The following is a 56,541-nucleotide window of genomic DNA, read 5'->3' as shown; positions in this document are numbered from 1 at the left end:
TACCGCGTCTTTTCGCGGTTAGCGGAGTGTGGCTCGACGACTGGCCAGCTTTGCTGGTCAGGAGCCGAAGGGGTCCAGTGGTGTTATGCCTTTCTTATCGTTCCAGGCGTTCGACGGTGGCCAGCAATTGCGGATAGGTCGCTGACTGACACTTTTCGTACAGTGATTTAGCTGCGGGTATCCCTTCCAGATAATCATCCGAGTCCCGAATTTCCTGAGCCAGATATTCAATAAAGGCGGGTTCGACAACGGAGCCATTCAGCACATTAAGCAGAACCTGTGTTTCGTCTTTATCGAGAGGAAGGGCACAGGCACGAACCAGATGCGCATAACGATCAAAGATATTATTCAGCCGTTCAGTCACCCCTTCCCTGTGGGAGTTCAGATGTGCTCGCAGATTAGGCGAAGGTGTGAAAGAGGGGTTGCGGGAGATCTCTTTTTTCACTGGTTATCCTCAGAATACTGGCCCGACATAATTAAGAATTTGCGCCGCTCCCTCACGAACTGTCGGTACCATTTACGGGCAACACTGGCAAGATCGTCCTCAGAAGCGTCACAGTACAGCGTACTGCCCATAAACCCTCCCCCACGGCAAATCTGAGCACCTGAGTTACCAGAGTGTCCCTGAGACTCCAGGTGAACATAGCCACCACTGTCGGGTGCGTAAAAACTGAAAATTTCGCCGGTTTTACGGGATTTTATCGTGAAGTTCATGCTGGCTCTCCTTTGGCTCACCCGCGACTGCGCTTCGCCTCACTGAGTTAAGTGGAACAATTTCTGTTCATTACGCAATCAACTGTATGACAGATGTCATACATAATCAACAAAAAAAGCCTGCTTAAAAAGCAGGCGAACATCACTGGATCATATAAGGCATGAACTGCAGTATCACCTGGCAGACCGGGCGACTGATTTACCAGGAAAGCGGATACCGCGCATTGCACGAATAAGTTATAGCAGCACTTTTCCGGAAGGAAAACCCGCCCGGCAGGCGGGCGGGTTAAGTGCTATGCAACCTGATGTAGCGCCGGGTTTCCCCGGGGAGCCTTTGGACAGCCTCACTGACTCGTGGACTTTTAACTCTGCCGTTGCTGTTTCCACCCCTCCGTAAAGAGGGCTACGCTACAGAACGAACGTAAGCGTGCAGCGAGAACCGTATTGACGGGGATGTGTTATTCATTTGGCAATGCTACGCGCCAGGGGAGCAGTTCGCTGACCCGGTTTATCGGCCAGTCAGCTATAACATCAAGCACATGGCGAAGGTAGCTTTCTGGCTCCACTCCGTTCAGTTTGCATGTCCCGATCAGGCTGTACAGCAGCGCTCCCCGCTCTCCTCCATGATCCGAACCGAAGAACAGGTAGTTTTTGCGGCCCAGGCTGACCATCCGTAGCGCATTCTCAGCTATGTTGTTATCTGCCTCGGCCCAGCCGTCGTCAGTATAGTAAGCCAGCGCCGGCCACTGGTTCAGTACGTACGTGAACGCTTTCGCCAGTTCTGAGTGTCGCGACAGCGTTTTCACCTTTTCACGCAGCCAGCTTTCCAGGGATTTCAGCCGCGGTTTAGCTTTTTGCTGACGTTCTGCAAGGCGTCGCTTCGCCGGCATCCCCCTTATTTCCGCCTCGATGGCATATAACTCACCGATCCGTTTCAGGGCTTCCTCCGTCAGCGCTGACGGGGTGCGAACGTGCACATCGTGGATCTTGCGGCGGGCATGAGCCCAGCAGGCAGCTTCCGTTATCTGTCCATTGCGGTACAGTTCGTTGAACCCGGCGTACGCATCCGCCTGCAGAACACCGCTGAAGCCAGCGAGATGGCTCTGCGGGTGGATACCTTTTCTGTCCGGGCTGTAAGCGAACCACACTGCCGGCGCCAGCTCTGACCCGGCGTTACGGTCGTCACGAACGTACGTCCACAACCGCCCGGTCTTCGTTTTCTTATTACCTGGCAACAGCACCGGGACAGGCGTGTCATCAGCATGGAGCTTACCGTCAGTCAGCACATAGTCCTGAAGCGCCCCTTCCAGCGGTGACAGTAGCCGGCAACACGCATCCACCCAGCCCGACAGCAGTGAGCGGCTCAGCTCCACACCCTGGCGGCCGTATATTTCAGACTGGCGGTACAGCGGGGTGTGCTCTGCATACTTTGAACTCAGCACGCGGGCCAGCAGCCCCGGTCCTGCGATACCCCGCTCGATGGGCCGTGAAGGCGCGGGGGCCTGCACGATGGCATCGCACTGAGTACAGGCATGCTTTTCACGTACTGTCCGGATAACCCGGAAGGCGCTGCGCATCAGCTCCAGCTGTTCGGCGGCATCTTCACCCAGGTAACTCAGCGCACCACCACATTCCGGGCAGCATGACGCTGCCGGCAGCAGCCGTTTTTCGTCACGGGGAAGTGATTCAGGGAACGGTTTGCGGGTACGGGTCTGCCGCAGCGGGCGCTGCACGGCCGGGTCATCCACCCGGCCGGTAAGGGTATCGCTTTCTTTCTGCAACTGCTTAAGGTCGGCTTCCATCTTCGCGATACGGCGGGAGACTTTTTCGGAGCGGCTGCCGAAGTTCATCCGGCGCAGCTTATCCAGTTGCGCCTGCAGGTGATCTATTTCGCGTTCACGCTCGTTCAGCTTTTCCAGAAGGGCACGGTTCAGCGCCTCCTGTTCGGCAAGGAGACGTTTCAGTTCATCGATATCGTCAGGAAGTAAGCTGTTCATACCGGGTATATTACCAGGCTCATTCAGCGTCGACCAGGATAAAGAGGCCTACAACATAGTCAGTGACGTAAGCAGTCTTTTAGGCTGCCGCCAGTCGATACCTTCAAGGAGCATCGCCAGCTGTGCCGGTGTGAGGAACACTTTGCCATCCCGGGCTGACGGCCAGGCGAAGCGGCCGCGCTCCAGCCGTTTGGTCAGCAGACACAGTCCATCGCCGGTAGACCAGAGGAGCTTTACCTGACTGCCATTACGCCCACGGAAGATAAAAACGTGACCTGACATCGGATCGTCTTTCAGCGTCGTCTGCACCTTTGCCGCCAGGCCGTTGAAGCCGTTTCTCATATCGGTGATGCCAGCGACCAGCCAGATCTTTGTCCCTGATGGTAATGGGATCAACGTTTGAGCTCCCGTATCAGCAGGTTCAGGATATTTTCGCTGATGGCGCCATTCAGACGGAGTGATCCGTGCCGGAACGTCACTTCACAGCTGATATTGAGTGATTCAGGTGCCGCAGCAGCTACAGGTTCTGACCGGGGGGAGGTTGCAGGGACAACATCTTCGGCATCAAGTGTTATCGGGAGCAGCTCAGGCACGTTGTTTTCTGTTGTTGAAGGAGGACGTAGTTTTCCTTCGCGCCAGTACTGGCGCCACTTAAACAGCAAATTATCGTTGATCCCATGCTCACGAGCGAGTTGCGCTACGGAGATCTCTGGTCGATGCGAGAGTTCAACCATTTTGATTTTGAACTCAACGGGATAATTAGGGCTTTTTTTACGCACTGCGGTTAATGATTTCATGGATAGCGTCCACCATATTTGGTGTCCATTATCCTCTCAGGAATTTCAGGATCTGCCAGACGGTGCTGAGACGACGCTTACGAACGAACTTATCACCAGAACCCAAAAGTTCACAATCAATCGCTCTTTTTTTCAGACTGATGACAGGGTGTTACGAAGAATGAAGGATGTTAATGTGACTTGCGATTCATTGAATCCGTGTTGTAGGTAGATGAAAGCTTTTTGCCCGCCTGTCGCGCGGGCTTTTTTTCCTGCTTACAGGAAAAAGGGGCTACCGGTGAACGGTAACCCCTTCATAAAGGCGCTTCAGGCTTGTCAGACATCATCTCCCCTGAATGGCGGGGGCTTCCCCCCGCCGGGGTTAGCTACTTAGCGGATTCGTAAGCCAGAAAAGCCGCCACCTCCCTGTTCGTGTCCCTGTACCGGATTTCACAAAGTGATTTCCGGGTGAGGTAAGTGAATATCAGCAGTGTGAGGCACACTATTAATACGCACCCGAGCAGAGTGTTTCGCGGCAGTTTCATGGCCTTCTTCTCCTTGCCTTGCGGCATCTAAGAGGCTATCCTGATGTTGTCTAGGCATACAGGTGGCCTCGTGGTGTACTGACCCCAAAAAGTTGGACAGAATAAACGAGGCTTGACGATAAGAGTTCGCAGAAATGCGAGCTCTTTTTTGTTTTTAGGTGTGGATGAATTAACGTTTAAGTAGTCGAATTATCCATATTATTCACTACCTACACTACTGTTCACTCATTTTCAATGCTGTTGTAGGGCTTGCTCGCAAAACCTTTGGGAATCACTGAAAAGGCTAGAAATATGATCTATGCCTATCATTGTAGCCAAGGACATATCGATTTGCTCGTTATGTCCTCTGTCGGATCGCATTACTTTTATAGTCATCTAACCCATTATTTCAACAGGATTTTCAACCATATTTTCGACCAAGGTTTCCACTGCGGCATAAAGGTCTACGTCTGCTTCGGGTGCATGAATCGATACAACCAGACTGTATTTAGCTTCAGAATCAAATCGTTGCAAAGCGCCTCTGGTTCTCCACCAACCTTGTGCAGGATAAACAGCCAAATAACCACAACTAGCAAGCTCTGCTGCTGCCCCCCGCCATATATCCTGATGCAACGACCCTTTATGTCGTTGAGTAGCACCTAATGACCAGTTATCATCGTTACCGGTAGTCCCATGCTCACTCTCTTCAGACTCAGCTGCTGCATTGATGCGAGTTTTAAATTCGTCTAAAGATTCTGTTTGTCTTTTCATCGCAAAGCGTAGACGGTGGGATGGGTAATGATATCTTGATGAACTCCCCCGTGCTGAAGGGTTAGGTTCGATGAAATAAGACAATGTAACCCTGAGCTCTACCTGCGTATCCTGTAACTCCTGGAGCTGTTCCAGTGGCCAAGGTAGCGCATGTAAATTCAAGTCACGAGTTTTAATACCGTCGCGAGTCTTACGATAGGGGTACAAGCTGTCTTCAGCTACCAGTGTCAGACTATTTTTCACACTCCAGAGCGCACGTTCAACATCTGGTGAGCCCCAGCCGCAATGGCGTATAAGCTGTGCGAAGCCACTTTTATTGCGAGCAGGATACATACGCAACATAGCAGGTGTCCATTGCGCAGAGTGTGTGATCAGAGCACGGATCGTTTCTGGGCGATACTCAGGATATTGTGCCATTAACCTTGCAGCCATTCTGGCACACAGCGCAGAAGCTGCACTAGTTGCATTAGTTGTCCAAAATTGGCGGTGGGATGAAGCACTTGTTGTTAGTAATTCTAAACTCGCAAAGTTATCGACAAATTCTGTGTTAGCAGCTGCATTCCCCCCCTCAAAAACTACATCTGGCTTAAACGGCCAGACAGGTTCCCATCCCATTGAGGTAGTGGTGAAAGGACTTAATGCTCCTTGATCAGCAACCGGAATAAATTCAGGCTCATTTAACTCAACCTTGTCAGTAAATGCACCTACAGTTAATGCGTTCCATGACTGGCCCGGATCATGGATTTGATTAACTGAAAGACTGGCGGGATAGTTTCCCCAATGGTCGCGATCAACTATGTTCCCAGCGGAAAGAACAAACAACCGGGGAAAAGGGGTTTCTGCTAGCGCATCTACTGCCAGTGAATCGACCATTGATGACCAAGCTGAAGGGCGACCAAAGTCACGATAAGCAGTTGCTGTTACTGCTGAACTAAAAATACGTTTGCGCTGACCATTGAGAATTTCAGGACGTGTAACGGCTGAGCTGAACAGATATGCATGCTGTTTTGCGTCACCAACGTTGGCCCCATAATTTGGAGTAAGCTTAACTGACTCGAGTCGGTGTCCTACTTCTATTGCATCAGTAGAAGACAAAGCGTCAATCATATCGCCATAGATTGCAACTCCAGCCAACCCCGTACCATGGTTTGCGGTGTCATTGACTCCCCACGCGTCATTGACTGTATGCATGTCCTGCTGGTGCAAAACAGGTGCAAGCATAGCGTGCCCGCGATTAATGCCTGAATCCAACAAACAGATATAAGGTACATTGTCTTCGGGTGAAGGAACCTGGAGACGTCGCAGTGCATCATCCACCCAAAGCTGTTGTTCCAATGCTGGTAGTCCTTCGAAAAACTCAGCTGTATCTTTTGCACGCCGCAATTCTGCTACACAGTTTAAAACCAACCTAGCTTGAGAAAATTGGCTCTGAGAACCATACATCCAGGTTATGGTTCGCTCAGGAAAATCGACTTTGTGTTCGCTGACCTGGCATCCAGTCGCATGGCTTATTCGATGAAAATCAGTAACAACGGCATTTCTATTACCCCTCACTGGTAGCCATACTTCCCACCAAAATGCCTCATCCGGGTCAGATGGCAATAAACTCAAATCGTCTGTCCAAAGAGATTTAATTTCTGCAAGACGTATTGCTGATAATGTATTTATTAACGATTTATGGTCAGCGGAAACCCCGTCTGCGCGGCGTTTCTCAGTCAAATAATCCTGAATGTAATTTTCGAAATGCACTAGCTTTCCATCAGGCACAAATACATTTGCAGAGGTTATATCGCCCTCCTTATGTATACTTAAAACTTCTATGTGCTGAGCTTTGTTCCGCCCCCTCTCATTACCCAAGCTTTCAAATGCTAATTCAACATCAGGTTGCCCAATAAACTCAATTTGCATTCCGAGACCGCTAATTAGCTCAAGGTTTTCTTGCCCTTCACGAATTTGGGCCGACATTTCCTTAACCTGCTGCAGTTGAGTTCTTAGGGCTACTCCATGTGCTTGTCGATCCCGCTCAGGTAGTAAGGTAGAGCCACCCCCACCAAGAGAATGTGCTGTATAGGGCTGTGCTGTAGAATTTTTTGGTAAAGAGAGATGAAGCCTTTTATCGTTGGTTTGTTCCGTCATGTTTTAACTTGTTTTTTTCGTTAAGTGATAACTTACTACTGATCAAACGACGCTCTTCTAAAGCCTGCTTTAATATGACAAGATCGACCTGCATGCGATCGCTCATGAGGGCATCTTTAATTGATTCATCGACAGCTCGACAAATTTCAGCATAGCTTAAACCAGCAACCTGTTTTTCTAATCCATTTTTACGGAAAGGCTTGGGCGCAAATGCTCCTAGTCGAGATTTTATTAAGTCGAGTGCCTGTTCTAACGTTGGCAAATGGTACTCAATAACATCATCAAAACGTCTGAACAACGCATAATCTAAAATTTCCGGATGATTAGTAGCAGCAATAATTATACTACTTGAGTTGTCTTGCTCGATCATCTGCAAAAAGCTATTGAGTACGCGGCGAATCTCACCTACATCATTTGTGAGGCTGCGTTGGGAGCCGATAGCATCAAACTCATCGAAAAAATAAACACCACGAATATCAGCAATAGCATCAAACACCTGCCGTAGCTTGGAAGCTGTCTCCCCCATAAACTTTGTAATCAGAGCATCAAAACGAACCTGAAACAAAGGAATACCAAGTTCACCAGCTAATGCTGATGCTGTTAAAGTTTTTCCCGTTCCAGGAGGACCGACTAACAAAACTTTTCGTCTTGGGGAAAGGCCATGCTCTTTGATTCGAGACATCATACGCTGTTCACGTATGAGCCGCTGCAGCTGAGAATGGGCAGAATGATCCAGAACAACATCGGCCAATCGGTATTCTGGCTGGCTAACAATCAATAAATTACCAAGATCTGTACGGTTTTTGGCCGCATTGGACAGGGGTACCAGCTTCCCACTTTTATCATTAGCCAGTTTTGCTTTTGCCTTGTCGAGAAGAGTTAAAAGCTCCTCAGCTAATCGTCCATGGCCCTGTTTCGCCTCATGCGCAGCAACCTGCATAGCCACTGAATAAAAGTGACCATCATCGCGACTAATGTGCGATTTGATAAGTGCCTTAAGTTGCTCTGCGCTAGCCACGTAAGTGATCCTGTTTTATGTGCCTGAAATTGACCTGCATATACATGAGAGTGTAGCAATTATGCATGGGCAGAGTAAACGAGTTCTATGTTTAACAGGTAGCTTAAGGTCGATTGGCATGAGTGAAAGCATGCAACAGCTTAAGGATCCCCCTACCAAGGTAGGTTCGTTAAGTCCTGACAGGGTGGGAACAGACCTTCAGGCGGTATTCAACCGGGCTCAGACCTTTTAATTTTATGCTAATTCGTTGATTATTATAATAGTGAATATAATCCGAAAGAGCTGTCTTTAGTTCCTCAATATTGTTGAATTTATTGAGATAAAAGCATTCAGACTTCAGTGTGCCAAAAAAGCATTCTGCACAGGCGTTGTCGAGGTAATTTCCCCTTCGTGACATACTTTGAACTACACCACTCGCTTTAAGCTGATACTGATACCAGCGGTGCCGGTACTGCCAGCCTTGGTCAGAATGGAGAATAGGCGTGCTCTTCTTGTCCAGTTTTGCAAACGCCTTGTCCAGCATCTCATCAATCATAGCCATTGCTGGACGCTCTGAGATACTGTAGGAAATCACTTCGTTATTAAAGAGATCGATAATCGGGGAGAGGTAGAGCTTTCGCCCATTGACGGCAAATTCGGTGACGTCAGTGACCCATTTTTCATTGGGTCGGGTTGCCTTGAAATTCCGCTTTAGAACATTATCAGCAGTTTCCCCCAGCGCACCTCGCCACGAGCTGTATCGCTTGACTTTAATAGCCGCTTTCAGGGAAAGCAGGTTCATCAGCCGCTGAACAACTTTATGGTTAATGCGGCCTGCCTCCTGCCGGAGTGCCAGCGTGACTCTGCGATAGCCATAACGACCACAGTTCTCGTTATATATCTCTATGATTCTGCTTTTAATCTCTTCATATTTATCCGAAGATTTAAGCGCTTTCAGGTGATAGTAAAAGGTGCTTCTTGGTATCTGAGCAATCTGCAAAAGCTGGTCGAACGGGTAGTGTTGCCTCAGTTCGTCGATAATCCTGACTCTGTCTCTTACCGAACTAAGGCTTTCAGCTTTTTTAGATAAAGTACCCGTAATTCAAGGGACCGAACTTTTCTTTCCAGCTCCTGAATATGTTTATCTTTCGAACGTTCCAATGCCACTTCAAGCGCAACAGGATCATCAATCATATGAAGTGCCCTTTTTTTGCCCACACGAAGAGAACGAAGCCCTTGCTCTCCATGTTCGCTGAACACCTTCATCCACTTCCCAACAGATGCCGCACCAGCAACGTTAAATTTCGCAGCTGCCTGCGTCTGGGAAATCTGCCCCGTCAGCACAGCCTTCACGGCTTCTACTCTGATTTCGGGATCGATTGAAACGCCCTTATCTCTGGGCTTCAGACCTTCTTCTCCATAAACATCATAGGCTGCAACCCATAATCTTACCTGGGTTCTGGGAACGTTAAAGCGAGCTGATGTTAAGCGATAGCCTTCATCAGTAGCTAAATAGTGCATAACCACTTCGAGGCGCTGTTCAAAGGTGTACTTACGTCTTGACATGGGACTCTCCAATTTGAGAGTCCAACTAAATGGGCGCAGTGCATGGGGTTAATGAAAATTAACTACGGGGCTTTCTGCTTTTTGCCACACAACACGGTAACAAACCACCTTCACGTCATGAGGCAAAAAGCCTCAAGCGCCACGTCGATTATACCGGGACGGTGCTATTTCTTACCAGGTATATCCACGCTTTATGCTGCTTAGCGCTTTAAATATCTAATGTATACCCATGCCGCAATCAAGACGCCCGTGCCCAGCGCAAGATTAGGTAAAATCACATCGTTTGCACTTGCATATATGGTATTAGGATCATGTTGCCCCCAGAATGCCAGCTTGTACCCGATGCCCCAGACAAAGAATATAATCCCGGCAATCAGAACGCCGAATTCTATAACGCCGAGCAGGATTCCATCTAACCAGTCAGGCGGATCACGCCATGTGATGACCGCAGCTATTAGTGTGCAGATGATTTGGCCTGCATAATAACCAGGGGAACCATACCATTCCGGAGCAACATGCTTCACGATCAACCAGAACAGCACGTTCATTAAGATAACGAGCAACCAGTACCTCATAGTTCTGCTTTCCTTGTATTTGGCCATCTGAGTTGTCAGACAGCATTGTACTTATTCATCGGGCGGACTTGCCATTGAAATACTCCGGACGCGCAGCCAGTTCACGCTCGATTAACTCGTCGGCAAACAAAGGGGCAACACGATGAATACGAGCCTGCATGTTGCGCCTTCTCACCGCAGCTTTCCGTTCATCGCTCCAGCGTTGGATCTGTTTCTGGCCGAGAAAATCCACGCATACAGCGTAACCTGAGCCAGCCACCCAGCGTGACATCACCTCTTCAGGTGCCGCCTGCCCTGCCTCCACGACAACGGAAATCAGTTCCCGTGGACCCGGGCAGGGCCTGTGCGGCAGTTTCCAGCGCAGAGAATAGCGCCACTTCATACACCACTCCGATCAGCCAGCTTATTTGGCACCTGCCAGCGTTCAGCAACACGAATATGTTCAGGTGTTTCCCGGACAATTAACGGAATTTCGTACATCACTGCATACAGCGGCTCACCGCTGATGCGAAGCCAGTCCAGTTCCTTCAGCGATGTGAATCGCGACTGCCAGCGCCAGAACGGTGCTGCAAGCTCTGCCGCGTCAAACTCGTCGCTCCACCGGGTGTACCAGGTGCAGACGGTTTCCGGTGACTGAAAATTCAGTTCTGTGACAGCCTGTCCCAGCAGGTTCTGACGCAGTAACCAGGACTGCTCGACCTGACGGGCTTCACGGCGCATTTTTCGGGTGAAGGCAAAGTCCTGACGTTTTAGCCTGCGTACTGTTCGGGTATGAAGGACTTCCGGAAAAAGTTCAGCCTGCACATCCATTGTCAGCGGCAGCGGACAGTATTCCCCGTGGCTGGAGATAAGCATATCCAGCGCCTCTTCCACCTGTTTCAGGCTGGAAAGGCGGTCTTTTGGATCACGGTGAAGGCCAGGAATACGGCGGGCAACGTCACTGTTAATCCGGCTACAGCCTGTCAGCAGGCGCAGGAATGTCCGGACGTGTGGCATCGATGGCAGACGTGCGCCGCGCTGGCGAGCCTCTTCCACCGTCATGATGGCCTGCAGCGCTGCCTGACGGGCTGGTTTCAGGGATACAAGAGCACTGGATGACGGGATCATTGTGCGCCCTCCTGTGACAGCGTGCTGATGATGCTGGCATACGAGTAGCCACCGGCGTCAAGACACTCGATGAGATCCAGAGTATGGGTGATGAGTTCAGGGTTGAATGCATCCATCACGCGAACGACAGAGAACGGCTGACCGTCACGGGTCACAAAGACCACTATCCAGCGAAGATTCAGCTCCCCCGGACTGCATACCGCCACATCAAAGTGACCATGAGAGGGGGTAAAACGGATCTGGACAGGAAAGAAGCCGCCAAATTCGCACCGGTATTCGGCATTCACGGACCAGCCGGACGGTGAGGTCAGATCGCGCATGACAGCGTGACTCAGCTCCCGGCGAAAGTCTTCACCGGCGGCGCGGTAGTCTTCCAGCTCATCAGAAGACATGGTTTTCAGGACATCCAGAGTCAGTAACGTTTTCATTTTCAGTCTCCTTATCGCCGCCCCGCAGGGCGGCGTCTCCGTTATCAGGCGGCGCAGGCCGGGTTGTTATGGTCGGTGACGTCGCCGGCATCAGCGTCGGTATCGTTCTGACTTGTTGCCAGACTGAGTTCAGACTTTGCGGCAGGCTGTTTCTGATTGTCAGCACTGGTCATCCATTCCGGAACCCAACGGATTTTTGAGAGGAAGTGCTCTGCATGTTCAGCGGCATCCTTTTTCTTCATCTTCGCGGCGTCCTGTGCTGCGCCAGCCAGTCCGGCCTGAGAGAGTGCCTGTACAATGTGTGGCAGCTTCATGTGCGAGAAAAGGTTATCAGCCGTCGGTTTCCACCAGTCACGAAGGTCAAACTGAATGGCGTTTTCCACCCCATCCAGCGAACTCTGGTGTTTACGACCAAATTCATCCTTGCCCTGTACACCATCTATGGAGCAGGCGGTGCAGAAAGCCATCAGTGCCATCAGGGTTGCGCCATCGAGCGTAAAGAAGGTGGTCATATCCTTTCGCCAGTTTTCCGGCAGCAGGGCTTCAAGACGTTCTTTTTCTGACTGGATGGCCTGAAACGCAACGCTGTTTTCACCGTCAGGTGCTTCACGGGTCAGCGCGTAATGCGACACACTCACGCTAATGCAGAACGGCTCTTTGACGGACGTTGTGGTATGGAAAACCGAGTTACACATTTTCCAGACCATCAGCGCGACGGCTTTCTGCGGCTGCTGCAACAGGGCCGCCTGAACCGCCAGTGTGCGTTCAGAAGAAAGGCGGGTCAGCAACGGGACACTGACGGCGTCCAGCGGATCGACTTTTTCAGGGGCCTGATCGGTGGATGCATCCTTCTCCTCCATTTTTTCATCGGCGCACAGCACCACACCGCGCTGTACTTTCACCTCCTGGCCAGTCCAGGAAACCACCACTCCGGCAGATTGCTTCATTTCATCCGTCCATGCCCGGTGTTTTGCCCGGTGCGCGATGGTCTGCTGTTCTTCCCAGACGGCTTCCAGAGCCCCGGCCACGACGTCATCATTCACGCCGGGGTTCTCGCCTTCATACTTAGCTTCCAGAGCTTCCAGCTCCGCAAGACGTTCTGATTCTGTCTCAGAATATTCAATCGGTGGAACAGACTGCAGACGCCAGATTTTAGTGTCCTTCCCGTAGTGAGAAATCGGGTCAAGACGACCATCACACCATGACCAGCCTTCCGCTTCGCGGAGGTGCTCCGCGATGTTCTGCAGTTTTTCCAGCAGGGCGGTATCGAGCGATGCACTTTTGACATAGCCGCCGTTTTCGCTGCTGAAGAGATCAACCCGGATTTCATCCGGACTGAATGCGGCCTCTCCCACAAAGCGGAATTTGTCGCCGTTTGTGGAAACCTCTTCTGAGGTAATGAGGTTACGGATCGAGGAAACTGATACTTCATTATTCCAGGACCGTTTGCGGGCGGATTCCAGCACTTCCACCTGGCGTTTCTGATCGCTTTCGAGCGCCAGTGCCTGGCAGTGTTCGGTGGTGATTTCATCCTTCGCCAGCGCCGCCAGAATTTCGGGAGCCAGTTCGGTCAGTTTCAACATGCGCTGAACATGACGCGTACCGAACCCCAGTAAATCGCCAATCTGCGCGGGGGTTTTCCCCTGCTCTGCCAGTGTGCGGAACCCGGCGATCTGTTCAGACGGATGCATTGCCATCTGCTGTTCGTTTTCTGCCATTGATGCCGCAACAGCCAGTTCATCAGGTACCTTTTTCACCATCACCTGATATCCGGCATCGATACGGTTTTCACTCTGCAGGAGCTGCAGCGCTTTCAGGCGACGACCACCGGCAGCCACACCACAGCGACCATCCGGGAGGTTATGCACGACCAGATTCTGCAACAGGCCAATGGCTTCAATGGAATCTGCCATTGAACAGACTTTCTCCGCCGGATAGGGAATGGTCCTGACGTTCAGGGGAGACTTCACCAGTGCCGTCACAGGGACATACTCGACCTGTGCGGCATCGAGAGCCACTTTAAGCGCCTCAGCTTCGGCAGACTTAAGCGTTTTTTTGCTGGTTTTCGGTGCAGTTTTTACCTTAGACTCTGTTGCAGACATAATTGATACCTCTTAGCTATTGATGAATGTCTGCCGGACAGCCCACCTGTCCGGCGTTCTTCTTACTGCTTACTTCGTTTTGCGTACTCCGTAGTCCCGGATGTAGCGGTTCATCATGTCCTCGCCGCCCGGTTCAAAATTCCAGACGCGCCAGATCATGCTGCCGTCATCCTGATGACGGACGACAAGGCGAAAATGGGTCCCCTGATCATCTTCAATCGCCACATTCTGATACTGCGCTGCGACAATCTGAGCCTGCTCGCGGGTAAACGTGCCATCCGGCAGGGATTCAAGCGGGGACAAAACGTTATGGTCCATGTGTTTCTCCTTTTCTGCCCCGCCTGAACGGGGCGTCTTCATCGTGGTTTAAAAGGGCGCGTCATCATCCATTGGTGGGAAATCATCCGGGAGTGGCTGAGGCGGTTGCTGAGACGGGGCGGCATCCTGACGGCCTTTCTTACCGCCCTTCGCTTTCGGGGATTTAGCTGCGGCCTGAGCAGGTTGTGCCGGGGTGGCAGGATTCTGCGGCTGCGCGGCGCTCTCAGGCACTCCGGATTCACGGCGGCCGCCGAGCATCTGCAGGGTGCCGTTCTGCCCGACCAGCACCTCGGTGACGTAGCGCGTGACTCCGGCATCGTCCTGCCAGTTGCGGGTGCGCAGCTGGCCCTCGATGTAGACCTGTGCGCCTTTACGCAGGTATTCACCCGCCACTTCCGCGAGCTTGCCGAACATGACAACACGGTGCCACTCGGTGTTTTCGCGCATCTCTCCCGTCTGCTTGTCACGCCATGTTTCAGACGTGGCCAGCGTCAAATTGACCACTGCGCCCCCGTTGGGCATGTAACGCACTTCCGGGTCCTGTCCCAGATGTCCAACCAGAATGACTTTGTTAACGCCACGTGCTGCCATGATGAATCTCCTTAATCCGTTGTTTTGCCTTTTAAAACCATCACCCGTTGAGTTGCCGGGGCCGCGGTTTTGACTTTGTGCGGGGACCTGCTGAACCTGCCCCCTGGATATAACCTTCACCCGTTTGAGAGCCGTTCGCCGCAAGGGCGTAAACGAGCACGGCCCGGTGCAGATGTCCGGGGGTGAGCGGGAAATTTTTTTCGGTCCAATGAAGCGGCAGCGGAATGGCCGGGAAAAATTTATTGCGAAAGGCCCTGCCGTCCCCTGGACAGCAAGACGGGTTGTGCTTGTCTCAGCCCCGGCGAATGGACTCAAACGGGTGATACGGGTACCAGGGGAAAGGAGCAGGCACCCGCCGCAACGACGAAGAGCGCGGGCGCGAAACGGCGTTGCCCCGCAGAGTGCCGGCAGTCCTTCGCCGGCACGGTGAAAGCGGCGCGGCCGGAACGGTCGCAGCAAGCGCTGCCGTTGACCTTGACGTCAGACATCAGACACTAGCCGTCAGGCCCGAAACCGCTTGCGGGTTCGGCGGAGCTTACCGCGTCTTTTCGCGGTTAGCGGAGTGTGGCTCGACGACCGGACAGCGCAGCTGGCCGGGAGCCGAAGGTGTCCAGTATGGGTGTGCTTTTAAAGCCTTTAAGGGTTAAAAAGAGACATCACAGCAGGGAGGAGAAGAGGAAGCAGACAGACAGCAGGCAGCAAACAGGGAAGACGCGGAAAGGAAATGCGGGCGGCGCGTCAGCGCGGCCCGGTTTTCCCGGCGCCGCAGGCGCGCGGTCTTTCGAGGCGCGGCCAGACGGGGACAGGTGCCCCGCCGGCTTTACGTGTCATCAGACGGTTATTCTGAGAATGGCGGTCGCTACCTGGGTATACGTGAATGTTCCCCGCGGCAATGGCTCCCAGACGTCCGCCAGGGACTCCAGCGCCTTTTGCTGACGCGGCCCGTCCAGACATATGCCCGTCAGAATCCCGCCAGGCTCAAGCAGAGTTAATGCCCGCCGGATATGCCGGATATCATCACCGCGATTAAACGGAGGATTCATGATAATTCGGGTATACCGGCGCTCCGGATGATATTCGAGAAAATCTCCGCACCAGATCCGGACCTCCGGGAAATGCGCCTGCAGGTGACGGGCTAACCCGGCGTGCAGCTCCACGGCGTCACACTTCGCCCGGGGGACTGCATCCCTGATCGCCTGCAGTATGGCGCCCGTTCCGGCACTGGGTTCCAGAATGCGATCGGTTTCCCGGACATCAGCCAGCTCAACCAGCCGGCGACATTCCGGGGAGGGGGTGACAAAAAGTTGCGAGCTACCCTGAATTTCAGCGACAGGGGCGCGCCCTTCCAGTTTGTCCCGCATCGCCTGAATACGGTGTTTAAGGTCATGATGCATGAATGTACTCCCTGACCTCCCCGGCAAGATGCCGGGGAGCCTTCCTGTTATTTTTTCGGAATTTCAACGGTTTTTATGTCTGTGATATACACATTCACGAGCGTACAACCGTGCGTCATGCACCGGCGCAAGCGATAGGCGCCGTGTGTTTCGGTTTCTGCAGCACCCCGCACGCCTTTATAATCAGCGGGTAATTTCGCCCACTCGGCTTTTGTCATTTCCCGGAACCCTTCCCCCGGATAATTGACGATCGGTGGGCGCTTCGCCGCTTTCTTCGCGTTGCTGGCTTCCTCCGCTGTCGGGGCTTTGTAGTCCGTGATACGGTCGGGCGTCAGTTTCATCGTGCCGCTGTAGCCCAGAAAGCGATAACCGGGCGTTTCGACTGAACTCACCTCCCCCTTACTCCGGTTAACCCGGAGAATGGTTAACCATTCTCCCCGACTCAGTACCTGCCCGCCTGGTTCAAATTCCTGTGTTCGGGTGACAACGCCACCGTTTTCATTGAGCATCGCGCGTTCGTAGGCCAGGCGGTTCTGGTAATGATTCACCCAGCGCTGTTGGTGGTTAATCGTGCGCTCATGACAGCGGATCGCAATATCACGCGCCTGTTCAAAAGTAATGATCTCCTCAGACAGGGCAGAATGGAGAGACATCGAGCCCTCATACTGGCTTTTCTCTGCCGGGCGGGGGTATTTGTCGAGCGTGAAGCAGGCATGAATATGATCATAATTACTGACCAGTAACGCCATTTTCAGATCGAGCGTCTGCGCACGCCACATCGTCATATACTTTTCAGACCGGGCAATGTGCTTTTGGGACTTGCGTAATTCCGCCTCGATTTTTTTGATACGGCGGTAACGCACATCCGGACGCTCCTTGTATTTCGCGTGCCGCAGAGAGGCCTGCGCGCGCTGTTCCCAGTATTCGGCGCGCTCGAACAGCATCACCGCACGTTTCATGCCGTTCTCAATTTTCTGCGCATGCCGGCGCGCGCGGCGCTCGCTGTGGTGGCCTACCAGGATCGGCTGTCCCAGCGGGACAGCCGATGCCAGCGAATCAACATGCGCAAGCGCCTGCTCCGATTCAACCGCCCGCCGGTCACTGTAGTCACTGAACCGCCCGGCGCGCTGCTCCTGGCGATCAAACAGGGTGCTGTCCTCGTCCTCGATATCACCGGCGAGGGAAAGCAGGACATCCTCCCGCCCCGGCGTCCAGGCTGGCGCCACAAAAAGTTCCTGTTTGGGCGCCCAGCGAAAGCCTGCTTTGTTGATCAGGGAATACGTTTCTTCATCGAGCCGTAATGATGCGTAAAGTCGCAATTTATTATCATCGGGTGAATAAGTTGCCCGGTAAGTCTGGCCTGCGGTGTTTTCCGTCATGATCTGTGCGGTAGTCGGTGCCATTGTGTTTTCTCCTTCCTGCAGTTGCCGCCCCTCGCGGGGCGGCTCACCTCATCAGTTAAATGCGCGTTTCAGTTCCAGCGTGCGGAGTACCTGCCCGAGGGCGGTATTTTTCATCGCGGGGATGTGGACACCGCGCCCTTTGCGGTGACTTCTGGCGATATGACGCCCGAAAGCTCTGAGAGCGGGATCAATCTCCGGTGCGGTGATATCTGCGCGCAGAATGCGCGAATGACGACGGGGCTTTACAGCGCCTGCGGAAGGTGAAAAAATAGAAACGATCATAGAGTTGACTCCTTATGGTAGTTAACGAAGCCGGAAAAACCGTTCGTGCGATTTTTACGGCGTGGGCGAAGCAGGGTTTACCCTGCTTTTTTCATATCTGCGGTTTGCTTCCCGCTTCTTCTTCCTCCTTCTTAAGCTGATCGGTAATGTCTTCCGGTTCGCCCAGAAACCAGCCTTTGACGGGTTCACAGCGTTCAATAAACGCTTTTATCGCCCGTTTTCCGGTCGTGGCCTGCACCCGGGTAAACATCGGCAGATTGCCGCTGGCATTGCTTCCCAGAAATGCGATCCGATACGTTCGCAATGAAGGATCCTGCATTTTTCTTTTTCCTGATTTTTAAAGAACATCACCCGTTGAGTTGCCGGGGCCGCGGTTTTGACTTTGTGCGGGGACCTGCTGAACCTGCCCCCTGGATATAACCTTCACCCGTTTGAGAGCCGTTCGCCGCAAGGGCGTAAACGAGCACGGCCCGGTGCAGATGTCCGGGGGTGAGCGGGAAATTTTTTTCGGCCTAATGAAGCGGCAGCGGAATGGCCGGGAAAAATTTATTGCGAAAGGCCCTGCCGTCCCCTGGACAGCAAGACGGGTTGTGCTTGTCTCAGCCCCGGCGAATGGACTCAAACGGGTGATACGGGTACCAGGGGAAAGGAGCAGGCACCCGCCGCAACGACGGAACGCGCGGGCGCGAAACGGCGTTGCCCCGCAGAGTGCCGGCAGTCCTTCGCCGGCACGGTGAAAGCGGCGCGACCGGGACGGTCGCAGCAAGCGCTGCCGTTGACCTTGACGTCAGACATCAGACACTAGCCGCCAGGCCCGAAACCGCGTAGCGGGTTCGGCGGAGCTTACCGCGTCTTTTCGCGGTTAGCGGAGTGTGGCTCGACGACTGAACCGCGCCAGCGGGTCAGGAGCCGAAGGTGGCCCCGGAGCAGATTGTGTGAAAGGAAAGTGAGGCAAAGCCAGAGGAAGAGCAGCAGCAAGATGAAGGGTACCGGTCAGGTCAGGACTGAGATTCGCCCTGCTCTTTTCTGTACTGTACAACGCAGTACCAGGCCGAAGCCAGGAAAGCAAAAACGGTGATCAACCCGCGTAATTCGTCACCCGGCTCTTTCCCCTTCAGCATCAGCGTTATGATGATGCCGGCAACGATAATCCACGCAATGCCACTCCAGAGGCGCAGCTTATCCGCCACGACATTAATCAGAACAAAAGCAACGGCCAGGATAGCCCCCCACAGAGCCGGAACAGGCTGAAACGGAATAAAAAACAGGTTAATACCGGTTAAAAGCGTCACGGCTGCAAACATCAGAGACATACGCATAAAATTTCCTCCCTGGACACACTGACGATAAGAATCACTTCTGCTGCTCATCTCCGGGTTTATTATATTCGGGCGCATTTGCGCGCGGCAGCTGCTGACTGTTCAGTCGATGTACGCGGAGCCGTTCATGGAAATATTCGCGCAGGTGTTCAGGCTGTTCCCGTTCAACAAGTTCCGGCACGACGGGCTTGTTCATGCGCTCCTGCCAGGCAACAGCAGCAGCCACCTTATCGACGGCAACTTTGTCCTGCTCCTCCTTTGAAAAAGAGGCGATATTCCACTTTGACATATGCATCACCGGTCTGCTTTACAGGAAGATATCCCTGATAATACGCGAATTCCGGGGCAACAGCGACTGACAACGGAGAGGAGAGTGCGCGGCGCCGGAGGCGCGGCGACGTCTCTCTCCGGCAGGCGCAGCCTGCCCGGGTTTTCGCGCGGCCGGAAGCGGCAGAGGTTCCCCCCTGCCCTGTGATTTATCGTGCCTTTCCCCCCTGAAGAATGAAATGGCCGCCAATATAGACGGCGCACTGACAGGTCATGTATTCGCAGATTTCATCCATCACCTGCGCAGTGGTCAGTTCCCGCTGACCGGCATCGCGGCGGCGGGCATTAATCAGGGCTTTGTACTGTCGCAGGATATCGCGGCTTTGTGGTGCAAGTTTCATGTGCTTTCTCCTTAACCGGCGGGCTTCCCCGCCGGATAGTAATCAGTTGCTGAATACATAGCCTTCATGGAAGACATAGCCGCTGCTGAACAGATCCCGCGCGTAAGCCTCATAATCGAAATAGACGCGCAGGGATTCAGGCACCTCGTTTAACAGGCCGTGATCCTCCACAAAGCCATAAGCAAAATCCTCCTCGCTTTCAGCCTCGCCACAATACGCCTCATCAAAGGCGTCATAGTCGCACTCGCCGGTATAGTCCGCCCAGGCCACAAACGCGGCAGCGCGTCCTTCGTCCTGCGCCTGCCGGAATGCCTCGATAAACGCCCACTTAACAGAGGATTCAGAGGCAAACTGAGACGGGATCCCTTCCCAGTCCTGAAACATAAACTCGGGGTCATCCTCGGCGGCATGCAACGCCCGGCAGGCGTCATAAAATTCGTCTTCGTCGTCGAAGTCGGTTAAATCAAACCATTTGCCAAAAATACTGCCGCCGTTGTACTGGTGATATGTGCCCACGTAGACGGCCGGAACGGTTACTGATGAAGTCATTTTTGTCTCCCTGCGGGGCGGTGTAACCGCCCCGGTCGTTAATCAGTCCAGCGCGGCGTAAATAGCACTGCATTCGGGGTGAAAGGTGATGTGATTCCAGAGCTGGGCATCACGCAGCATATAAAGGCGAGTCAGCGCCGGGTTACTGCTGTCATGATGGGCCGCCAGACGGCGATTAATCGCCAGGCTGGTCAGAATAATGCCCGCCGCGTCGGCGCTGACAGTGCGATCAAACCAGTTTTCGCTACTGACCAGATGTACCCGGCCACAATCCGGCATCATGTAGCCGCCCCCCTCCGGCAGGCGAATAAAATGCCAGAAGCCGCCCTCATATTCGGGCATCCATTTTTTGGCCAGAGCGTACACCTGTAATTCCGCGAGCATGAAATCCGTGCCGAACAGGTACGGCATAAAAGACAGGCGGTCGGACTCCTCAACATTCAGGACCGGGCATGTATTCACATACTGCATGGATAAACCTCCGTAATCACATAGACTGCGGCACCGGGTTGTGCCGTGCCGACACGACAGCCCGGCGAAAAGCGGAAGATGCAGGGGCGACACCGGAGGCCGCAGCGCAGATATAGCGCGAAGCTGGTCTGGACGGTTTTCGAGCGAAACCTGAGCGAGAAAACGACGGGAAGAACGGCGAGCATCATAAAAAACCTGCGACCGGGCGAGGATGGCGGCGTCAGCGCACCCTTGCATCTGCAGCGGCCGGGCTAAAGTGAAGGCACGGCACTACCCGTCGCGATGCAGGAGGTTGAATACAGGGTTTCTCTCCCCCGTTTTTCGACCACCGGGAGAAAAGCGGAAGCAGATGTCGCAACGCGACAGACGCAGTAATAAGGCCACGGACCGGAGGGATGGGGCCGGGTGAAGCGGAGCCGGCGGCAACGGCAAGCCGGCGACTGCCTTATCCGGGGATGGCGGCGCCAGCGAACTCCAGCCTCTGCGGCTGCCGGGCTAAAGTGAAGGCACGGCACAGCCAGCACACGGCACGGCGATAACAGAGGGTTGTGTTCACCCAAAAGGCCCGGAAACCGGGCCGGGTGGACGCGGAGCCGGCACGGCGACATCCTTATCGCACCACACCTCCTGTGCCGGCAGGCTGACAAGGGAGGGTCCCCCTCCCCTGACGCTCCGGGCTGTCACTCCTGAGTTCTGCTGGCGCGGGCCTCTCTCACCATTTCCCTTAAAACCCGGCGATCAAACCAGCGCCGGAACGGAGTGTCCGTAAAACGCAGCTGATCAGCGATAACCCCTGCGCTCCTGATAGTTTCCTCCCGCTCGTTAACCAGGGTGAGCAGGACCGGGCAGAATCGCGCATCGCGAATAAGAATGGCATCGAGGACCTGATCCAGCCTGTCGGTTTCGTCTTCGTCCAGGCAGTTATCATGATCATACTCCACGGCCAGCAAGCGCCAGTCACCGATCCGCCTGTCCATCAGACGGGGAGTGACGGACGGCGTCAGCGCGGCGGCGATGCGCTTCGTATCCCGGTGGACGATTTCCGATATCTGCGTGAGGGAGGCTTTCAGGAAGGCCAGCAGATCGTCACATTCCGCCGCCGTCAGCCACTCCTGAGCGTAAGGCAGGCGGATAACCTGACAGTCAGCCAGCCGCTCCGGATGCGGATATGCCTGCACCGGAAAGAGATGCAGACGAGCCGGGGTTCCCGCCAGCCGCCGGGCGCTGGCGAGCAACAACGCTGCCCGGCCATACGTCAGCGGCTGACAAAGCTGTTCCGTAAGCGTGAGGATTTCCACGCCACTGAGAGAGCCGCAGGCGGCAAGCCAGCCGGGTACGGTTTCGGGGGCGACGGGCGCCATATCAACAGTGTCGGGCCAGCCAGCCTGGCGCAGCATCCGGTCGCCGTGACGCAGAATAAGCGTGTTAAGGGTTTCATTTTTCATCATTATCGTCTCTGTCCGGGTTATATCACCCCGCCGCGTGGCGGGGCGATCTGCTGTCAGCTTTTCAGTAATGCCCGCACTTTTGCTGTATCCGCCAGGCGGCGCATTACGCTTTCCGGCACCGGGAGATTGCGATCCCGTGCGGTCCATTCCCTGTCCCACAATGCCTGTTCGGCGGTAATCAGCAGGATTTCAAGCAGGTCAACCGGCACAGTCACCCTCTGCCCGTTCTCTTTCACCTGGTCTATCAGTGCCATCACCAGGCCGGCTGACACGCCCGACTCAAGCCGTTGTTCTTCCGGTATAGTGTCCATGCGTTCCAGTACTGCCCTTACGTCATGTTCTGAAAAGGAATATTCCATCCCGTCAGCCAGTGCTTCAATATCCGCCGGGGTCCAGATAATCAGGTTCAGCGGGGTTTCTGCGGGATATTGCTCATTCAGCATCCTGCAAAGATCTTCACGGGTTCCGTACATGTTCTCTCCTCAATCCAGAAAGCTTTCATCGAGCATCAGTGCAATATTGAACGCCTCATCCATCAGGACGCTGAGACGTCGCAGACTGATACCGGCAAGCCGTTCCGCCAGTCCGTCGTACCGGTAGTGGTACGTGTCTTCCAGCACTTTCAGGGTGGTTTTCAGGTCGCAAAGATTGTTCGCCAGCCCGGCCATATCGCGGCGCAGGGCTTCGTGTCCGTCGTAATTCATTACGCGGCCTCCGGGAGCCATTCATCGTTCGCCGCCGGGGTATTTACGGCCCGGTGCATGGCGGCCAGTCGTTCGGTTCCGGCCCGGTGGTACTGCGCCAGCATTTCGATGCCGATATAGCGGCGTCCGGCACGGTATGCAGCGACGCAGGTCGAACCGCTTCCGGCAAACGGGTCGAGAACAATCGCGCCCGGGGCGCTGAATGACTCAATCAGCGGCTGTAGCGCCTCCACCGGTTTCTGCGTCGGATGCAGGGTATTACCGGTATACGGGAAGGGCAGCACATCCGGCAGCGGTTTAAGGGGCGGCACGGGGCGGCCTTTGGCAAGGACATAAGCCCCTTCATGGCAGTAGTCCACAAATCCGCGTCGGGCCCTGGCGTTACGACGGTTGGAGGCATAGTTTTTGGTGAACACAAGCTGGCCCACGGCATAGAATCCTGCCGCCTTCCACGCGGCCATAAAGCGGTCCACACGGTTCCAGCTGTAGAAGCTCACCATCAGTGCGTCTTTTTTAAGGACGCGGTACATCTCCAGCGTGGCCGGTTGCAGCCATTCGTCCGTCACATCCCCGGCAATCTGTCTGCCCTGACGGTCCTTAAAACCGACGAGGTAAGGCGGATCGGTCACAATAAGGTCCACGGCACGGTCGGGGAATCCGCGCATCACATCAATACAGTTCCCGAGAATGAATCTGGACATGGCAGCACTCCTGTAGTCTGAGGGGGCAGGAGGCATCACCGCGATACCGTTCCCTGCCGCACGCTGCCTGTTCATCGCGTCCGGTCACGGGTCAGGCCGACCGTGGAATACCGCAGCCGTCCGTCTTTTGGACGGCAAGGATATGCCGCGAAAGCGGCTTGAAGGGCGTTCCTTAAAAGGGCGAGGGACTGGCGTACACTCTCAACGACGCCGGGCCGGAGCGGAAAAACCGCCCGTCCCGTACCAGACCGGACGCGAGACACTGGCAGCGGGCGGCAGGCTTGCGTTAACTCCAGGCGAACGGGGAATTACCGGCATACCTGTCCACAAATCCGGGGCTTAAAATTGTGGATAACCTGAAGGCAAACGACGGAGAAGCGCGGGAGAACAGACGCCACCACGTCTGTTCTTTTTTTGAACAACCGGAAAGTTTATATCAGCGGTTCAGGGATTTATCCCCGGCCAGGGACAGGCCAATATAGACGCCCGCCCCCCAGATGACCTGCGACAGAATGAAAACCCACTGCGGAACGTCGAAAACCAGAAGCGGAAGCAGACATATCGTCACAATGCCAATCAGCCGGCTGCCAAATTTTCTGCGCACCGGTTCACTGCTGTCGACGGGAATGCGGGCGAGACGGAGAACATTTCTGAATCCTGGTGACATGAGAACCTCCCTGGGGATGTCAGTCATTTGAAATCGGTATAGTAGTGGATGTGATTCGTACTGTTAGTCACCGAATGCACGCCGCATATTTTTCTTTATTTCCCGGGTATCCGCCCCGGACACCGGCGCGGCAGATGCTGCCGGCGTATCCGGTACTGCAGCTGCAGCCCTGTTCACGTCAGCGGTGCCGGCCATCTGCTGAACCAGAGCCTGCAGCTCACTGACCGAGGTGGGCGGTACCGGCATACTGGCCAGCAGGCGCGGCAGTTCCGGCGCCGTCGTGTGGAAGGCAAGACCGGTGATAATCAGGTTTCTCAGCAGATCCCCACGCAGACGGGATGACGCTTCCGTCAGCACACTTTCCACCCGTTCTCCGCTCCGGCCATTCTGAAGCGTCAGGGTGTAACGCCGGCGCTGGTATTCCGTCTCCGGTGACACGGGCAGAGCAGCCCCACTATTTTCGGGCTCATCCGGAAGGCCGGTGAGTGAGGACCAGGTTCCGGAGACCAGGGCCATCACGGCGCAAAGGCGGACAGCGCTCAGCTGCCCGGCAAAGAACACCGGGATCAGCGCCGGTAAACGGGCATCCACCTGGTATACCACCGCCCCGGCGGTGGCGGCGGTACGGATGAACTCACCGCGCAGGGGCTGTGAGATGGTGCTGATGGTTGCCATCGCCGCGATGTCGGTGCGATCGTCGCTGTGCAGATAGAAAGAATACTGGCCGTCCGGCACGTTTAGTCCTCTTTATTGTAAAGGGCAATCTCCCTGGCCAGCGCCATCTGCGGATCGCCTATAACCTCGATACGGTCATGAGCCAGAGGCCAGGCCTGACGGATAGCTTCTTCTATGAGGGAAGCCCCTCCCCCGACCAGGAATACCCGGTTAACGTTCCTGAAGGCCGTCAGCTCACTGGTGACACGCGCCCCCAGGGAAGTGATTGCCTCTGTTATTTTGTTCCGAACCTCGTCAATTTTACCGGCATCGTTGATCACACGCTGCAGATACTGACGATCATTGCGGTTGCGGATGACAGTGTCAGCGATGAGGGCGCTGGTTTCGCTGTCTGCCGCACGCAGCGCGCCTGCAGCTGCGCGGGTGACCTGTGACACGCCGACAGACGGATTACCGTGCACCGCACTGATATCATCAAACTGGCCGACAATCACACCGGCATCGAGCGTGGTACCACCGAGATCGATAATCAGGGTGGTCTCAGCGGGGCCGGGTTTCAGCTCCGCGAGACGGGAGAACGCCGCCGGTAGTGATTCCGGCATCACCTTCACGTCCGTTACGGTAAATGCCCTGCCCTTATTCAGAACCAGCTCACGCATCAGGTTTTCCCGTTTGCGTCGTATGTTCTCCTCGTTCCGCTGGCAGTCCCCGTCGTAATACTCACTCAGGGGCAGCGTCACGGTCAGGCTCACCGGCTGCGGCTCCAGTCCGCTGTTCAGCAGCGCATGATGCACGGCCAGCAGGTTGAGATCACCGTACTGATATTCCACGTTTGTTGTCGGGATGGCATCCCGGCTGACGCTGTCCCAGGTGTATTTCAGCGTACCCACCTGATAGTTGAACGTTGCCGCACTGAATTCCGCCACTTTCCAGCCATGCCGGAAGGAGTTCGCAGAAACCCGGGTCTGAAGCTCATCTCCTTCAAACCATGCCAGCTTAACATTAGTTGAACCATCATCGCAGTAAATATTCATCAATATGCTCCGTTAATTACACTCAATTTGATACCAATTATAAGAGCAAAATGAAAAAATCAAAGTGATATTTCTCAATATGAGCAATATAAAGATATCAAAATGATTAAATCAAGCATTTTGAACACCTTTATTTACTCAAAATGTTCTTAAGGCATGCGATCTGGATTATCGTCACGCTGTTAAATATGTCGCGGTAGGGATACCCGTTACCGGATACCCCCCGCACAGATCCCGGCGTGCGCGATTTACGCACCGGGCTCCTGCCTCGGGTGTCTGGCGGTGAACCGCTCCACAGGCCATGGATGAAGAACCCGAACCCTTGGTAGCCATGCGGCTGCCAGTTTGTTTGCTTTCGTCCAGGTCGTATCATCCTTCTGGCTCCTGCGCCTGAGCGCCCGGCGCCAGAGGTTTGTTACGTGTGTCCTGAACTTCTGCATGGTGGGGAAGTTGCCCGGTACCGAGTGATAGTTCAGGTATCCCTGAACCACTCTCCTGAGCCATTTTCCCTGTTCGGGGATTGAGTAATGCCAGCGCCTTCGCAGACCGTCTTTGATGGCTTTCAGAGTTGCCGTCATCCGATCCCGGCGGGTCTTTCGTATCAGCATGAACCTGCCGTTGCGATCTTTCCCGCTGATGTGCGTGAACCCGAGGAAGTTGAACGTTTCTGGTTTGCCTTTTCCCCTGATGGCACGGTTTTCGGCAGCGAAGCGGCCGAACTCCATCAGACGGGTTTTCTCCGGGTGAACCGTGAGTCCGAACTCCCTCAGTCTGCGCTGCATGGCTATACGGAAGCGCCGGGCATCGTATCGTTTGTCGAACCCGATGACGATGTCATCGGCGTATCTGACCATTACCACATTGCCTGTGGCATAGCGACGTCGCCACTGATGCGCCCACAGATCGAAGACGTAGTGGAGGTATATGTTTGCCAGCAGCGGTGAGATGACCGCACCCTGTGGGGTGCCTTCCTCCGTTGCTCGCCATTGACCCTCCTCCGACGTCCCGGCTGTGAGCCACTTACGTATGAGCCTGATTACCCTCCGGTCGCCGATCCGATGCTCTGTGAACCTGATCAGCCATTCGTGGCTCACCCTGTCAAAGAACTGACTGATGTCGGCATCCAGTACCCAGTTTACGTTAGTGCGTACCAGCCCTGTGGCCAGTGCGTCCAGTGCATCGTGCTGGCTTCGCCCGGGTCTGAACCCGTATGAGAACCCCATAAAGTCGTTTTCATAGACTGCGTTCAGGATTTTCACCAGCGCATACTGGACGATCTTGTCCTCCAGCGAGGCGATGCCGAGCGGGCGTTGTTTTCCATCCGCTTTTGGGATGTAGTGACGCCTGCCGGGCTGCGCCCTGTAGCTGCCCTGATGTAGCCTCCGGTGCAGATCTGTTATGTTGTTCTTCATGTTTCCGGCGTAGTCCATCCACCTGATGCCATCCACTCCGGCGGCCGCTTTCCTGCTCAGGGAGAGGAATGCGGCTTCCAGTGCTTCGACTGTCAGCAGGTGGAACAATGCTGTAAACCGTTCTTTCTTCCGCTGCTTCGCAGCTTCCCGCACGCGTGACAGCCTCTGTGACATGCTTTCCCGGCTCTGTGTCCGGCGCATGTGTGGCTGTTCCACGTTCCCCTTGGCCCCGCTCCTTCGCTCCACTGACTCCGCTCCTTTCGGGTTGTTCGCCTGCTTCGCCGCTACTATGAGCGAGTCCGACTTCTCCTCTCCGTACATCACCGGCTATGACTCCTCGTCTTCCCGGTGCGGGCCATCTCCGACACTGGCAGATGGTCAGAGGGGAGATCTCCCGGTTCCCGCGTAGAGATCGTATTGACATGCCAGGGTCTCAGACCCCGCCGGGTCCATGTGGCACTCGCAGTATCGCACCCTATGATGTTGCCTTCCGTTAACAGTACAACGTCGGCACCCGGTAATTTAATATACATTTCGTGGCTCAATGGCTGGCCTGTCAACACCCCTGTCAACGCTTCGCCCCATACCTCGCGGTATGCAACGCATGACTCGGGGACCTTGTGGATTGCTGGTCCTTCAATGGTCGGGGACTTTCACCCCTTGATCTCTACCGGTCTCCCGGCGCACACTGTATGTATAACCAGTAAAATTAGAGTGTCAGGAGGAAAGATGAAGCTACAACTTTTCAGCACCGGGAAAGAACTCCCGCCACAGGCCCATCCATTGTTTGCCGATCTGGCCAGCTGCGGTTTTCCCAGCCCAGCTGCTGACTATGTCGAGTCCGATCTGGATCTCCATGATTACTGCATACGGCATCCGAGCGCGACGTACTACCTGCGTGCCAGCGGAGACAGCATGGCCGACGGCAGTCTGTACAATGGCGATCTGCTGGTTGTGGACAGTGCTGAAAAGCCGCGGCACGGCGATATCGTTGTCGCCAGCGTACAGGGGGAGTTTACGGTTAAACGGCTTCTGCTGACGCCTCGACTGACGCTGCAGCCCATGAATGCCTCCTGGTCGCCGATTTATCCTGACCCCGACGAGCTGGATATCTTTGGCGTCGTCACGCATATCATCCACCGCCCGAGGGAGATGTACTGATGTTTGCCCTGGCCGATGTGAACAGCTTCTATGCCAGCTGTGAACGTGTTTTCCGACCGGATTTGAAAGGAAAGCCGATAGTCGTCCTGAGCAACAACGACGGGAACGTAATCGCTCGCAGTGCCGAGGCGAAGCCCTGGATCAAAATGGGAACTCCGTGGTTTCAGATAAAAAACGAAAGATACCCGGAAAAAATATATGCGTTTTCAAGTAATTATGAACTTTACGCCTCGATGTCGGCGCGCGTGATGAACTGCCTGGAGGAACTGGCCCCCAGGGTGGAACAGTATTCCATTGATAAGAGTAAGTTGTATAGTGCGGACGCCTAAGCTATTGAGTTCTATCTATGGACATTGTTAAGCGTCCCAGGGGCGTTGAATGGCGACGCTAGAGCGCATTCATTTCGTGCCCCATTACCTCGTGCGCAGAGAGAACGCCGTCGCATACTCCCCCAGTAGCAGCCGGCCATCCATTGAGGGCTTGCCCCAAATCTTTTGGGCAGACTATGCACCTTGGAGGGAGGCAAACCTGTGGGCAGTGGAGCGAGCAACGACTGGTGACGCTTCTCTTAAGACCGTTGCCAGTAACATGAATGGCCTTCTCAATTACGCTAAATTTCTTGAATCTCGTGATTTGCAGTGGTTCGAGTTTCCCGCTCGCAAAGCTGACCGCTGCCTGGTGCTATACCGAGGGGCGTTGATCAAGATGCGCGATGCCGGCCAGATCGGCCCATCCACGGCGTCTGAGTACATGCGCAATTGCATCATGTTCTATCGGTGGGTAAGGCATAGGGAGCTTCTTTCTCCACACGTCCAGCTGTGGCGGGAAAAACCCTACGTCGTTAAATACTTCGACCGGGTGGGGTTCGAGCGAACGATCAGCGGAACCACCACCGACCTCAGCATCCCGAACCGTAAGCGCCCAGGCCAAACGCTTGAAGATGGGCTGTTGCCAGTCTCGGAGACCGATCGCGATGCAATTCTGGATTTCGCCGCAGAGAACGCCACGCCCGAGCTCTACCTCATGTTGGCCCTTGGATTTTTTACCGGGATGCGGCTCGGCAGCATCTGTGATCTCAAGATTCAGTCTCTGGAGCGCGCCGCCCCCGACCCTTCCGCTGAAGGGCTTCTACGCCTTGCAGTTGGTCCAGGCGCAGCTCCGCCAGTGCACACGAAATTCGGTGTGACTGGCCAGGTCTGGATACCCGAAGCGTTGCGTGATGAATTGCTGGAATATGCCAAAGGCTGGCGGAGGATGGAACGAGAGGCGAAAGCCTCGCCCGAGAATCGTGATTTGCTGTTCTTGACCCGCTTTGGTAACGCCTATGGCAGGCGCGGCACCGATCAGTCATCTGCTGTGAATGTTGAGATGTCCGAGTTTCGAAAACGGGGCGTCAAAGCAGAACTACAGGTGCTCCGTAAATTCCGCTTCCATCAGTCGCGCTGCACCTTCGGTACCGAATTGGCACGTCTGGCGCTATCGGCTTGTGCCGATGTCGCTATTGTAATTGCGACGGTCAGCGACGCGTTGCTCCATGGGCCTAACTCTGAAGCCACCACCTTCAAATACATCCGATTCGTACAGGCACTGCCGATCAAACAAGCCCTCTCAAATAGCTTCATGGCGGCATTTAGCGGGATCGGCGCTGGGGCGCGGCACGATGGATAGTTCCGAATTCGACCTCACTTTCCCGATGCTTGAGTATGGGGCCACTGAAACGCCCTGGGACCTCCGGCCGCTGCTGTTTCGCGGAGGTGCAGCAGCAAAGGTGAAGCATGTGGGCCGCCAGATCGCGCAGGGCGAACTCGGCAGTCCCTTGCCGGAACGTTTCGAGCTGGTGACGCAGCTGCATGAGCACATGACTGACGACCTTGCTGGTGGCGGAAGTCGCTTCTCGGTGCAGAACAAGATCAGTGCATTGCGCCGATTCTTTGCCTGGATCGATTCAGAAAACGTGAATCTCAGTCTCGAGACGGCGGCCGACACGTTCATTCGTTGGACCGATCACTTGCTCCAGCGTCATCGAGTCGAACGCAATTTCAGCGATGGGTCCCTGTACGATCTCACCAGGCTCACGGCGACGATGCTGGACCGAGCATTGGACCGCCAAGCAAGCCTGAGCAAGAGCACACGTATTCGCAAGCCGCGCGGCAAAGGCAAGGTACATACGAGCAAAGCGGACAAGCAGAATCTGCAAAACACCTTCGCATTCGGACACCTTCTAGCTGACGTATGCGAGGCATTGACCTGGAGGGGGACAATGGCCCCCCTCCCAGTTTGTATTTCGTTACGCACCGGCCAAGTGCTGGAACTATGGTCGGGATTGCAGAGCCCCGAGAAAGTAGCGGCCCGCCGTACCAGGCCGCAAAACCAAGCGCAAATCGAAGCATCCCTGGCGGCGCGTGCCGCCCACGATGCAGATCGGACACTGCGGACCCGTTTCCCCATCGTCAATTTACGGATCGAGAGTGAATTGCTGATGTTCATCGCCCAGACCGGTCTGAACCTCCAGCAAGCACATACCCTGCGGGTTGAGCAGTTTCATTACACCAGCCACATAGACGGCTACCAGGTACGTACCTACAAAAATCGACGGGAAGGAGAAGTGCTATTCGAGATCTTTGCCAGTTATCGAGAGTGGTTCGAGCGCTATCTCGAATGGCGTTCCGAATGGTTTCCCAATGAGCCGGATGGTTTGCTCTTTCCGCTTATACGTAGCGGGGGACGAATCCTAGAAGAGGCGACGCAGTTCACGAACGTTACGCGCATCTGCCGCGAGCTTGGCATACCGATAGTGAGACCGCGAAAACTGCGCGGGACGCGCATCAACTGGTTGCTTCGGGAGTCCCAGAATCCCCAACAGGTTGCGGAGTTGGCCCAGCATACGGTGCAAACGCTGATACGCGTATATGCCGACCCCCATCCGCAGATCGCTATGGTGGAAATTACGCGCTTCCATCAGCAAACCGATCCGTCCCTTTCACCTCCTGCTCCTGGTAGATGTGTATCGGCCACACCTGAACCAGTGGGCACGATGCCGAAGAATGGTCCGCGACCCGACTGCATCAATGCTGCCGGTTGCCTGTTCTGTACCCAGCACCGGGATATCGAAAGTGAGGATCATGTGTGGTCTCTCGGTAGCTTGCGCCACCTCAAATCGCTTGAACTGGCACGCTACCGCCCATCCAGTTCGGGTAAGCACCTGACGACAGAGCATCCGGCCCTGCTGGTGATCGATCGGCTGACGGCCAAACTGCGCTTCTTCGAAGAAAGTAGCGAGGTCCGCAGGCTTTGGGTCGAAGAAGCCAGAGCGCGCATAAGTGAAGGTGACTACCACCCGGCCTGGGATGGCTTCATCCGATTGGCAGAACTGCGACAAAGATCAGCATGACGAAAAATATTCTTTCCGAACTTGGCCTCGGCATCGACTCGCCCCTAGCGATTCCTGATGCGCCGAACTACCGTCCGCCGTGCTGGCCACCGCAGCGTGATTGGCCGGTCATCATAGATGCCGCTGGCCAGGTGGTGAGCCGTTGGGGCGATGCCATTTGGCGGCTCGACCCATGGGCGGGAAAACGGCTCACTCTCAATTTCGGCGATGGCCCAGCTAAGAAATATGTCGCCGCGATCGATCCTGCGAACGCCGATTTATTGCGGACCGTAATCGGCTGGTGGCTATACGGCCCCAATGGAGCCCGTGGATACCGAGGCCTGAAAACGCGCTTCGACCAGATGCGTCGGCTGTTCGTCTTGTGCACTCAAGAAGGCATTCTCGCATCCGAACTGAGTCATTTTCCGCGCGTTGCCGACCGTCTCCCGGAGGTGCTCCAGGCTTCCCGGTCCGGTGAGTTCTTGGCATTGCTGCACGAACTGTACGAGCGGCGGGATGCGCTGGGGTTCACCTTGTTGGATCGCGCAGGGTTGGCACGCCTCGCAGCGGCCATGCCCGACCACCAGAAGCTCCAGACCCCCTATATCCCGCCCCGCATTTGGCACTATCAAATCACACGCTTGCGCGAATGCCTGGATGACTTTTTGGCGCATCGAGGCCAAGTCGAGGAGTGCTTCCGCTTCTGTCTGGCTGCCTATCGGCACAACTCTGCCAGTCTCCAAGGACAACGCAGGCCACAATCGTTCTATCCGTTTCAGTGGCCGTCGGATGGATCAAACGGAAAGTGGACTGGGCGGCAGTACTACGGCCCATTCATCGACACCGCGCATCGGTTTGGCATGGTGGAACTATTTCGTCGCTGGCTGGGAGTGAGCGACGACGAAATTCGCATTCAAACTCTGAGTCGCTACCTCAACCTCGTGAGTCGATCTGGACTGTGCTATCTGCTGAACTTCAGCCTCATGCGAGTCGAAGAGGCTTGGAACCTGCGCGCCGATTGCTTGCACATAGAACGTGATCCGCAGTTTGGCGACATCCATGTATTGTGCGGACGAACGACCAAGACGATGTCGGATTCTGAGGCACTTTGGGTGACGTCCCCGTCAGCTCAGGTGGCAGTTGAAGCCATGCGTGTGGTCGCAGACCTCCGCGCAGAATGCGACTCTCCCCCCGGCGAGGCCTCGGTGCCGGATGATCCGGCCAAGCGCTATCTGCTTGATTATTGCCTTGAACCGTGGGGAACGAAGTTCACCAAGATCAACCGCACGATTCGGCCATCGATTCCGAGCTATGCCCATGTGCTTCAGTGGTTCGACAAGCTGTTCGACCGTGAGCAATTGCGCATTACGCCGGAAGATTTCGAATTGGCTCGGTTGGTGACGCCGACGCTGACCGACGAGTTTGCGGTCGGCAAAATCTGGCCGTTGGCCTGGCATCAACTCCGACGAACCGGCGCAGTGAATATGCAGGCATCCGGGCTGGTCAGCGACGCTTCATTGCAGTTTCAGCTAAAGCACGTCGCCAGAGCGATGAGTCTCTACTACGGGCAAAACCATTCCAGGGTACGGCTGGAAGAGAAGGCCCATACCTACTACGTCCGCACCATGTACGAAACTTTGGGTAGGCAGCTGCAACAGCTGACGAGCAACCGATTCGTCAGCCCCCACGGCGAGAAGCGAAAATCTGAGATTGTCCGCCTAATCTCAGCCTCTGATGCTAAGAAAGCGATCAATCTGGCTAAGAAGGGGACGGTCACTCATCGACCGATTTTGCTGGGCATCTGCACGAGCCGTACCCCCTGTCCCTATGGGGGCATCGACAATATCGCTCGCTGCGGAGGGGGCGACTCCCCCGGAGAAACCAAACCATGTGCGGACGTTCTCTATGACCCCGAGCAACTCGACGAAGTCGAAGTGTTGGAGGCGGTATTGGATGAGCGCCTGGCCGCTGCCGAGGTAGACAGTCCGCTAAGGACTTCGTTGGAAGCCCAGAAACGTAGTGTGGAGAATTATCGCCATGTCATCCGGCAAACATGAATCCGCTGACCCGGCTAAGCGAATGAGTGCCGGCGAGCAGTATCGCGCAGCGTTCGAGCGGCTGAAGAGCAACAAGCCCGAACGACTGCCGAAGGGGACGCCCGTAAGTCAGAACAACGTTGCCAAGGAGGCCGGCAGCGACCCCTCTGCACTGAAAAAAGCTCGTTTCCCCCTACTGATCGCTGAGATCCAAAAGTACGTGGAAGGACACGCTGAGCAACGTCCGCCATCAGTGCGCCAAGTCAGCTTATTAGCCCGCAGAAAAAATCGTGGACTTCGAGAACGGATCGAGGAAATCACGCAGCAGCGTGACCACCTAGCCAGCCTACTCAGTGAGGCCGACGCCACCATTCTTGAGCTGTACGACCGTATTGCGGACTTGGAGCGCCAACTGCCGGCCTCCAATGTGCTTCCTCTTGATCCGCGAGGCCACAAAAAACTTTGAAACGGAGAGCTCGCAATATTCGAAAGAAACACAGCCATGCCCGACCAGCCCGGCATGAAACGTCGGGCTAGCCGCCGAAGAGCTTCTTGCGTTGCGCGGTCCGCTCCCGGCGTAGATTCTCGTAGGCAGTTCGGCGTTTAGTCGCGTTTTTGATTAATTCCAGGACCTGGGCGATATCGCCGAGCAACTCCTCACGCGCGGGAAGCGGTAGTTGGCGCTCGCCTGGGGTGTCGTGGGCCTCGGTAGCTTCGCAGGCCCGCGCATACACTGCCAGCAACTGCTCCCACTCCTCTGCGGGGTGGCCAATGACAGCACCAAATGCTTCTACGCTCACCACATCGCTGAACGGCTGGACGGTATTGTTCAAAAAAACCTCGCGTATGGCGCGCTCGACAGTGCCTCGGAGGCTTGAGTATCCCGATGCGATTTGCCGCTCAAGCTCATCATCCGGGTCGCTGCCGACCGGAACGTTCAGTGCTTTCGCACGACTTTCGAGATCGGCCAGGCGGGCCTTGGTGTCCATCGTCGTCCACGTCAGCCCCTCGCTCACTAGTCCCGGCGACTCGTCCCAACCGATGGTCTTGTAGCTGGCCGAGCGATCAGCGCGCTGAAGCGCCATCGCGAGCTCGGTCAGGAACACCGCATCATGGGTGAACACCAGCACTTGGCGGGTCTCAGCCAGCGCTACCAAACGCCGAGCTATGGCCCGACGATATACGTGATCCAGCGACGTAGACGGATCGTCGAAAATAACGGTCGAAGTATGTGGCAGGGATTCGAGCTCGGCGAGGAACATAGCCATCCCCAACGCGCGCTGCTCGCCCTCTGACAGCACCTTGGAGGCTTTCGCCGTGATTTCCTGCAGGCGCAGCGTGACCTTGGTCACCCCCAGCTCTGTGCGCCCGCTCAGGTCGGGTTGCACCCGTCGCTTATAGCCCAGGGCTTTCAACTCAGCATTCATAGAAGCGGCCAGAGCCTCGGTCACATGCGTCGCCGCCAGGGACGTCAGTTTGCGTGACACTGCCGCTGGGTTGAGGGCGGCATGGCAGCGGCTCAATGTGGCATGGACCTGACTGTCCTGAACAAAGCGCTCCACCGCGCCAAGCTGGTTGGCGAGGCGTTGTCGGGCTTCTAGCTCTGCCAGTTCTTGGGTCAGCGCCAAGCGTAGAGCGGGATCGGCAGAGGTCCGCAGGGTATTGGCGTCGACTCGGAGCGAAGCAGCTTTGGCGGCGAAGAGACTATCGAGGTTTGCTTCGATAGGAAGCGGTTCTGACTCGGGGGACCAGTTTCCAGTTTGCAGGGCTTGGCTAACCCAAGTATGCCGGGCGGTCCAGACCGATGCCGCTGCGGTGATGGCAGCGTGTAGGTCGGGCAGTCGCTCCTCCACGTCAGCCCGTGTTGGCACATCCAGAACGTTTAGATCGACAGCCTGCACCTTCCCTAGAGCGTTCATGCGCGCAAGCGTGGCGGCTTGCGCATCCGCCGTGGCGCTGTCGGCGACAAATGCCGCGAAACGCCGCATGCGCTCCGAGGCATCCGTTGAATAAGGTTGCTGGCAGAGTACGCAGTAAGCGTCCGGTTCCAGGTGCGGGAAGGGATGTTCAGGGTATGCCGTCTGCTGAGAGAAAGCCTCAGCGGCTCGGTACATCGTTTGCCAGAGTTCAGCTCCTGTGCCTTCCAGCAGCGTGGCGGTGGGTGAGGACGTTACCGGCAACTCCATGGCGTTCAGTGTGTCTCGATCCTGAAGACGCGCTTGCGCCAGTTGCATGGCGAGATGCGCGGTTTTTTCCGTTGTAATCAGTTCCTTTGCCCGTGCTATGGCACGATCATTCACCCAGCGCTGGACTTCCTCGGCTCGACGCTGCGCCTGGTCCAAGCGTGTCGCCAAACGTTCCAAGGCCAGCGCCTGCGGCACAGGATCGCTTTCCAGTAATGTCCGCTTCAGAAACTCCAGTCGCCGGAGTTCATCGTCACCGACCGTCCCTAATCGAGCAAGCACGGCGCGGTCCGAGTCCCCACCTAATTTGGCGATGTAGCGGCCGACTTCGGTGTCACCCTTCAGCGGTTCGAATTGCCGGGTATCCAGAGCCAAGGCATTGCGTTCGGTCCCAATCCGTGCCTGTAAATCACGCTGAAGTAGGACCAGGCGCGTCAGATGAGTGAGTCCGTAGGGCTGAAATGCAGGGGTCCCTTCCGCGTCGATGTAGTCATTGGCACAGGCCGCGTCGTAGACCGAGACCGAACTCAAATGCAAATGGGCCGGCCCGTTCTGGACCCAACGTGCGGTTTCCGGAGTGCCATCCACCAAAATGGCGAAATCTGCTGATGGCAGTCTAGCTGGGATTGCCGCCCCAAAAGCGTCGGGCAGGACCTCCACCCGATGCCGAGCGTTGCAGGCATTCTTGAAGACGCGGGCGTAGCCGGATTTGCCGGCGCCGTTATGACCAAAGAAAATGGTCATGCCCTCCGGTGCGAGGTCAAAGGCACGACCGGACGGGAAGCCGTTTACCTGGTCTAGCCCCGAGACACCCACCAACCGCACGGTTGCGCCACTTCCGGCGCCTGGTACGTCGTCCAGCGTGAATGGCCGTGCTCCCCCCGTGGTTGCGTCTTCCCGTTCTTGCTCGCGAACCATTCGCAGAATGGTCTCGATGTCATCTTGGGTTAGTTCGGCCCGGGCAAATATCCGGCGCAGTGCTTCCTGCTGCCAGGGTCTGAGTCCGCCGGCCCACCCAATAATCTCGTCCAACAATGGCATATCCGTCTCCTTTCCAGATCCGCCGATTAAAGGCCGCGCCCAGTTGGATGGCAAGTGGCCAGCGCCTTCGAGGTGCTTCGCCGTGTTCCGTTTGCCTGCCTTCCTGACCGCCACCCTAGTGGCTTGTCCGGTCGTGACGCTACACGGGCAGAATTTCTGCATGCTGGCCAGTATCAAGCCGCTCTAAAGTCCGCTACCGGAAAGCGCTGTTTAGCGGTGAGAGACGGGGAAAGTGCGGAAGCTACTACCGACGCAAGCGATGTGGTGAGCAGTCCTCAGGTATGTGCGAAATTGCACTCCTCTTGACCACCAATTTGGGTTGGCGTTGACCACGGATTGCGTTCAACTTGACCAGGGCGTGTCACTGTCACGACCGTCAGAGAACGGCCAAAAACGGACACCGCCAACCCGTTGGAAAAAAAACTGAGCGTTGCTTTCCGTTAAGTTTGGTAGTTGCAAGCCCCGTTCAGGAAGAATTGCTCGATCAACGCCGCCATACCTGCGCGTGCGATACGGCCGCGGCGCTCGGCGTCTACCAGGCCGAAGATCAAGGAGGAGAAGATTTCGGTAAGCGCCGGGGCACCGATATCGATACGGAATACGCCCAGTTTTTGCCCGCGGAGAAAGAACTCGTCCAGCGTTTCCGAGTAAGGCAGCCATCGGCAGCCGCCTGCATCTAAATCAAACGTGTCCGGGCGCCACTGGAATGAGAGGAATACCAACAACTCCCTGTGAATCAAATGGCCTTCGATCAGACGATGCAATGCGTCCAAGGGCGCCGCCTCAAGATCGGCATCGGCAATGACCCTATAAATAACCACCGAACCATGATTCAGAAGCATCTCGATCAGGTTGTCGCGGGTGCCGCAAAACCTGTTGAGCGTCGCCTTGCTGACCCCCGCTGCCTGGGCTATTTCTTTGAACGTGGCTCGCGGGTGGTCAACGATGGCGATCGCCAGGGCCTTCAGCAATTTCTCATCGGCAGCAGTTAAGGCAATGCTGATCAAGGTCCACCGTTGTCGCTTCTCAAACGTTATCCGCAGATGAAGCAGCAGACCCTGGCAATGGCCGCAGATCAAAACAACGGATTCGAGCAGTCGCGCAAGCCCACCCGACGTGAAGAGTTCTTGCGGACCATGGAGACAATAGTGCCTTGGGCCGCCCTGTGCCAGGTGATAGAGCCGCACTACCCCAAGGCCGGCAACGGCCGCCCGCCCATTGGCCTAGAGCGCATGCTGCGCATCCATTTCCTGCAGCACTGGTTCAACCTGGCCGATCTGGCGTGCGAGGAGGCTCTGTATGACAGTGCCAGTCTGCGCCGCTTTGCGGGCATTGACCTGGGTCGTGAACGGGTGCCCGATGCCACCACGCTGCTGAAGTTTCGCAAACTGCTCCATGAGCACAAACTGGGCGAAGCCCTGTTTGCCAAGGTAGGCCAGCAATTGCAGGAGCGCGGCTTGAAGGTCAATACCGGCACCATCGTGGATGCCACCATCATCGCCGCGCCCAGTTCTACCAAGAACGCCGACAAGGCGCGCGACCCCGACATGCACCAGACCCGCAAAGGCCAGCAATGGTATTTCGGCATGAAGCTGCACATTGGGGTGGACAGCCAAAGCGGGCTGGCGCACAGCGCCGTGGTGACGGCGGCCAACGTGCACGACAAACACCCACTGCCCGATCTGCTGCATGGCAATGAGCGACGCGTGTACGGCGACTCGGCCTATGCCAGCCAGAAAACACTGATAGCGAGCAAAGCCCCCAGGGCCAAGGACTTCACCAACCAGCGCACCCGCCGTGCGGGCGAGGTGGACGAAGTTCAGCGGGCCAAGAACCGCAACAAGTCACGGGTGCGCGCTCGGGTCGAGCATGTCTTTGCGGTGGTAAAGCGCCTGTGGGGATTCACCAAGGTGCGCTATCGCGGGCTGCAAAAGAACGCCACGCGTGCGTTCACGGCCTTGGCGCTGGCCAACATCTACCTTGCCCGAGGGCGCCTGCAGGGACAGGTGCGCCCGTAAGGGTCCGAAAGGGGCTCAAAGGCTCCCGAAACAGGCCCTGTGGGGCAAAGCACAGTATCTTTGCGGGCCATTTGGCATTCAAATGGCTGTGCGATGGATATGACGTTACTTGTTCAGCATTGCCTTAAATCCATCGGTCACTCTTTATCTATCGCGGGCAGATGCGGGTATTTTGCCTAGAACACTCATTTTTCTCAAAGAGGATACTAGCTTTGTTCACACCAAAATCAAATGAGTCAATATTGACTTATTTGATTTTTGCGTGGATCATGCGCGGCTTCGACTACGTACTGGCTTCGCGCTTGGGTGAGATATGAACAAATTCCGCGAATGGATCACTTTTTCCGTGATCTCCTATTTGATCGCCGTGACCCTGGTTGGCTGCGACAAGCCCGAAGAGCAACGGGAAGAGGCGCCAGCGCGTGAAGTCGATGTGCTCAGCGTGAAGACCGAGCCCTTCACAGTGTTCGCCGAGCTACCAGGGCGCATCGAGCCGGTGCGTGTCGCCGAGGTGCGCGCGCGGGTGGCGGGGATCGTGCTCAAGCGCACCTTCGAGGAAGGGGCCGACGTGAAGGCCGGTGACGTGCTGTTCCAGATCGACCCTGCGCCGTTCAAGGCGGCCCTGTCGCGGGCGGAAGGTGAACTGGCTCGCGCCGAGGCGCAGCTGTTCCAGGCTCAGGCGATGGTTCGCCGTTACGAACCACTGGTGAAGATCGACGCCGTCAGCCAGCAGGATTTCGACAACGCCATGGCCGCTCTGCAGAGCGCCCAGGCCGACAAGCGCTCGGCCCAGGCCAATGTCGAAACTGCCCGCCTGGACCTGGGTTATGCCGAGGTTCGCGCCCCCATCGCCGGGCGTATCGGTCGCGCCCAGGTCACCGAAGGGGCTCTGGTAGGCCAGGGCGAAGCCACGCTGCTGGCACGTATCCAGCAACTCGATCCGGTGTACGCCGACTTCACCCAGCCTGCTGCCGATGCCCTGCGCCTGCGCGCGGCAATCGCCGAGGGCAAGGTTGCCGGTGCGAGCGACCAGCCGCTGTCGCTGCGTGTCGACGGTACCGATATCGAGCGCAAGGGCACGCTGCTGTTCACCGATATCTCGGTGGATCGCAGCACCGGGCAGATCGCCCTGCGAGGCCAGTTCGACAACCCCGAGGGCGTGCTGCTGCCGGGTATGTACGTGCGTGTGCGCACACCGCAAGGGCTCGACCAGAACGCCATCCTGGTGCCGCAACGTGCCGTGCAGCGTTCGGCTGACGGCCAGGCCAGCGTGATGCTGCTGGGGGAGGGCGATACCGTCGAGGCGCGCCAGGTCACCACCGGTGCCATGCAGGGCTCGCGCTGGCAAATCAGCGAGGGCCTGCAGGTCGGCGACAAGGTGATCACCAGCTCGCTGGCGGCTATCCGTCCGGGCGCCAAGGTCATCCCCCGCGAGCAAGATGCCGCCGAAGCCGCTCCACAGTCCCAGGTGCAGTAAGCCGGAGAACCTCTCATGTCCCTGTTTTTCATCCGGCGCCCCAATTTCGCCTGGGTAGTCGCCCTGTTCATCTCGCTGGGTGGCCTGCTGGCCATCCCGTTCCTGCCGGTGGCGCAGTACCCCAACGTGGCGCCGCCGCAGATCACCGTGACCGCCACCTATCCCGGCGCTTCGGCGCAGGTGCTCACCGACTCGGTGACCAGCGTCATCGAGGAAGAACTCAACGGCGCCAAGAACCTGCTGTACTTCGAGTCCACCAGCAACGCCAACGGCATCGCCGAGATCACCGTCACCTTCCAGCCAGGGACCGACCCCGAACTGGCCCAGGTTGACGTGCAGAACCGTCTGAAGAAGGCCGAGGCACGCATGCCGCAGGCCGTGCTGACGCTCGGCATCCAGACCGAGCAGGCCACCGCCGGCTTCCTGCTGATCTATGCGCTGAGCTACACCGATGGCGACAAGGACGCCAACGTCACGGCGCTGGCCGATTACGCCGCGCGCAACATCAACAACGAAATCCGTCGCGTGAACGGCGTCGGCAAGCTGCAGTTCTTCGCCTCCGAGGCGGCCATGCGCGTGTGGATCGATCCGCAGAAGCTGGTCGGCTACGGCCTATCCATCGATGACGTGAACAACGCCATCCGCGCGCAGAACGTGCAGGTGCCGGCCGGTGCCTTCGGCAGCACGCCGGGTTCCAGCGAGCAGGAGCTGACGGCGACCCTGGCGGTCAAGGGTACCCTGGACAACCCGCAGGAATTCGCCGCCATCGTGCTGCGTGCCAACCAGGACGGCTCGCGCCTGACCCTGGGCGACGTGGCGCGCATCGAGGTCGGCAGCCAGGACTACAACTTCGGCTCGCGCCAGGACGGCAAGCCCGCCGTTGCCGCCGCCGTGCAGCTGTCGCCCGGTGCCAACGCGATCCAGACCGCCGAGGCGGTCAAGCAGCGTCTGACCGAGCTGTCGGCCAACTTCCCGGACAACGTCGAGTTCTCCGTGCCGTACGACACCTCGCGCTTCGTCGACGTGGCGATCGACAAGGTCATCATGACCCTCATCGAGGCCATGGTGCTGGTGTTCCTGGTGATGTTCCTGTTCCTGCAGAACGTGCGCTACACCCTGATCCCGTCCATCGTCGTGCCGGTGTGTCTGCTCGGTACGCTGACCTTCATGTACCTGCTTGGCTTCTCGGTGAACATGATGACCATGTTCGGCATGGTGCTGGCCATCGGCATCCTGGTGGACGACGCCATCGTGGTGGTGGAGAACGTCGAGCGGATCATGGCCGAGGAAGGCCTGGCGCCGGTGCCGGCGACCATCAAGGCGATGGGGCAGGTGTCCGGGGCGATCATCGGTATCACCCTGGTGCTGTCGGCGGTGTTCCTGCCGCTGGCCTTCATGGCCGGCTCGGTGGGGGTGATCTACCAGCAGTTCTCGCTGTCGCTGGCGGTGTCGATCCTGTTCTCGGGCTTCCTCGCGCTGACCTTCACCCCGGCGCTGTGCGCCACGCTGCTCAAACCGATCCCCGAAGGCCATCACGAGAAGACCGGTTTCTTCGGCTGGTTCAACCGCAAGTTCACCGCCCTGACCGGCCGCTACACCAAACTCAACGGCAAGCTGGTGCCGCGCGCCGGGCGGGTGATGTTCATCTACCTGGGCGTGGTGGTGCTGATGGGTTTCTTCTACCTGCGCCTGCCGGAATCCTTCGTGCCGGTGGAAGACCAGGGCTACATGATCGTCGACATCCAGTTGCCGCCAGGCGCCACCCGTGAGCGCACCTCGGCCACGGGTGAGGAGCTGGAAGAGTTTCTGATGGCCCGCGAGGCCGTGCAGACGTCCTTCCTGGTCCTCGGCTTCAGCTTCTCCGGCATGGGTGAGAACGCGGCCATTGCCTTCCCGCTGCTCAAGGACTGGTCCGAGCGAGATTCTTCGCAGTCGCCGGAAGCCGAGTCGGCTGCGGTCAACCAGCACTTCGCCAACCTCGATGACGGCGCGATCATGGCGGTGCCGCCACCGCCGGTCGAAGGCCTGGGCAACTCGGGTGGTTTCGCCCTGCGCCTGCAGGACCGCGCCGGCCTTGGCCGCGATGCCCTGTTGGCAGCGCGCGATGAAGTGCTGGGCAAGGTCAACGGCAATCCGAAGTTCCTCTACGCCATGATGGAAGGTCTGGCCGACGCGCCGCAGCTGCGCCTGGTGATCGACCGTGAGCAGGCGCGCACGCTGGGAGTCAGCTTCGAAGCGATCAGCAGCGCGCTGTCCACTGCGTTCGGCTCGTCGGTGATCAACGACTTCGCCAACGCCGGCCGCCAGCAGCGCGTGGTGGTACAGGCCGAACAGGCCGAGCGCATGACACCGGAAAGCGTCCTGCGCCTGCATGTGCCCAACGACAGCGGCAGCCTGGTACCGCTGAGTGCTTTCGTCACCACGAGCTGGGAAGAAGGCCCGGTGCAGGTCGCGCGTTACAACGGTTACCCGTCGATCCGCATTGCCGGTGACGCCGCGCCCGGCGTGAGCACTGGCGAGGCGATGCTCGAACTGGAGCGCATCGCTGCCGAGCTGCCCGAAGGTATCGGTTACGAGTGGACCGGGCTGTCGTATCAGGAGCGGGTCGCCAGCGGGCAGGCGACGATGCTGTTCGCCCTGGCCATCACCGTGGTGTTCCTGCTGCTGGTGGCGCTCTACGAGAGCTGGGCGATCCCGCTGACGGTGATGCTGATCGTGCCGGTCGGCGCACTCGGCGCGGTACTGGCGGTGACTGCTATCGGCCTGCCCAACGACGTGTACTTCAAGGTCGGCCTGATCACCGTGATCGGCCTGGCGGCGAAGAACGCCATTCTCATCGTCGAGTTCGCCAAGGACCTGTGGGAAGACGGCTACTCGCTGCGCGATGCTGCTGTCGAAGCCGCGCGCCTGCGTTTCCGCCCGATCATCATGACCTCCATGGCGTTCATGCTCGGCGTGGTGCCGCTGGCCATCGCCACTGGCGCCGGCGCTGCGAGCCAGCGCGCACTGGGCACCGGGGTGCTGGGCGGGATGCTCAGCGCGACCATGCTCGGGGTGATCTTCGTGCCGATCTTCTTCGTCTGGGTGCTGTCGCTGCTGCGCACCAAACCTCAGCAAACCGACAACCATCCCCTGCATAAAGCGGAGTAATGCGATGACCTCTCACTTCATGCTCCGTCGCGCTCTGCTGCCCCTGGCCATCGCCGCCCTGGCGGGTTGTTCGCTGGCCCCGACCTACGAGCGCCCGCAGGCACCGGTCGCGTCGCACTGGCAAGCCGCCGACGCGGAGGGCACCCGTGCCCAGGCGCTGGACTGGCAGACCTTCATCGTCGATGCCGACTTGCGCCGCGCGGTGGATACGGCGCTGAGCAACAACCGCAGCCTGCGCCAGGCGCTGCTGGATATCGAAGCTGCGCGTGCCCAGTACCGCATCCAGCGTGCTGATCGCCTGCCTTCGATCAACGCCAATGCCAGCGGCAACCGCCAGCGCCTGCCTGCCGATCTGTCGCAGACCGGGCGCTCGGAAGTGACCAGCAACTATCAGGTCGGCCTCGGCCTCGCGGAGTACGAAGTCGACCTGTTCGGCCGCGTGCGCAACCTCTCCGAGGCCGCGCTGGAGACCTACCTGGCGACCGAGGAGGCGACCCGTGCCACGCAGATCAGCCTGGTTGCCGAGGTCATCCAGGCCTACCTGACCCGCGATGGTGCGCTACGCCGCATGGCCCTGGTCGAACAAACCCTGGACAGCCGCATGGCCTCGCTGGAGCTGGTCAGCCAGCGCCGTGCAGCGGGGGCCGCCACCGCCCTGGATTACCAGGAAGCGGTCGGCCTTGCCGAACAGGCTAGGGCCGAGCGCGAGAGCACCGAACGCCAGTTACGCCAGGCGGACAACGCCCTGGTCCTGTTGCTCGGCACGCCAGATGCCGCTCGCCTGCTGCCCGCGACGCCCCGCGACGACCTGATGGTGCTGCAGGACATCGCCCCCGGCACCAGCTCGGAACTGATCGAACGGCGCCCGGACATTCTCGCCAGCGAGCACCGCCTCAAGGCGCGCAATGCCGATATCGGTGCAGCTCGCGCCGCGTTCTTTCCCCGGATCAGCCTGACCGGTTCGGTGGGCAGCTCCAGTGCCGAGTTGTCCGGATTGTTCGATGGCGGCTCGCGGGCCTGGAGCTTTGCCCCGACGCTGTCGCTGCCGATCTTCGCCGGTGGCCGCAACCGCGCCAACCTGGACCTCGCCGAAGTGCGCCAGGACGCGGCGGTGGCCGACTACGAAGGCACCATCCAGACCGCCTTCCGCGAAGTGGCCGATGCCCTGGCCGCCACCGACACCCTGCGCCGCGAGGAGGCTGCCCGCCAGGCTCTGGCCGGTTCCAGCGAGGCTGCGATGGCCCTGGCTAAGGCGCGTTACGAGGGCGGCGTGGACGACTACCTGCGTTATCTTGACGCCCAGCGCAGCACCTTTAGCAACCAGACCACACTAATTCAAATCAGCACGGAACGGCAGATTGCGCTGGTTGACCTGTTCAGGTCTCTGGGCGGTGGCTGGGGCCAAACTGAACCGATGGCCGGGATCGGCGCTGAGTGAGCAAAGCCAGGAGTCCTGCATCCGAAGACCGGACTCTGGCTCCATCACCGGTGAGCTACTGGTCATCGACGGGGCAATCGTCTGATCGAGAATAAGACTGTCTGACGACTGGCAGGCCTATGGATTATTGGTGGCAGCAGCTAACGGCTCTATAAAGAGCTGCAAAAAATCACTGTAACGCATGATTGACTGACTGCTTCTGGCCGGTTTCTGCCTGTTGCGTCTCTGCTGCCCACTGGCCAAGTCGGATGCACGCGGTGGTCAGTACCAATGCAATTGACTGGTCAAATGGGTGCAATTGCGCAGGTATGGACTTCAAGCCCCAATTTCCTGGAAAAGAGGTTCTTTCTATGGACATCCGACATCAGAGATTGAGTAGCGGAATGTCTGAGCTGAAGTCATGTCCATGGCTGTTCTTCTTTCCTTTACATTGATGAGATGTTCCTTGACCTGACCGGCGTGGAGCACTGTATGGAGCTTGAGGACTTCGGCCGGCAGCTGCGTCAGCACGTGTATGACTGTACCCGCCTGACCATTGGCGTGGGCGCCGGGCCAACGAAAACCCTCGCAAAATCAGCCCAGTGGGCCTCAAAAGAGTGGAAACAGTTCCGTGGTGTGCTCGCACTGACCCGGGGGAATCCTCAGCGAACGCGGAAACTGCTTTCACTGCAGCCGGTCGAAGAGATCTGGGGCGTGGGAAACCGTATTGCACGCAAGCTCCATGTACTGGGTATCAGGACCGCGCTCGATCTGGCCCTGACGAACCCGGCCTTCATCCGGAAAAATTTCTCCGTCGTTCTCGAGCGAACAGTACGCGAACTGAACGGGGAAAGCTGCATGTCGCTTGAGGAAGCCCCACCAACGAAACAGCAGATTGTCTGCAGCCGCAGTTTTGGAGAGAAAATCACGGAGTACGATTCGCTCCGCCAGGCTATCTGTCAGCACGCTGAACGGGCCTCTGAAAAGCTGCGTAAAGAGCGCCAGTATTGCCGGCATATTTCTGTTTTCATCAAAACGTCTCCGTTCGCCGTCAAAGAGCCTTACTACGGCAACGTGGCCACGGAGAAACTGCTTACACCTACTCAGGACACCCGGGACATTATTGCGGCCGCCACAATGGCTCTGGAGCGTATCTGGAAGGACGGGCACCGGTATGCCAAAGCCGGAGTTATGCTGAATGACTTCACCGGCTCTGGCGTTTCGCAGCTGCAGCTGTTTGACGAACGCCCGCCACGCCCTCACAGTGCTGAGCTGATGAGGGTTCTGGACGGGATCAACAACTCAGGGCTGGGTAAAGTATGGTTTGCCGGTAGAGGAATTGCGCCATCCTGGCAAATGAAACGCGATATGCTCTCCCCTGCGTACACCACTCGCTGGAGAGATATCCCCGTTGCGAGGATCGGTTAAATTTTGCCTTTCAGAGAGAGCCAGCAGTGCTCGCCGCAGCCGAACGACAGGGCGAAGCCCGCGAGTGAGCGAGGAAGCACCAGGGGAGCTGAAGCCTTTTAAAGCACCTTACGCACTTAAGTTCTATAGATTCCATAATGAGTTATCCACATATCCTTTGAGTAGATCCAATAACTTACCCTTAGTTATCCAAATAGATCCAAACTGATCCCTTTAGCGGCAAAACCTTTGTTTACGGGCTTCGTAGCGATTTCAGGTGTGTCGTAGTGGGAAAAAGGTGTTCTGAAGCGGGAAAAAGGTGTGTCAAAACGGGGTAAGGGTGGGTAGAATCGGGAAGAAAGGTGTGTCGAAACGGGAAATAGTTAATATTTAGGCACATATCGATCATATGCTATGAATGGATATAACTATATGAATGAGAATGTTTATATCGGCGAGGTTATAGGTCCAGATTGTGAAAGTGTTAACAATAAACTCACCGTCACAAGTAAGGCCACAGTTCAGCCTGTAGCCCTGATGAGATTAAATGTTTTTGTTCCTTCAAGCAGGCCTGCAAAGGGCACCAGAACATCAATCGATGCGACCTCTGTTCTCAAGGATCTGGAATTCTCAAGGCGGGAGGGGTACGACGATATTCGTATAACCGGTGAACGGTTGAGTATGGCCATCGACTTCAAGGTATGGGTCGGTATCATAGAAGCTTTCAGTAAGTACGGTTTAAAAACCAACAGCATTAAGCTTACTTTTCATGAGTTTGCTGGAATGTGCCGCTTTGAGTCTAAGAGATTCGATTCCCGTCTTAGAAAAAGTATTTCAGAAGCTTTGACCAGGATACGTGGCAAGACCATTACCTTTACCCGTAGCGACTCAGAGGGCCTTCAAAAAGTTTCCGTAACAGGTTTGCTTAAGACAGGTGAACTGGATTTTGCAAACGACCAGGTGGAACTTGAAGCTGATCAGCGACTATGGGAACTCTACCAAACTGATTACACTGTTCTGCTACGACATAAACCGATAAACGCTTTAACCCGAAAGGAAGCAGCTCAGGCCCTGTATACTTTCATCGAAAGCCTGCCTACGAACCCAGTCCCCATATCTTTCAAACGAATACGAGACAGGCTCTCATTGCTCTCTCCGGTAAAGGAACAGAACCGTATCATTAAACTGGCCCTCAAGCAGTTGCAGGATATTGGGTACCTTGACCACAGCATCACCAAAAAAGGTAAAGAGACTTTCATTCTGATCCACCGTCGCTCAGCAAATCTGAAACCAGGAACAGCTGTATAAGGTGTGTCAAAACGGGAAAGCAACGCGATTAAGGTGTGTTGAAACGGGAGGTCTCTTCTTAAACATCTTGATAGGTGTGTTGTAGGGGGAAGCCTCGCCTTAAACGTCTTAATAGGTGTGTTGTAGCGGGATGAGAACCTGTTAAATGTGTGTTTTTATCTGTATATACTTACGCACCTTCCCACTTCAACACACCTTTTTGGATAGAAGTGAGAAGCTATCCCGCTTCTCACCACCTTTTACCAAATTTGTCTCACCGACTCCCCACTTCGACACACCGAAGATTCAAAGGCTTCCCACTACGCCCCACTTTTTGCTTCACGCGGTCATAACTGGTTGATACTACCCTCCCTAAAGGTAGCCTGGAGTTGAAAGCCGCATTGTGTGGTTCTATGGGGATTTCGGATAAAGGCACCACTTTGCCATCTTGTTATCTTGTTATCTTGTTATCCTAACATCTTACTAATTTGTTAAGATACAATAACAATTCAGTTATAAATCAAACAGTTAACAACTTAATAAGATATTAACTTAATAAAGAAATTGCAATATTGTCGCCTGTTTGGCAATATTAAGTTGTTAACTTAACAACTTAATATGAGGCTATGATGATAATAGTATTGGGTAGTCAAAAGGGTGGGGTTGGTAAAAGTACACTGGCGGTATCTATAGCTGCGTATCTGATGTCACTGGGCAATAGAGTGATCATTGTCGACGCAGATGACCAGAAATCTGTATTGACCTGGTACAACAATCGTCCTGAAGATCTTCCCCATATTCCGGTTACTGGCGCAACAGGCAACATCAAAGCCATGCTAAAGGAACACGAGAAATCTTATGACTTTGTCATCGCAGACTGTGCTGGCCGCGACAGTGCAGAAATGCGTAGTGGGTTGATGGCCGCTGACGTATTCATTTCTCCGTTGCGGCCTTCTCAGATGGACCTGGATGTAGTGCCTCATACATGCTCTGTTTTTACAGCAGCAAAAGATTTTAATGAGGACGTCCGGGGATATCTCGTTTTAAACATGACGCCCACGAACATGTTTGTCAATGAAGCAAATCAGGCAGCTGACGTACTCAAGGATTATCCTGAAATGCGTCTGGCTAGTTCCCGAGTTTGTGATCGAAAAGCGCATCGAGATGCCTGGGCAGAATCAATGACAATTTTTGAAACGCAAAATGACAAAGCACAACAAGAAATCGAATCGTTAGTTAAAGAGGTTATTCTGTGAGAAATAGAGCAAATACTCCATCTCGTGATGAGGCAGCGTTTATTAACGGTGGTACTGCTGGTATTGATAATACCAAAGTGACTTCAGAGAGACCATTGGCTGTAAGTAAAGCAAAACCAGTGAGCATTTCCTTTTTTGAAGAAAACTTAAAAGACATTGATGATCTTATAACGGGTGAAATGATTTCAGGTAAAAGCAGAGTGAATCGTTCTGACGTAGTCAGGGCAGCGGTAGAGGCACTAAAAAGTTTATCAAAAACAGAGATATCCAGATTAATCGCAGAAGCGAAACAACGATAATATATTGTTATCTTGTTATCTTGTTATCTTGTTATCTTGTTATCTTGTTATCTTGTTATCTTGTTATCTTGTTATCTTGTTATCTTGTTATCTTGTTATCTTGTTATCTTCTTCAGGGTGGTAACACCTTTTATATCGAGGCAACAACTTCGCGATAGTGAAAATTTGCGGATGGCCTCAGTCCTATACATAAGGGGATATACATGAATTCAAATACTACAATCGCCTTACATTTTTCGATTGCATTACTATTTACGTTGCTATCAGTGGCTGGTAGCAACCATGATTTAGCAGGAGTTGTATCTCAATTATTCCTTATTTTCATAGCTGCATTTTTTTTCTTTAGGGCAATGAGGGCCTTTCTGAACATAATTAATGTGATTGAAAGCTGTAAAAAGTGAGGCTGGATAAGCCCCCATTAAGCTTGGACTGTTTCCCACACAAGAACTACTTTAGGTCGAAACCTGGGGTATTACCCATAGTTGACCTATGTAGATTGGTTTGGGGTTAACTTTTTTATCAACGCAACAGCTTCAGCTTCCGGCATAGCAAACTGCACCCGGTGCCGTGCCGCGACATCGAGCGCAAACACCTTCGTATAGACCTCCGTGGAACTGATCGATTTGTGGCCCATCAGGCTCTGCAAAACCTTCAGAGGTATGCCGGCGTACAGCATATGCATCGCGTAGGAGTGACGGAACGTATGGGGGGTAACCGGTACTGAGAACGTCACCCCGTCGGCCGCTGCGGCCTCCACCGCTTCGCTAAGCCAGGTGCGCACGGTACGGTCTGTGATCTCCCAGATACGTGCCTTCTCCATTCTGCCGGTGCGCTTGTTTCGTCTTTCCAGCGGAATTTTCAGGGTGGCCACCATCATCTGCAGCTGGCTGACATAGTGGTGATCGGAAAGGGGAACCAGACGATGGACCTGACTGCCTGCGGGGGCACGACCTGCCGTCCTGGCCGCTTTCTCGGTGCGCTGCTTGAGCGTGGCCAGCTGCACGAACGGATACGGCGGCACCAGCGAAATATCCCCCCGGGTCAGCGCGAGCGCTTCATTAATGCGCGCGCCGGTGTTCCACAGCGTCGCCAGCAGCATCTTGCGGTGAAGATCCGGCACGTAATGGAGCAGGGCGCTGACTTCCGGCGCCAGCAGGTATTTCGGCAGTTCATCCTGCACGAGCGCCATCTGGCGCAGGGCGAGGGCGGCAGGGTAATCGATGGCCACCGGGAGCAATGTTCCGGGAGATGCCGGAGATCCAACTGGAACCAGGTTATTCATAATTTCTGTTAACTTTTTTCTTTGCCGAGAATTTTCTTCGTAATATTACCGGAGTCAGGATGACTAACCAGCCAGCGACGGCCAGCCAGAAAACAGACGAAGTCACAAACAAAACTACCCCGTCAATGACGGTAGACACGATATTTTCGGGCACAGGTTTCACTCCTCTTCAGTGGGTGGCTATGGAACGGGAACATTCATGACACCAACATCCAGTAGATAAAGCACAGAAAACCCATCCCCCATCCCCAGAACAGGATCTGGCCGCGGTATTTATCCCGCAGGTTAAAAAAGGGATGTGCCTGCAGGTCAACGAGCTCCTCACTTTGCGAGGCAAGCTCCCTTTCCAGCTCCAGGATTCTTTTCTGCGACTGAGCACACAGGGTAGCCAGCCGGATGACCCCGGTTGCCCGTTGCGCCACCTCCAGGTCTGAATCCCCGCTCTGCGGCAGAGACAGTTTTTCTGCCCGCAGCGGCAGGGCGTCACATTTCTCGTCCGGGAGCTGGCCCTCTTTCCTGTGCAACAGATGATAAAATGGACGATTCTTAAGTGAAGTAATTAACTGTTTTTGCGACCGTTTTTTGCCTTCGAGCTGCACGATTTTTTCCTGCAGCCCGCGATAACAGTCTTCCAGCCGGCGTACCGCGGATACCAGGGGCTCCACCCGGAGCGTTGAGCACCTGCCCCGTGGCAACTGCAGTTCGTCTGCCCGCAGCGGCATTGAGCTGGTTTCCCCCGCCGGGAACCGGAAACCCATTGCGTGCCACAGCCTGTCCCTCCGGATCTTGTTTTCTTCGTTTTCTTCATCAACCCGGGAAATTTCAATCGGCAAAACCAGGGTTGCTGGCGGAAGGCCTCTGGCCCAGAGAACAAACTGCTGCGTGATCCAGCTACCCAGGCCGAGTCCCTGCAGGCGGCGTTCCAGTCTGAACTCATCTGTAAACAGATGCAGGGCCTTCTGTTGAGGCCAGTAGATTGCAGTGAAAGTCTGAGTCTTCGTCAGTTCGGTATCGGCAAGGTACAGTGTCATTATGCAGGAGACCCGGTACAATCCGTCGGGAAAATGGTCAGAAGTTGGCCCCCACGATTCCTCCCTGCTCAGAATAACGACCAGATTTTCCTCCTGGCGGGTACTGTTATTTGTAATGATCTCCGGCAATGTCACGAGCCACATTGTTTTGTCGTCACCAGTCCGGGTAACACAGTCGGTCATGTTTTTTTCCCTAACAGTGAAGTGAACAATACACTTTAAAGACCTTATTGATGAGGCAGGCTTTCCACGGCGGAGCGCTGTGTTCAGACTGCGGCAGATGGTAGTCACCCGTGAGCACCCAGAAATCAGGCTGGCCTGATTGTTCTGCCACCATTCTGCCGTTTCGTTTGAGAATTTTTGGAGATCGCCATTTCTGACGCCTGCGGGCTGTCTCGATGGGGCTGTCCTCATTAAGGCCAGAATAAAGCCACAGCTCCTGGTGGCCATATACATCCTCAAGCTCCCGGACCACATCGTTAAATGAGCTAAATGTTGGTGTACCCATACCTCGCCTCAAAAATAGTATCCGGTTCAATAGTCATTCTTGCCAAACAGCTGAGGCAGTTCATCAAACAACATCACATGGCGGGTGCGCTTTCCCTTGAAAATGCGCCTCATCACTGGCGTGAAATCCGCAGGCTCCCAGCCATAGGGCCACGTATAGAAGATTCCGGCTTTCAGCGTGTTATCTGGTCGTTCAGGGCCAGCGACGATACGTCTTACCTCCGCGCTCAGGGCCGCACCGCGCAGGCCGTACTGTCCCAGGTAACGACGCAGCCGCGTTCTCGGCATCCGCGGATCGGATTTCACGTAAGCATTAATATCCATATGCTGCGTGGCGGTGATGATATTCATGCCGTACTTGCGCATGGTGCTGAAAGCGGTGGCCATCACGTCTGTCTCTGGTTCGCCATCAGTTCTGTTCATCTGGTTTCCTTTTACTGACTTAAGGGTGTTTGTGTGAACCGTTCGTTTAAGCTGACCCCGCGAAAGCCTGCAGGGCATCCGCTCCGGAGGGCAGTTCATGCTGAGGGTTAAGCTCTGCGGCAATGCTTCGTTTTGACATCCTCGATGTCTTTCAGGGCGGGGAGGCTGTCAAATTCCCCAGAACATCAGGTTTATCGCATTTTTGATGTCATTTTCCCGGTGGCTGAGATCGGCCACTTCCTCCCCGGTGACGGAGGACGTGACGCTGGCCATGTCCGTGGTCATCAGGCGGTAGCTTTCGTCCCCGATGTGCACCACCGGATAGAGTTCACGGGAAACCTTATCCGACAGCAGCCGGGCGCTGGCCAGCGGGATCACCATCCGTCGCCCGGGGGTATCGATGATGTCACTCTGCACATCCACGAACAGACGATAGCGGCTCTCTCTTTTATAGGCATAAACCTTAAACTGCATCTCACCAGTCCCTGTTTTCGTCGGCGAATGAACCGTTCATCTCAATAAAGCGGGCAACCTCGGCCATCCCTTCCTGATTTTCAGCCTGCCAGCGTTCGGAACGCAGACGACGGGCCTCATTCTGCATGGCCCTGTTCACCAGGGCGGAGATATTGACGTCTGCGGATTTCAGTAACTGATAACTGTCGCTGTCTATGGTGACAGTGATGCGCTGCTTCATAATGCACTCCGGAATACATACTGATGATATGCATATCAGTATAGCGTAAGGATGCAGCTGACTCACGCCCGCCTGAAACATACTGTTATGTCGCCATTAATTTCACTTCGTGAAATTCACATACAAAATAATCACCTTAGAGATAACAAGCAGCCATACAGCCACGCCGTTAAATTACAGGACGGCCGTTCCGTCCGGATCCGACTTTTCGCGCTTTACGAAGTTTCCGGAAGTGTACCACGGTGAGAGAATAAGCAAAGCGGCGTTTTCCGGTGGTGAGCGGCCGGTCGCGGGGCAGGGGAGGGACACAACATATAGCGTCATCCTCAGCTGGTAACACCGCTACATCTTGTGTTTCCGGGCCGCTGCGCACCGGAGGCCGGAAAGCAGATCCGGAACCGGCAGAAATCGGATCTGAACGCGAGAGACAACGAAAAGGTAATAAATACCTTGCATCGGAAATACAATCAGGAGAAAGTAATACCACCTCACAGGTGGAGTAAAAATCCATTTGGAAGGAAATTTTACCATTTAGGTTAAAACGTCAAAGAGGGGTTTTTTATGAACATTCAGACTTCATCTGAACAAAACGAGTCTCAGGGGTCCGTGTCGGTTTCACTTAAGGGCATTCCGACCGATCAGGGCCTCGCACTGAAAGAGGTGGCCAGAGCACGGGACATTAACCAGTCCGCGCTGCTGCGTGAGATGGTCAATGCCAGCATGGGCAGTATACTCCACGTCTTCTGCCTTAAGAGCCCGCTTGTCGCATCCCTGGATCAGGATATCGCCCAGTATAACGGCTGTACTGTCCTGCCGGCATGGGGTAGTGTCCCTCCGGCCCCCCAGTTTGAAGCGGCCTACCGCGACCTGCTTGGTATCCATACGGAAGATGATCTGACCCGGATTTTGCTGCGTAATGCACAGTACCTGCGGATGCGAACCAGCCAGGTTATGCCGCGGGGGCAGCAGTTCTACGGCGGGACAGCGTTGTATTTTGCCCTGTTCTGTGATGTCGCCGGTCGTGATGAACAGACGATTGAAGCCTTCTGGGCCAGTATTGCACGCTTCTGGGCAGCATGGTACCGGCGTCAGGATTATTACCTGCAGATCAACCAGCTGCGCGGAGTCATGGGCAAGACACCGGCGAATGGTCTCAGCGAGGCGCATGCGAAGGGCGTTTACAGCCGGGTATCCGTATTTCAGGATGAAAGCGGCCAGAAAGGACTCAGCCAGGTGCTGCTGACCCTTCGCACAGAGAATACGCGCGATCTGCCAGCAGGCGCGTTCGATCAGTTTCAGTTGCCGGGCTGTAATGGCCACATTCTGACCCCTGACCCGGGCTATGGTACTCCGTATATTTTCCCCAACAATGCATACGTCCTGGGGTTCCGTTTCCGCGAAGAGTCCTGCTCTCTGCATTGCTACAGTGTGGAGCACGCCCCTATAGGAGACACTCAGACGCTTAGCGAACTGGCCCAGGCCCTGGTCGATGGCGTTGATGAAACGCTCCGTGCCTATGCTGCAACCATCCCGGTAAATCAGAGGTAGTTGCTTTGACATTCTCCCCGCCTGAAGGACGGGGAGAATGTCAACTCATGGGTTCAGCTACGGCCCCGTTTCAGTTCACGTACACAGGGATCATAATCATCTGCATAACCACCATAGTCACGGCTGGGCATGAAGTACCATTTTTCGCCGTCCCAGCCGACGATCCGGGTGGTTGGTTTGGTTTTATTCAAAACAACAATACAGACGCCGGAGGGAGACCCCGGGGGAAGAAGCCGTTGCACCACACACTCACTGTTGCCCACATCAATCCAGTCTTTGACGTGAATTTCAGGATGGATCATTGTTAATCTCCATGTAATAGAATTGCTTACCTTACTCTATACAGTTACCGGGCAGGATCACGTACTTTGACGGCTCCCGGTGCCAGTATATTATTGAGCTGTTACGGACCTTTTGACTTATCTGGTGATGGGTTTGCCCCCCTCTCGCCGGCGACTGTCTGCCGCGGGGATGACCTGCGCGATGTCGTCCATGCTCCCGGAAATCCCTCTTTATGCAGCCTGGTACGTATCATCTTAACCCTGTCATTACTGATGTTATCGATATCAAGTGATACCGTGACCAGCATTGCCAGACTTGCGTCGGAGAGGGTAAAACCGGCCGGGAGTTTCCAGTAGCTTTCCCTTGCTGTTTCAATGCAGCCAAACAACTCACGCATGTAGTCCGGTACGGCTTCTCCCCTGCCGTCGACAATGGCTTCCTCGCTCCTGCGTAAAAATTCTGCTTCAGGAATTTCCAGTGCTGCGACGTCAAGGATCTGTTCAAGAGATGGCCAGTATTTGCCGTCATACTGGTTACGCAAGGCGTCGAGAGGCTCACGTACATACGAACGATAGTGCCCGTTCTTCTCTGAGGCCGCCTCAATCAGATCGACAATGTGTGTCGTGCGCTCTAGCAAAAAGGCGTTACGGTTAAGTATCTGGTCCTGCTCTGTCAGCAGAGCGGACAACGCTGCCGCCTGCAAGGCGATTTTCTTGTTCAGGTCGGTCAGCCTGCGGTAGTCAGCCTTCAGCCGACTGTTACGATCCTTAGTGCCATAAGCCCCGGCAAAAAAAATCTGCTCCAGAAGCGTGTGACACTGCTGCCAACTAAGCCGCTGCTGGGCAATGTTTCCCCATACAGGCATCATTTCTGTTTCGCGGGAAATAAGTCTGTCCAGCAAGGGCCAGTGAGGCTTTCGCAACATCAGATCATGCAGTTCGTCACTGTATGCTTTCAGTGTCTCAAGCACATCAGCACCGGTACGGGTATGAACGTATATCATTTCTGTTCCTCATAAGTTTTCAGTCATGGCCATTATGTTCAGCCATTTCGAGAATGTCGGTAACACAGAAGATGAATATTTTTAGCCGCTGCGTTACTTCGCTTCCGGCTTAACCTTTTTTCGGATCTCAAATGACGAAATAATTAATACCGAAGAAAATTCAATAATCAATAGTTAAAAACTATAAAAGGTGGGGTGAGAACAAAACTTGCACAACTTAACGATTTAACGTAGTCTATAAAGCATGAAATCGAAAAGGAGGTTTTATGAACACATCAACTCAAAAACGAAACGGTAATGATCGTTCCTCCACTATGCATAATTTTTTGGACAACAGCAT

General features: G+C 55.5%; 58 protein-coding genes and 4 pseudogenes (1 of these 62 cut by a window edge). 16 read left to right on the top strand and 46 right to left on the bottom strand.

The genetic code is table 11. The features are described from left to right. Positions 1-94 precede the first annotated feature (94 nt). The 35 genes and pseudogenes from OHJ17_RS26110 to ltrA form a co-directional block, all read right to left on the bottom strand. Positions 95-445 carry a hypothetical protein gene (locus OHJ17_RS26110; protein ID WP_023287104.1) on the bottom strand — a complete coding sequence of 117 codons (351 nt, stop codon included), beginning with the start codon at positions 443-445 and terminating at the stop codon, positions 95-97. Further along, a complete protein-coding gene (locus OHJ17_RS26105; RefSeq protein ID WP_023287105.1) occupies positions 442-714 on the bottom strand; it encodes a hypothetical protein in 273 nt (90 codons plus the stop codon). The genes OHJ17_RS26110 and OHJ17_RS26105 overlap by 4 nt, the downstream gene beginning before the upstream one ends. A gap of 458 nt (positions 715-1,172) precedes the next feature. After that, a complete protein-coding gene (locus OHJ17_RS26100; protein WP_048213845.1) occupies positions 1,173-2,711 on the bottom strand; it encodes an IS66-like element ISKpn24 family transposase in 1,539 nt (512 codons plus the stop codon). 48 nt (positions 2,712-2,759) lie between these two features. Continuing rightward, on the bottom strand, positions 2,760-3,107 hold the full coding sequence (gene tnpB, locus OHJ17_RS26095) for an IS66 family insertion sequence element accessory protein TnpB (protein WP_000612626.1): 348 nt from the start codon (positions 3,105-3,107) through the stop codon (positions 2,760-2,762). Next, on the bottom strand, positions 3,104-3,508 hold the full coding sequence (gene tnpA, locus OHJ17_RS26090) for an IS66-like element accessory protein TnpA (protein WP_053390087.1): 405 nt from the start codon (positions 3,506-3,508) through the stop codon (positions 3,104-3,106). The genes tnpB and tnpA overlap by 4 nt, the downstream gene beginning before the upstream one ends. Before the next feature lie 365 nt (positions 3,509-3,873). Beyond that, a complete protein-coding gene (locus tag OHJ17_RS26085) occupies positions 3,874-3,993 on the bottom strand; it encodes a type I toxin-antitoxin system Hok family toxin (protein ID WP_159376494.1) in 120 nt (39 codons plus the stop codon). Next, positions 3,938-4,090, bottom strand: a complete 153-nt coding sequence (locus OHJ17_RS26080) for a DUF5431 family protein (protein ID WP_004150508.1) — start codon at positions 4,088-4,090, stop codon at positions 3,938-3,940. The genes OHJ17_RS26085 and OHJ17_RS26080 overlap by 56 nt, the downstream gene beginning before the upstream one ends. Positions 4,091-4,407: 317 nt before the next feature. Continuing rightward, positions 4,408-6,918, bottom strand: a complete 2,511-nt coding sequence (locus OHJ17_RS26075) for a S8 family peptidase (RefSeq protein ID WP_071826167.1) — start codon at positions 6,916-6,918, stop codon at positions 4,408-4,410. Beyond that, the gene (locus OHJ17_RS26070; RefSeq protein WP_009310020.1) at positions 6,896-7,936 is read right to left on the bottom strand and encodes an AAA family ATPase; all 1,041 of its coding nucleotides are present in this window, start codon (positions 7,934-7,936) and stop codon (positions 6,896-6,898) included. The genes OHJ17_RS26075 and OHJ17_RS26070 overlap by 23 nt, the downstream gene beginning before the upstream one ends. Positions 7,937-8,105: 169 nt before the next feature. Beyond that, a protein-coding gene (locus OHJ17_RS26065) for an IS3 family transposase (protein WP_369821822.1) occupies positions 8,106-9,481 on the bottom strand; the annotation gives its coding sequence in 2 pieces (ribosomal slippage) (positions 8,106-9,001 and positions 9,001-9,481; 1,377 coding nt in all). A gap of 200 nt (positions 9,482-9,681) precedes the next feature. Then, complete coding sequence (locus OHJ17_RS26060; RefSeq protein ID WP_023280872.1) at positions 9,682-10,056, bottom strand: hypothetical protein; 375 nt, start codon at positions 10,054-10,056, stop codon at positions 9,682-9,684. A 55-nt stretch (positions 10,057-10,111) separates the two neighbouring features. Next, complete coding sequence (locus tag OHJ17_RS26055) at positions 10,112-10,438, bottom strand: hypothetical protein (RefSeq protein ID WP_001568059.1); 327 nt, start codon at positions 10,436-10,438, stop codon at positions 10,112-10,114. Then, complete coding sequence (locus OHJ17_RS26050) at positions 10,435-11,163, bottom strand: plasmid SOS inhibition protein A (RefSeq protein WP_001568058.1); 729 nt, start codon at positions 11,161-11,163, stop codon at positions 10,435-10,437. The genes OHJ17_RS26055 and OHJ17_RS26050 overlap by 4 nt, the downstream gene beginning before the upstream one ends. Continuing rightward, positions 11,160-11,591 (bottom strand): conjugation system SOS inhibitor PsiB, encoded by a 432-nt coding sequence (gene psiB, locus OHJ17_RS26045; RefSeq protein ID WP_020804497.1) that lies wholly within the window; start codon positions 11,589-11,591, stop codon positions 11,160-11,162. The genes OHJ17_RS26050 and psiB overlap by 4 nt, the downstream gene beginning before the upstream one ends. A gap of 44 nt (positions 11,592-11,635) precedes the next feature. Next, positions 11,636-13,693, bottom strand: a complete 2,058-nt coding sequence (locus OHJ17_RS26040) for a ParB/RepB/Spo0J family partition protein (RefSeq protein ID WP_009310025.1) — start codon at positions 13,691-13,693, stop codon at positions 11,636-11,638. A gap of 69 nt (positions 13,694-13,762) precedes the next feature. Then, positions 13,763-14,011 (bottom strand): DUF905 domain-containing protein, encoded by a 249-nt coding sequence (locus OHJ17_RS26035; protein ID WP_009310026.1) that lies wholly within the window; start codon positions 14,009-14,011, stop codon positions 13,763-13,765. 48 nt (positions 14,012-14,059) lie between these two features. Further along, positions 14,060-14,602 carry a single-stranded DNA-binding protein gene (locus tag OHJ17_RS26030; RefSeq protein WP_014343512.1) on the bottom strand — a complete coding sequence of 181 codons (543 nt, stop codon included), beginning with the start codon at positions 14,600-14,602 and terminating at the stop codon, positions 14,060-14,062. A gap of 830 nt (positions 14,603-15,432) precedes the next feature. Then, complete coding sequence (locus tag OHJ17_RS26025) at positions 15,433-15,996, bottom strand: methyltransferase (protein ID WP_004152756.1); 564 nt, start codon at positions 15,994-15,996, stop codon at positions 15,433-15,435. A gap of 47 nt (positions 15,997-16,043) precedes the next feature. Beyond that, positions 16,044-17,399, bottom strand: coding sequence for a DUF3560 domain-containing protein (locus OHJ17_RS26020; RefSeq protein WP_053390261.1), 1,356 nt, complete (start codon positions 17,397-17,399; stop codon positions 16,044-16,046). A gap of 51 nt (positions 17,400-17,450) precedes the next feature. Beyond that, on the bottom strand, positions 17,451-17,681 hold the full coding sequence (locus OHJ17_RS26015) for a CCDC81 family HU domain 1-containing protein (RefSeq protein ID WP_001568051.1): 231 nt from the start codon (positions 17,679-17,681) through the stop codon (positions 17,451-17,453). A 91-nt stretch (positions 17,682-17,772) separates the two neighbouring features. After that, positions 17,773-18,000, bottom strand: coding sequence for a hypothetical protein (locus OHJ17_RS26010; protein WP_001568050.1), 228 nt, complete (start codon positions 17,998-18,000; stop codon positions 17,773-17,775). A 679-nt stretch (positions 18,001-18,679) separates the two neighbouring features. Continuing rightward, entirely contained in the window at positions 18,680-19,000 is a 321-nt protein-coding gene (locus OHJ17_RS26005; protein WP_001568049.1) for a hypothetical protein, read from the bottom strand. Between the two features lie 34 nt (positions 19,001-19,034). Further along, complete coding sequence (locus OHJ17_RS26000) at positions 19,035-19,289, bottom strand: DNA polymerase III subunit theta (protein WP_011977779.1); 255 nt, start codon at positions 19,287-19,289, stop codon at positions 19,035-19,037. Between the two features lie 187 nt (positions 19,290-19,476). Beyond that, positions 19,477-19,668: a hypothetical protein gene (locus OHJ17_RS25995; protein ID WP_001568047.1), complete on the bottom strand. Its 192-nt coding sequence runs from the start codon at positions 19,666-19,668 to the stop codon at positions 19,477-19,479. A 42-nt stretch (positions 19,669-19,710) separates the two neighbouring features. Further along, positions 19,711-20,217, bottom strand: a complete 507-nt coding sequence (locus OHJ17_RS25990) for an antirestriction protein ArdA (protein ID WP_013214014.1) — start codon at positions 20,215-20,217, stop codon at positions 19,711-19,713. A 42-nt stretch (positions 20,218-20,259) separates the two neighbouring features. Beyond that, positions 20,260-20,688: an antirestriction protein gene (locus OHJ17_RS25985; protein ID WP_001568045.1), complete on the bottom strand. Its 429-nt coding sequence runs from the start codon at positions 20,686-20,688 to the stop codon at positions 20,260-20,262. 680 nt (positions 20,689-21,368) lie between these two features. Next, positions 21,369-22,136 (bottom strand): hypothetical protein, encoded by a 768-nt coding sequence (locus OHJ17_RS25980; RefSeq protein WP_110522032.1) that lies wholly within the window; start codon positions 22,134-22,136, stop codon positions 21,369-21,371. A 53-nt stretch (positions 22,137-22,189) separates the two neighbouring features. Next, the gene (locus tag OHJ17_RS25975; RefSeq protein WP_053390283.1) at positions 22,190-22,609 is read right to left on the bottom strand and encodes a DUF1380 family protein; all 420 of its coding nucleotides are present in this window, start codon (positions 22,607-22,609) and stop codon (positions 22,190-22,192) included. A gap of 9 nt (positions 22,610-22,618) precedes the next feature. After that, entirely contained in the window at positions 22,619-22,840 is a 222-nt protein-coding gene (locus OHJ17_RS25970; protein ID WP_001568042.1) for a hypothetical protein, read from the bottom strand. Continuing rightward, positions 22,840-23,541: a DNA methylase gene (locus OHJ17_RS25965; RefSeq protein ID WP_004152355.1), complete on the bottom strand. Its 702-nt coding sequence runs from the start codon at positions 23,539-23,541 to the stop codon at positions 22,840-22,842. The genes OHJ17_RS25970 and OHJ17_RS25965 overlap by 1 nt, the downstream gene beginning before the upstream one ends. A 71-nt stretch (positions 23,542-23,612) precedes the next feature. Continuing rightward, positions 23,613-23,782 (bottom strand): annotated as a pseudogene (locus OHJ17_RS25960) (hypothetical protein); the annotation flags it as partial. A 195-nt stretch (positions 23,783-23,977) separates the two neighbouring features. Further along, complete coding sequence (locus OHJ17_RS25955) at positions 23,978-24,208, bottom strand: hypothetical protein (RefSeq protein ID WP_023329036.1); 231 nt, start codon at positions 24,206-24,208, stop codon at positions 23,978-23,980. Positions 24,209-24,271: 63 nt separating this feature from the next. Beyond that, on the bottom strand, positions 24,272-24,943 hold the full coding sequence (locus tag OHJ17_RS25950) for a plasmid partitioning/stability family protein (RefSeq protein ID WP_053390142.1): 672 nt from the start codon (positions 24,941-24,943) through the stop codon (positions 24,272-24,274). 2 nt (positions 24,944-24,945) lie between these two features. Beyond that, on the bottom strand, positions 24,946-25,917 hold the full coding sequence (parM, locus tag OHJ17_RS25945) for a plasmid segregation protein ParM domain-containing protein (RefSeq protein WP_004152353.1): 972 nt from the start codon (positions 25,915-25,917) through the stop codon (positions 24,946-24,948). Between the two features lie 248 nt (positions 25,918-26,165). Beyond that, entirely contained in the window at positions 26,166-27,653 is a 1,488-nt protein-coding gene (ltrA, locus tag OHJ17_RS25940) for a group II intron reverse transcriptase/maturase (RefSeq protein ID WP_162660611.1), read from the bottom strand. 405 nt (positions 27,654-28,058) lie between these two features. On the opposite strand from ltrA, the gene umuD reads away from it, so the two are divergent. The 6 genes and pseudogenes from umuD (at position 28,059) to OHJ17_RS25910 (ending at position 34,362) form a co-directional block, all read left to right on the top strand. Further along, positions 28,059-28,490 (top strand): translesion error-prone DNA polymerase V autoproteolytic subunit, encoded by a 432-nt coding sequence (gene umuD / locus OHJ17_RS25935; protein ID WP_001568036.1) that lies wholly within the window; start codon positions 28,059-28,061, stop codon positions 28,488-28,490. Next, positions 28,490-28,792: pseudogene (locus tag OHJ17_RS25930) on the top strand (DNA polymerase V subunit UmuC); the annotation flags it as partial. The gene umuD and the pseudogene OHJ17_RS25930, both read left to right, overlap by 1 nt. Before the next feature lie 76 nt (positions 28,793-28,868). Then, positions 28,869-30,158: a site-specific integrase gene (locus tag OHJ17_RS25925; RefSeq protein WP_034039555.1), complete on the top strand. Its 1,290-nt coding sequence runs from the start codon at positions 28,869-28,871 to the stop codon at positions 30,156-30,158. Next, entirely contained in the window at positions 30,151-31,881 is a 1,731-nt protein-coding gene (locus OHJ17_RS25920) for a site-specific integrase (RefSeq protein WP_034039553.1), read from the top strand. The genes OHJ17_RS25925 and OHJ17_RS25920 overlap by 8 nt, the downstream gene beginning before the upstream one ends. Beyond that, positions 31,878-33,917: a hypothetical protein gene (locus OHJ17_RS25915; RefSeq protein WP_034039551.1), complete on the top strand. Its 2,040-nt coding sequence runs from the start codon at positions 31,878-31,880 to the stop codon at positions 33,915-33,917. The genes OHJ17_RS25920 and OHJ17_RS25915 overlap by 4 nt, the downstream gene beginning before the upstream one ends. Continuing rightward, positions 33,898-34,362, top strand: a complete 465-nt coding sequence (locus OHJ17_RS25910; RefSeq protein ID WP_023443007.1) for a hypothetical protein — start codon at positions 33,898-33,900, stop codon at positions 34,360-34,362. The genes OHJ17_RS25915 and OHJ17_RS25910 overlap by 20 nt, the downstream gene beginning before the upstream one ends. 67 nt (positions 34,363-34,429) lie before the next feature. Here OHJ17_RS25910 and OHJ17_RS25905 read toward each other — a convergent pair whose 3' ends face one another. Beyond that, positions 34,430-37,120, bottom strand: a complete 2,691-nt coding sequence (locus OHJ17_RS25905) for an AAA family ATPase (RefSeq protein ID WP_137922720.1) — start codon at positions 37,118-37,120, stop codon at positions 34,430-34,432. A 440-nt stretch (positions 37,121-37,560) separates the two neighbouring features. After that, positions 37,561-38,118, bottom strand: coding sequence for a TetR/AcrR family transcriptional regulator (locus tag OHJ17_RS25900; protein ID WP_088903444.1), 558 nt, complete (start codon positions 38,116-38,118; stop codon positions 37,561-37,563). Positions 38,119-38,163: 45 nt separating this feature from the next. On the opposite strand from OHJ17_RS25900, the gene OHJ17_RS25895 reads away from it, so the two are divergent. The 8 genes and pseudogenes from OHJ17_RS25895 (at position 38,164) to OHJ17_RS25860 (ending at position 49,431) form a co-directional block, all read left to right on the top strand. Next, positions 38,164-39,138: an IS5 family transposase gene (locus tag OHJ17_RS25895; RefSeq protein WP_088903445.1), complete on the top strand. Its 975-nt coding sequence runs from the start codon at positions 38,164-38,166 to the stop codon at positions 39,136-39,138. Between the two features lie 313 nt (positions 39,139-39,451). Further along, on the top strand, positions 39,452-40,615 hold the full coding sequence (locus OHJ17_RS25890) for a multidrug efflux RND transporter periplasmic adaptor subunit TMexC2 (RefSeq protein WP_088903431.1): 1,164 nt from the start codon (positions 39,452-39,454) through the stop codon (positions 40,613-40,615). 15 nt (positions 40,616-40,630) lie between these two features. Next, on the top strand, positions 40,631-43,765 hold the full coding sequence (gene tmexD, locus OHJ17_RS25885) for a multidrug efflux RND transporter permease subunit TMexD (protein WP_137922719.1): 3,135 nt from the start codon (positions 40,631-40,633) through the stop codon (positions 43,763-43,765). A 4-nt stretch (positions 43,766-43,769) separates the two neighbouring features. After that, positions 43,770-45,203 carry a multidrug efflux transporter outer membrane subunit TOprJ2 gene (locus OHJ17_RS25880; RefSeq protein ID WP_088903432.1) on the top strand — a complete coding sequence of 478 codons (1,434 nt, stop codon included), beginning with the start codon at positions 43,770-43,772 and terminating at the stop codon, positions 45,201-45,203. Between the two features lie 429 nt (positions 45,204-45,632). After that, positions 45,633-46,610 (top strand): annotated as a pseudogene (umuC, locus tag OHJ17_RS25875) (translesion error-prone DNA polymerase V subunit UmuC); the annotation flags it as partial. Positions 46,611-47,021: 411 nt separating this feature from the next. Beyond that, entirely contained in the window at positions 47,022-47,897 is an 876-nt protein-coding gene (locus tag OHJ17_RS25870) for a RepB family plasmid replication initiator protein (RefSeq protein WP_004098982.1), read from the top strand. Between the two features lie 608 nt (positions 47,898-48,505). Beyond that, complete coding sequence (locus tag OHJ17_RS25865; protein WP_004197649.1) at positions 48,506-49,132, top strand: ParA family plasmid-partitioning AAA ATPase; 627 nt, start codon at positions 48,506-48,508, stop codon at positions 49,130-49,132. Further along, positions 49,129-49,431, top strand: coding sequence for a hypothetical protein (locus OHJ17_RS25860; protein ID WP_004197636.1), 303 nt, complete (start codon positions 49,129-49,131; stop codon positions 49,429-49,431). Before OHJ17_RS25865 ends, OHJ17_RS25860 begins: the two co-directional genes overlap by 4 nt. Positions 49,432-49,918: 487 nt before the next feature. Here OHJ17_RS25860 and OHJ17_RS25855 read toward each other — a convergent pair whose 3' ends face one another. The 7 genes and pseudogenes from OHJ17_RS25855 to OHJ17_RS25825 form a co-directional block, all read right to left on the bottom strand. Then, the gene (locus OHJ17_RS25855; RefSeq protein WP_053389905.1) at positions 49,919-50,713 is read right to left on the bottom strand and encodes a site-specific integrase; all 795 of its coding nucleotides are present in this window, start codon (positions 50,711-50,713) and stop codon (positions 49,919-49,921) included. Positions 50,714-50,910: 197 nt separating this feature from the next. Continuing rightward, positions 50,911-51,927, bottom strand: coding sequence for a hypothetical protein (locus OHJ17_RS25850; RefSeq protein ID WP_017899884.1), 1,017 nt, complete (start codon positions 51,925-51,927; stop codon positions 50,911-50,913). Positions 51,928-51,937: 10 nt separating this feature from the next. Beyond that, on the bottom strand, positions 51,938-52,252 hold the full coding sequence (locus OHJ17_RS25845; protein ID WP_053389906.1) for a hypothetical protein: 315 nt from the start codon (positions 52,250-52,252) through the stop codon (positions 51,938-51,940). A gap of 26 nt (positions 52,253-52,278) precedes the next feature. Further along, positions 52,279-52,674, bottom strand: a complete 396-nt coding sequence (locus OHJ17_RS25840; protein ID WP_162269742.1) for a hypothetical protein — start codon at positions 52,672-52,674, stop codon at positions 52,279-52,281. 168 nt (positions 52,675-52,842) lie between these two features. Next, positions 52,843-53,148: a type II toxin-antitoxin system toxin CcdB gene (gene ccdB, locus OHJ17_RS25835; RefSeq protein WP_013023785.1), complete on the bottom strand. Its 306-nt coding sequence runs from the start codon at positions 53,146-53,148 to the stop codon at positions 52,843-52,845. 1 nt (position 53,149) lies between these two features. Next, positions 53,150-53,368: a type II toxin-antitoxin system antitoxin CcdA gene (gene ccdA / locus OHJ17_RS25830; RefSeq protein ID WP_001568025.1), complete on the bottom strand. Its 219-nt coding sequence runs from the start codon at positions 53,366-53,368 to the stop codon at positions 53,150-53,152. A 169-nt stretch (positions 53,369-53,537) separates the two neighbouring features. Beyond that, positions 53,538-53,804: pseudogene (locus OHJ17_RS25825) on the bottom strand (hypothetical protein); the annotation flags it as partial. Between the two features lie 125 nt (positions 53,805-53,929). Here OHJ17_RS25825 and OHJ17_RS25820 point away from each other — a divergent pair. Next, entirely contained in the window at positions 53,930-54,916 is a 987-nt protein-coding gene (locus OHJ17_RS25820) for a hypothetical protein (RefSeq protein WP_223289723.1), read from the top strand. Positions 54,917-54,969: 53 nt separating this feature from the next. On the opposite strand, the gene OHJ17_RS25815 is transcribed toward OHJ17_RS25820, so the two are convergent. Both OHJ17_RS25815 and OHJ17_RS25810 read right to left on the bottom strand, forming a co-directional pair. Further along, entirely contained in the window at positions 54,970-55,218 is a 249-nt protein-coding gene (locus OHJ17_RS25815; RefSeq protein ID WP_053389907.1) for a hypothetical protein, read from the bottom strand. A 101-nt stretch (positions 55,219-55,319) separates the two neighbouring features. Further along, the gene (locus OHJ17_RS25810) at positions 55,320-56,201 is read right to left on the bottom strand and encodes a hypothetical protein (RefSeq protein ID WP_223289722.1); all 882 of its coding nucleotides are present in this window, start codon (positions 56,199-56,201) and stop codon (positions 55,320-55,322) included. 266 nt (positions 56,202-56,467) lie between these two features. On the opposite strand from OHJ17_RS25810, the gene OHJ17_RS25805 reads away from it, so the two are divergent. Further along, positions 56,468-56,541 carry the beginning of a hypothetical protein gene (locus OHJ17_RS25805; RefSeq protein ID WP_004193995.1) on the top strand. Its footprint extends 616 nt past the window's final position, so only the first 74 of its 690 coding nucleotides appear in the window; it begins with the start codon at positions 56,468-56,470; the stop codon falls past the right edge of the window.

Source organism: Klebsiella sp. KP20-425-1 (assembly GCF_025813515.1).
In the GTDB taxonomy this organism is placed as follows: domain Bacteria; phylum Pseudomonadota; class Gammaproteobacteria; order Enterobacterales; family Enterobacteriaceae; genus Klebsiella; species Klebsiella pneumoniae.
The sequence above is the reverse complement of the archived record's forward strand: the minus strand, read 5'-3'. Positions and strand labels throughout refer to the sequence as shown.

Coding starts and splice junctions, on each gene's coding strand:
- OHJ17_RS26105 (WP_023287105.1), bottom strand. CDS start 714: ATGAACTTCACGATAAAATCCCGTAAAACCGGCGAAATTTTCAGTTTT.
- OHJ17_RS26100 (WP_048213845.1), bottom strand. CDS start 2,711: ATGAACAGCTTACTTCCTGACGATATCGATGAACTGAAACGTCTCCTT.
- tnpA (WP_053390087.1), bottom strand. CDS start 3,508: ATGAAATCATTAACCGCAGTGCGTAAAAAAAGCCCTAATTATCCCGTT.
- OHJ17_RS26080 (WP_004150508.1), bottom strand. CDS start 4,090: ATGCCTAGACAACATCAGGATAGCCTCTTAGATGCCGCAAGGCAAGGA.
- OHJ17_RS26075 (WP_071826167.1), bottom strand. CDS start 6,918: ATGACGGAACAAACCAACGATAAAAGGCTTCATCTCTCTTTACCAAAA.
- OHJ17_RS26060 (WP_023280872.1), bottom strand. CDS start 10,056: ATGAGGTACTGGTTGCTCGTTATCTTAATGAACGTGCTGTTCTGGTTG.
- OHJ17_RS26055 (WP_001568059.1), bottom strand. CDS start 10,438: ATGAAGTGGCGCTATTCTCTGCGCTGGAAACTGCCGCACAGGCCCTGC.
- OHJ17_RS26050 (WP_001568058.1), bottom strand. CDS start 11,163: ATGATCCCGTCATCCAGTGCTCTTGTATCCCTGAAACCAGCCCGTCAG.
- psiB (WP_020804497.1), bottom strand. CDS start 11,591: ATGAAAACGTTACTGACTCTGGATGTCCTGAAAACCATGTCTTCTGAT.
- OHJ17_RS26040 (WP_009310025.1), bottom strand. CDS start 13,693: ATGTCTGCAACAGAGTCTAAGGTAAAAACTGCACCGAAAACCAGCAAA.
- OHJ17_RS26035 (WP_009310026.1), bottom strand. CDS start 14,011: ATGGACCATAACGTTTTGTCCCCGCTTGAATCCCTGCCGGATGGCACG.
- OHJ17_RS26030 (WP_014343512.1), bottom strand. CDS start 14,602: ATGGCAGCACGTGGCGTTAACAAAGTCATTCTGGTTGGACATCTGGGA.
- OHJ17_RS26025 (WP_004152756.1), bottom strand. CDS start 15,996: ATGCATCATGACCTTAAACACCGTATTCAGGCGATGCGGGACAAACTG.
- OHJ17_RS26020 (WP_053390261.1), bottom strand. CDS start 17,399: ATGGCACCGACTACCGCACAGATCATGACGGAAAACACCGCAGGCCAG.
- OHJ17_RS26015 (WP_001568051.1), bottom strand. CDS start 17,681: ATGATCGTTTCTATTTTTTCACCTTCCGCAGGCGCTGTAAAGCCCCGT.
- OHJ17_RS26010 (WP_001568050.1), bottom strand. CDS start 18,000: ATGCAGGATCCTTCATTGCGAACGTATCGGATCGCATTTCTGGGAAGC.
- OHJ17_RS26005 (WP_001568049.1), bottom strand. CDS start 19,000: ATGCGTATGTCTCTGATGTTTGCAGCCGTGACGCTTTTAACCGGTATT.
- OHJ17_RS26000 (WP_011977779.1), bottom strand. CDS start 19,289: ATGTCAAAGTGGAATATCGCCTCTTTTTCAAAGGAGGAGCAGGACAAA.
- OHJ17_RS25995 (WP_001568047.1), bottom strand. CDS start 19,668: ATGAAACTTGCACCACAAAGCCGCGATATCCTGCGACAGTACAAAGCC.
- OHJ17_RS25990 (WP_013214014.1), bottom strand. CDS start 20,217: ATGACTTCATCAGTAACCGTTCCGGCCGTCTACGTGGGCACATATCAC.
- OHJ17_RS25985 (WP_001568045.1), bottom strand. CDS start 20,688: ATGCAGTATGTGAATACATGCCCGGTCCTGAATGTTGAGGAGTCCGAC.
- OHJ17_RS25980 (WP_110522032.1), bottom strand. CDS start 22,136: ATGATGAAAAATGAAACCCTTAACACGCTTATTCTGCGTCACGGCGAC.
- OHJ17_RS25975 (WP_053390283.1), bottom strand. CDS start 22,609: ATGTACGGAACCCGTGAAGATCTTTGCAGGATGCTGAATGAGCAATAT.
- OHJ17_RS25970 (WP_001568042.1), bottom strand. CDS start 22,840: ATGAATTACGACGGACACGAAGCCCTGCGCCGCGATATGGCCGGGCTG.
- OHJ17_RS25965 (WP_004152355.1), bottom strand. CDS start 23,541: ATGTCCAGATTCATTCTCGGGAACTGTATTGATGTGATGCGCGGATTC.
- OHJ17_RS25955 (WP_023329036.1), bottom strand. CDS start 24,208: ATGTCACCAGGATTCAGAAATGTTCTCCGTCTCGCCCGCATTCCCGTC.
- parM (WP_004152353.1), bottom strand. CDS start 25,917: ATGAATATTTACTGCGATGATGGTTCAACTAATGTTAAGCTGGCATGG.
- umuD (WP_001568036.1), top strand. CDS start 28,059: ATGAAGCTACAACTTTTCAGCACCGGGAAAGAACTCCCGCCACAGGCC.
- OHJ17_RS25925 (WP_034039555.1), top strand. CDS start 28,869: ATGGCGACGCTAGAGCGCATTCATTTCGTGCCCCATTACCTCGTGCGC.
- OHJ17_RS25920 (WP_034039553.1), top strand. CDS start 30,151: ATGGATAGTTCCGAATTCGACCTCACTTTCCCGATGCTTGAGTATGGG.
- OHJ17_RS25915 (WP_034039551.1), top strand. CDS start 31,878: ATGACGAAAAATATTCTTTCCGAACTTGGCCTCGGCATCGACTCGCCC.
- OHJ17_RS25910 (WP_023443007.1), top strand. CDS start 33,898: ATGTCATCCGGCAAACATGAATCCGCTGACCCGGCTAAGCGAATGAGT.
- OHJ17_RS25905 (WP_137922720.1), bottom strand. CDS start 37,120: ATGCCATTGTTGGACGAGATTATTGGGTGGGCCGGCGGACTCAGACCC.
- OHJ17_RS25895 (WP_088903445.1), top strand. CDS start 38,164: ATGAAGCAGCAGACCCTGGCAATGGCCGCAGATCAAAACAACGGATTC.
- OHJ17_RS25890 (WP_088903431.1), top strand. CDS start 39,452: ATGAACAAATTCCGCGAATGGATCACTTTTTCCGTGATCTCCTATTTG.
- tmexD (WP_137922719.1), top strand. CDS start 40,631: ATGTCCCTGTTTTTCATCCGGCGCCCCAATTTCGCCTGGGTAGTCGCC.
- OHJ17_RS25880 (WP_088903432.1), top strand. CDS start 43,770: ATGACCTCTCACTTCATGCTCCGTCGCGCTCTGCTGCCCCTGGCCATC.
- OHJ17_RS25870 (WP_004098982.1), top strand. CDS start 47,022: ATGAATGAGAATGTTTATATCGGCGAGGTTATAGGTCCAGATTGTGAA.
- OHJ17_RS25865 (WP_004197649.1), top strand. CDS start 48,506: ATGATAATAGTATTGGGTAGTCAAAAGGGTGGGGTTGGTAAAAGTACA.
- OHJ17_RS25855 (WP_053389905.1), bottom strand. CDS start 50,713: ATGAATAACCTGGTTCCAGTTGGATCTCCGGCATCTCCCGGAACATTG.
- OHJ17_RS25850 (WP_017899884.1), bottom strand. CDS start 51,927: ATGACCGACTGTGTTACCCGGACTGGTGACGACAAAACAATGTGGCTC.
- OHJ17_RS25845 (WP_053389906.1), bottom strand. CDS start 52,252: ATGGGTACACCAACATTTAGCTCATTTAACGATGTGGTCCGGGAGCTT.
- OHJ17_RS25840 (WP_162269742.1), bottom strand. CDS start 52,674: ATGAACAGAACTGATGGCGAACCAGAGACAGACGTGATGGCCACCGCT.
- ccdB (WP_013023785.1), bottom strand. CDS start 53,148: ATGCAGTTTAAGGTTTATGCCTATAAAAGAGAGAGCCGCTATCGTCTG.
- ccdA (WP_001568025.1), bottom strand. CDS start 53,368: ATGAAGCAGCGCATCACTGTCACCATAGACAGCGACAGTTATCAGTTA.
- OHJ17_RS25820 (WP_223289723.1), top strand. CDS start 53,930: ATGAACATTCAGACTTCATCTGAACAAAACGAGTCTCAGGGGTCCGTG.
- OHJ17_RS25815 (WP_053389907.1), bottom strand. CDS start 55,218: ATGATCCATCCTGAAATTCACGTCAAAGACTGGATTGATGTGGGCAAC.
- OHJ17_RS25810 (WP_223289722.1), bottom strand. CDS start 56,201: ATGATATACGTTCATACCCGTACCGGTGCTGATGTGCTTGAGACACTG.